Source organism: Vibrio sp. PNB23_22_6 (assembly GCF_052877535.1).
In genome coordinates this window covers 57,672-102,660 of the sequence record NZ_JBNFXP010000015.1, presented here as the reverse complement: position 1 = coordinate 102,660, position 44,989 = coordinate 57,672, and the positions used below count along the sequence as shown (strand labels likewise).

The 44,989-nt window shown below is 45.3% G+C and carries 39 protein-coding genes (1 of these 39 running past the window's edge); 12 read left to right on the top strand and 27 right to left on the bottom strand.

The features are described 5' to 3' along the window. Positions 1–261: 261 nt before the first annotated feature. The 7 genes from rnd to ACVA54_RS13045 all read right to left on the bottom strand — a co-directional run bounded on the left by rnd (position 262) and on the right by ACVA54_RS13045 (position 7,732). A complete protein-coding gene (gene rnd / locus ACVA54_RS13075; RefSeq protein WP_143699935.1) occupies positions 262–1,380 on the bottom strand; it encodes a ribonuclease D in 1,119 nt (372 codons plus the stop codon). Between the two features lie 86 nt (positions 1,381–1,466). Then, on the bottom strand, positions 1,467–3,158 hold the full coding sequence (fadD, locus tag ACVA54_RS13070) for a long-chain-fatty-acid--CoA ligase FadD (protein WP_099079354.1): 1,692 nt from the start codon (positions 3,156–3,158) through the stop codon (positions 1,467–1,469). A gap of 105 nt (positions 3,159–3,263) precedes the next feature. Beyond that, positions 3,264–4,118, bottom strand: coding sequence for an alpha/beta fold hydrolase (locus ACVA54_RS13065; protein WP_099079359.1), 855 nt, complete (start codon positions 4,116–4,118; stop codon positions 3,264–3,266). 6 nt (positions 4,119–4,124) lie between these two features. Next, positions 4,125–4,682, bottom strand: a complete 558-nt coding sequence (locus tag ACVA54_RS13060) for a Slp family lipoprotein (protein WP_446649668.1) — start codon at positions 4,680–4,682, stop codon at positions 4,125–4,127. A 24-nt stretch (positions 4,683–4,706) separates the two neighbouring features. Continuing rightward, complete coding sequence (locus ACVA54_RS13055) at positions 4,707–5,012, bottom strand: chromosome partitioning protein ParA (RefSeq protein WP_099079352.1); 306 nt, start codon at positions 5,010–5,012, stop codon at positions 4,707–4,709. A 49-nt stretch (positions 5,013–5,061) separates the two neighbouring features. Then, entirely contained in the window at positions 5,062–5,763 is a 702-nt protein-coding gene (gene tsaB / locus ACVA54_RS13050) for a tRNA (adenosine(37)-N6)-threonylcarbamoyltransferase complex dimerization subunit type 1 TsaB (RefSeq protein ID WP_099079351.1), read from the bottom strand. A gap of 58 nt (positions 5,764–5,821) precedes the next feature. Then, the gene (locus ACVA54_RS13045; protein WP_099079350.1) at positions 5,822–7,732 is read right to left on the bottom strand and encodes an ATP-dependent DNA helicase; all 1,911 of its coding nucleotides are present in this window, start codon (positions 7,730–7,732) and stop codon (positions 5,822–5,824) included. Positions 7,733–7,949: 217 nt separating this feature from the next. Here ACVA54_RS13045 and purU point away from each other — a divergent pair, with 217 nt between their 5' ends. After that, complete coding sequence (gene purU, locus ACVA54_RS13040; RefSeq protein WP_119463668.1) at positions 7,950–8,783, top strand: formyltetrahydrofolate deformylase; 834 nt, start codon at positions 7,950–7,952, stop codon at positions 8,781–8,783. Positions 8,784–8,861: 78 nt separating this feature from the next. On the opposite strand, the gene ACVA54_RS13035 is transcribed toward purU, so the two are convergent. Continuing rightward, a complete protein-coding gene (locus ACVA54_RS13035) occupies positions 8,862–9,458 on the bottom strand; it encodes a VOC family protein (protein WP_099079348.1) in 597 nt (198 codons plus the stop codon). Between the two features lie 220 nt (positions 9,459–9,678). Between ACVA54_RS13035 and argS the strand changes: the two genes are divergently transcribed. After that, positions 9,679–11,412, top strand: a complete 1,734-nt coding sequence (argS, locus tag ACVA54_RS13030; RefSeq protein WP_099079347.1) for an arginine--tRNA ligase — start codon at positions 9,679–9,681, stop codon at positions 11,410–11,412. Between the two features lie 110 nt (positions 11,413–11,522). Then, the gene (locus ACVA54_RS13025) at positions 11,523–11,951 is read left to right on the top strand and encodes an HIT family protein (RefSeq protein WP_446596579.1); all 429 of its coding nucleotides are present in this window, start codon (positions 11,523–11,525) and stop codon (positions 11,949–11,951) included. A 94-nt stretch (positions 11,952–12,045) separates the two neighbouring features. Here the strand turns inward: ACVA54_RS13025 and ACVA54_RS13020 are convergent, their stop codons facing one another. From ACVA54_RS13020 to ACVA54_RS13000, 5 genes are all read right to left on the bottom strand, one after another. Then, positions 12,046–12,276 (bottom strand): FeoC-like transcriptional regulator, encoded by a 231-nt coding sequence (locus ACVA54_RS13020; protein ID WP_099079345.1) that lies wholly within the window; start codon positions 12,274–12,276, stop codon positions 12,046–12,048. Then, a complete protein-coding gene (feoB, locus tag ACVA54_RS13015) occupies positions 12,273–14,546 on the bottom strand; it encodes a Fe(2+) transporter permease subunit FeoB (protein ID WP_446642301.1) in 2,274 nt (757 codons plus the stop codon). The genes ACVA54_RS13020 and feoB overlap by 4 nt, the downstream gene beginning before the upstream one ends. Further along, on the bottom strand, positions 14,546–14,773 hold the full coding sequence (locus ACVA54_RS13010; RefSeq protein WP_099079343.1) for a FeoA family protein: 228 nt from the start codon (positions 14,771–14,773) through the stop codon (positions 14,546–14,548). Before ACVA54_RS13010 ends, feoB begins: the two co-directional genes overlap by 1 nt. A gap of 783 nt (positions 14,774–15,556) precedes the next feature. Continuing rightward, complete coding sequence (locus tag ACVA54_RS13005; RefSeq protein WP_446649667.1) at positions 15,557–18,931, bottom strand: helix-turn-helix domain-containing protein; 3,375 nt, start codon at positions 18,929–18,931, stop codon at positions 15,557–15,559. 208 nt (positions 18,932–19,139) lie between these two features. Then, positions 19,140–20,015, bottom strand: coding sequence for a zinc ABC transporter substrate-binding protein (locus ACVA54_RS13000; RefSeq protein WP_446609050.1), 876 nt, complete (start codon positions 20,013–20,015; stop codon positions 19,140–19,142). A gap of 78 nt (positions 20,016–20,093) precedes the next feature. On the opposite strand from ACVA54_RS13000, the gene znuC reads away from it, so the two are divergent. Both znuC and znuB read left to right on the top strand, forming a co-directional pair. Next, the gene (znuC, locus tag ACVA54_RS12995) at positions 20,094–20,882 is read left to right on the top strand and encodes a zinc ABC transporter ATP-binding protein ZnuC (RefSeq protein ID WP_099079339.1); all 789 of its coding nucleotides are present in this window, start codon (positions 20,094–20,096) and stop codon (positions 20,880–20,882) included. Next, positions 20,875–21,660 carry a zinc ABC transporter permease subunit ZnuB gene (gene znuB, locus ACVA54_RS12990; protein WP_099079338.1) on the top strand — a complete coding sequence of 262 codons (786 nt, stop codon included), beginning with the start codon at positions 20,875–20,877 and terminating at the stop codon, positions 21,658–21,660. The genes znuC and znuB overlap by 8 nt, the downstream gene beginning before the upstream one ends. A 119-nt stretch (positions 21,661–21,779) precedes the next feature. On the opposite strand, the gene sucD is transcribed toward znuB, so the two are convergent. The 8 genes from sucD to sdhC all read right to left on the bottom strand — a co-directional run bounded on the left by sucD (position 21,780) and on the right by sdhC (position 31,403). After that, on the bottom strand, positions 21,780–22,652 hold the full coding sequence (sucD, locus tag ACVA54_RS12985; protein WP_099079337.1) for a succinate--CoA ligase subunit alpha: 873 nt from the start codon (positions 22,650–22,652) through the stop codon (positions 21,780–21,782). Further along, a complete protein-coding gene (gene sucC, locus ACVA54_RS12980; protein ID WP_005426700.1) occupies positions 22,652–23,818 on the bottom strand; it encodes an ADP-forming succinate--CoA ligase subunit beta in 1,167 nt (388 codons plus the stop codon). Before sucC ends, sucD begins: the two co-directional genes overlap by 1 nt. A gap of 206 nt (positions 23,819–24,024) precedes the next feature. Next, on the bottom strand, positions 24,025–25,233 hold the full coding sequence (odhB, locus tag ACVA54_RS12975) for a 2-oxoglutarate dehydrogenase complex dihydrolipoyllysine-residue succinyltransferase (protein ID WP_099079336.1): 1,209 nt from the start codon (positions 25,231–25,233) through the stop codon (positions 24,025–24,027). A 28-nt stretch (positions 25,234–25,261) separates the two neighbouring features. Then, a complete protein-coding gene (sucA, locus tag ACVA54_RS12970; RefSeq protein WP_446649666.1) occupies positions 25,262–28,087 on the bottom strand; it encodes a 2-oxoglutarate dehydrogenase E1 component in 2,826 nt (941 codons plus the stop codon). Between the two features lie 92 nt (positions 28,088–28,179). Beyond that, the gene (locus ACVA54_RS12965; protein WP_099079334.1) at positions 28,180–28,890 is read right to left on the bottom strand and encodes a succinate dehydrogenase iron-sulfur subunit; all 711 of its coding nucleotides are present in this window, start codon (positions 28,888–28,890) and stop codon (positions 28,180–28,182) included. A 15-nt stretch (positions 28,891–28,905) separates the two neighbouring features. After that, a complete protein-coding gene (gene sdhA, locus ACVA54_RS12960) occupies positions 28,906–30,672 on the bottom strand; it encodes a succinate dehydrogenase flavoprotein subunit (protein ID WP_099079333.1) in 1,767 nt (588 codons plus the stop codon). Next, positions 30,673–31,017 (bottom strand): succinate dehydrogenase, hydrophobic membrane anchor protein, encoded by a 345-nt coding sequence (gene sdhD, locus ACVA54_RS12955; RefSeq protein ID WP_099079332.1) that lies wholly within the window; start codon positions 31,015–31,017, stop codon positions 30,673–30,675. Continuing rightward, positions 31,011–31,403 carry a succinate dehydrogenase cytochrome b556 subunit gene (gene sdhC, locus ACVA54_RS12950; RefSeq protein WP_099079331.1) on the bottom strand — a complete coding sequence of 131 codons (393 nt, stop codon included), beginning with the start codon at positions 31,401–31,403 and terminating at the stop codon, positions 31,011–31,013. Before sdhC ends, sdhD begins: the two co-directional genes overlap by 7 nt. A gap of 393 nt (positions 31,404–31,796) precedes the next feature. Here sdhC and ACVA54_RS12945 point away from each other — a divergent pair, with 393 nt between their 5' ends. Further along, complete coding sequence (locus ACVA54_RS12945; RefSeq protein WP_099079330.1) at positions 31,797–33,086, top strand: citrate synthase; 1,290 nt, start codon at positions 31,797–31,799, stop codon at positions 33,084–33,086. 82 nt (positions 33,087–33,168) lie between these two features. On the opposite strand, the gene ACVA54_RS12940 is transcribed toward ACVA54_RS12945, so the two are convergent. Next, positions 33,169–33,927 (bottom strand): Nif3-like dinuclear metal center hexameric protein, encoded by a 759-nt coding sequence (locus ACVA54_RS12940; RefSeq protein ID WP_099079329.1) that lies wholly within the window; start codon positions 33,925–33,927, stop codon positions 33,169–33,171. 132 nt (positions 33,928–34,059) lie between these two features. Between ACVA54_RS12940 and ACVA54_RS12935 the strand changes: the two genes are divergently transcribed. Beyond that, positions 34,060–34,818, top strand: a complete 759-nt coding sequence (locus tag ACVA54_RS12935; protein ID WP_119463674.1) for a DUF1853 family protein — start codon at positions 34,060–34,062, stop codon at positions 34,816–34,818. Positions 34,819–34,963: 145 nt separating this feature from the next. On the opposite strand, the gene pgm is transcribed toward ACVA54_RS12935, so the two are convergent. Then, positions 34,964–36,610 carry a phosphoglucomutase (alpha-D-glucose-1,6-bisphosphate-dependent) gene (pgm, locus tag ACVA54_RS12930; RefSeq protein ID WP_099079327.1) on the bottom strand — a complete coding sequence of 549 codons (1,647 nt, stop codon included), beginning with the start codon at positions 36,608–36,610 and terminating at the stop codon, positions 34,964–34,966. 92 nt (positions 36,611–36,702) lie between these two features. Next, on the bottom strand, positions 36,703–37,245 hold the full coding sequence (gene seqA / locus ACVA54_RS12925) for a replication initiation negative regulator SeqA (protein ID WP_099079326.1): 543 nt from the start codon (positions 37,243–37,245) through the stop codon (positions 36,703–36,705). 92 nt (positions 37,246–37,337) lie between these two features. Between seqA and ACVA54_RS12920 the strand changes: the two genes are divergently transcribed. From ACVA54_RS12920 to fldA, 3 genes are all read left to right on the top strand, one after another. Next, a complete protein-coding gene (locus ACVA54_RS12920) occupies positions 37,338–38,105 on the top strand; it encodes an alpha/beta fold hydrolase (protein WP_099079325.1) in 768 nt (255 codons plus the stop codon). Between the two features lie 112 nt (positions 38,106–38,217). Continuing rightward, a complete protein-coding gene (locus ACVA54_RS12915; protein ID WP_099079324.1) occupies positions 38,218–38,439 on the top strand; it encodes a DUF2788 domain-containing protein in 222 nt (73 codons plus the stop codon). Between the two features lie 48 nt (positions 38,440–38,487). Further along, a complete protein-coding gene (fldA, locus tag ACVA54_RS12910; RefSeq protein ID WP_099079323.1) occupies positions 38,488–39,021 on the top strand; it encodes a flavodoxin FldA in 534 nt (177 codons plus the stop codon). Between the two features lie 52 nt (positions 39,022–39,073). Here fldA and ACVA54_RS12905 read toward each other — a convergent pair whose 3' ends face one another. Continuing rightward, entirely contained in the window at positions 39,074–39,577 is a 504-nt protein-coding gene (locus tag ACVA54_RS12905; RefSeq protein WP_099079322.1) for a DUF4442 domain-containing protein, read from the bottom strand. 199 nt (positions 39,578–39,776) lie between these two features. Between ACVA54_RS12905 and fcrX the strand changes: the two genes are divergently transcribed. After that, positions 39,777–40,226, top strand: a complete 450-nt coding sequence (fcrX, locus tag ACVA54_RS12900) for a ferric iron uptake transcriptional regulator FcrX (protein ID WP_099079321.1) — start codon at positions 39,777–39,779, stop codon at positions 40,224–40,226. Between the two features lie 122 nt (positions 40,227–40,348). Here the strand turns inward: fcrX and glnS are convergent, their stop codons facing one another. Continuing rightward, a complete protein-coding gene (glnS, locus tag ACVA54_RS12895) occupies positions 40,349–42,019 on the bottom strand; it encodes a glutamine--tRNA ligase (RefSeq protein ID WP_099079320.1) in 1,671 nt (556 codons plus the stop codon). A 235-nt stretch (positions 42,020–42,254) separates the two neighbouring features. Continuing rightward, positions 42,255–43,832: an N-acetylglucosamine-specific PTS transporter subunit IIBC gene (gene nagE, locus ACVA54_RS12890; RefSeq protein WP_099079319.1), complete on the bottom strand. Its 1,578-nt coding sequence runs from the start codon at positions 43,830–43,832 to the stop codon at positions 42,255–42,257. A 489-nt stretch (positions 43,833–44,321) separates the two neighbouring features. Between nagE and nagA the strand changes: the two genes are divergently transcribed. Next, positions 44,322–44,989: the 5' portion of an N-acetylglucosamine-6-phosphate deacetylase gene (gene nagA, locus ACVA54_RS12885; RefSeq protein WP_099079318.1), read on the top strand. Its footprint extends 469 nt past the window's final position; 668 of the gene's 1,137 nt are visible here — the first part of the coding sequence; its start codon is at positions 44,322–44,324; the stop codon falls past the right edge of the window.

The window sequence follows — 44,989 nt, the reverse complement described above, 5'->3', positions numbered from 1 at the left end:
GGAATGACCCACTATCTCCCCGTCATTCTGGACAGCGAGGAACGAGCGTGATTCAGAATCTATTACCAGAGTGCTCGGATTGGTGAGATAGGATTTTGCCTTCAAAGTGGGCGGTGAGTAGATTCCTAGTCTCACCCAGGTACTTGCGTTTCAGCTAGAATGACTCGGCGGCTTAGCCTTATCAAAATGAGTACCTCAAGCAAAATACAAATGCGTGTTACAAAAAAGGTTGGCAACATTGCCAACCTTTTTAATTTGTACTTACTTCAGCACCTTGTTCATCTTCTCGCCGAGAAGTTCAAGGCGCCAACCTTGCATCACATCTGGCAGTCTCGCTGGATCGCGGTCTTTCTTCCATACCCAGCTGATGATCTGATTGATTTGCTTCTTCGAGGCCAAAAATTCCGTCGCCAGGCCCGATTTTTGTGAAGCCACCTTCACCACATCTTTCAGGTTCTTGAAGATTTGTTTGTAACCTGGGTAATCCATCAAACGCTCAATTGACGCTGGGTAGTCTTCCGCCGGGGTTTGCTTAGCCTTCTTCACCATCGCGGCAATTCTTGCGCCATGACGATTCACTGCGCGTGGGTCAATATCCTCCGCTTCCATTTTCTTGAAGCTGGTTAACCCAAGACGAGCTACCGTTAGCAAGTCTCCTTCTTTGAAGATGAAGTTCAACGCCAAGTCGCGTTTAAGTGCTTCACGGTAACGCCATGTCGCTAAAGGTTTTAACACTGCAAGCTCTGATGGTTTTAGCTGCCATGCACCTTTAATATCGAGGTAGGCGTTTTCTTCGTTGACTTCACGAATGCGCTTAGAGACCAGCGAGTCACTTTCTTGTTGTACCGCTTCCCACCAGCCCGCTTCTGTTACACGATCAAAGAGCTTTTCATAAAGTGGTAAGAGATAATGAACGTCTGCCGCCGCATAATCTAGCTGCTTTTGAGTCAGTGGACGGGCCATCCAATCGGTTCGTGATTCACTTTTATCGAGCTCGATGCCTAAGTATTCGTTCACCAACGTGGCAAAGCCCGTCGATAAGCCGTGACCAAGAAATGCCGCCATAAGCTGAGTATCAACCATGGGAAATGGTGTACAGCCAAACGCATTTTGGAATACTTCTAAATCTTCACCACAAGCATGCAGCACTTTCAACACAGAGGTATCTTTCAATAACTCGGTGAATGACGTCATATCCGTCAATTCAGTTGGGTCGATCAAAGAAAGTTGTTTGCCGTCGAAAAGCTGGATCAAACCTAGCTGTGGATAGTACGTCCTTACTCGAACAAATTCGGTATCCAACATAACAACGTCTGCTTCTCTGGCTTGAGCACAAACTTCTTCTAGGTCTTTGTTTTTAGTGATGATCTGATAATTCACATACTTCTCGCTATAAAAAATGCCAGCAAAACGCTGGCATTCTAACACTATTTGGCAATAAATGATTGCTGCACAAAGAATTCGACTTACGCGCTCTTCTTCGCTAGCTCTGCATCGTTCTCTTCACGTAGTACTCGGCGAAGGATTTTACCTACGTTGGTCTTTGGCAAATCATCACGGAATTCCACCAATTTAGGGATCTTGTAGCCCGTTAGGTGTTGGCGACAGTGCGTGATCAACTCGTCTTTGGTTAGGCTAGGGTCACGTTTGACAACGTAGATCTTAACCAATTCACCAGACACTTCGTGTGGATGACCAATCGCCGCAACTTCCAATACTTTACCGTGCAGCGCAACCACATCTTCGATTTCGTTCGGGTACACGTTAAAGCCAGACACAAGAATCATGTCTTTCTTACGGTCAACAATGTGTAGGAAGCCTTCGTCATCAAACTTAACGATATCACCCGTCGATAGCCAACCATCTTCATTGATCACTTCTTTAGTGGCTTCAGGACGCTGCCAGTAACCTTGCATAACCTGTGGGCCACGAACTTGAAGTTCTCCCGTCTCGGTGTTTGCTAATGGGTTACCTTCTTCATCAACGATACGTACTTCTGTTGATGGCACCGGCAAACCGATAGAACCGTTGTACTCCACTAAATCATGCGGGTATGCCGCGACCAATGGCGAACATTCCGTTAGGCCGTAGCCTTCTAGCAGATAACAACCTGTTGTCTTTTGCCATCTTTCAGCAACCGCGCGTTGCACCGCCATACCACCACCTACAGCGAGACGAAGATTGCTGAAATCCAACTCATGGAAATCTTCATTATTCACCAGTGCGTTAAACAGAGTGTTTACACCGGTAATCGCCGTGAATGGGTATTTCTGTAGCTCTTTAACAAAGCCAGGAATATCACGCGGGTTAGTGATCAGCAGGTTATTCCCACCCATCTCTACAAATAATAAACAATTCACTGTCAGCGCAAATACATGATATAGCGGCAGTGCAGTAACCACTAACTCACGACCAGGAGACAAGACTGGGCCGTATGCGCCTTTCGCCTGCATCACGTTTGCGATCATGTTGCGATGTGTCAGGATCGCGCCTTTTGCTACGCCTGTTGTACCACCGGTATATTGCAGAAATGCAATATCATCGCCTGACATAAAGGGTTTCACGTACTGAAGACGACGACCTTTGTGCAACGCTTTACGCATTGAGATTGCACCCGGCAGATCGTACTTAGGCACCATGCCCTTCACGTACTTGACGACGAAGTCAACCAGTGTGCCTTTAGCACGTGGCAGCATTTGACCAAGACTGGTTAAAACCACATGCTTCACTGATGTGTTTTCAACGATTTGCTCGAGTGTGTTCGCGAAGTTAGAAACGATAACGATCGCCGTTGCACCTGAGTCATTTAGCTGATGCTCTAGCTCTCGAGGAGTGTAAAGTGGGTTCACATTCACTGCGATACAACCTGCACGCAAAATACCAAACAGCGCAACTGGGTATTGCAGCAAGTTAGGCATCATTAACGCAACTCGGTCGCCTTTTTTCAGCTTAAGTTCGTTTTGCAGGTATGCAGCAAATGCGCGGCTACGCTCTTCCAGCTTGCGGAAGGTCATCACCGAGCCCATATTCATGAATGCTGGTTGGTCTGCGTATTTTTGTACAGACTGCTCGAACATTTCTACCAAAGACTCATATTGCTCTGGATTGATGGTTTCAGGTACGTCACTTGGATAACGTGAAAGCCATGGTTTATCCACGATGTTACTCCTCGTTTATAACTGGCTAAAAATAGCGTCTTTTTAATTTTGAACACTATTACAGCACAGCAAACGTGCTTGAGCACGTAACTCTCAAACACTTGTTTAGATTTTGTTAACTACACCAAGAATCCGCTCTGCGACCTCGAGTGCTTGCTCTAAGTGACAGTGATGTCCACCGACGACAGAGACTACTTTTGGCAGGTTCTCGCCCCAATCAACTTGGTTAGACTGTAAATGTTGGAATCCTTTATCACCCAGTATGATCAGATGAGGGCAACGTATCTGACTGGTTATTGCGTTTGCGTGCTCTTGCGCCATACGATAAAGCGACGCACATTTCAGCTTAGCGTCATGCCGCCAGAACCATTTGTCTTCTCGACATTCTGTTCCGCGCTCAACAATTGGCATTAATTGGTCTGCCGTTAAATGATTCGTTTGCATTCGCAGCTTTAACGCCAGGTCGAAAGAAGCGATGGCCCTGTTCGACTTACTCTGTTGTCGATGCCGACTCAGTACACCATCCCGCAAACGCTGCAGGCTATTGTCGGGGGGTTCTGATAGCGGACCCGCCCCTTCAATTTGCACCAGCGCTTCAACCCGCTCAGGAAACGCTGCACTATAACAACTTGCAATCAAAGCACCAAGCGAATGCCCTACTAACATCAGTCTGTTTGATGATAATTTGTCCAACAACTGGTGCAAGTCGTCAATATAGTCATGAAAAGGATAATAATTGTCGTAAGATTTATGGCTGGATAAACCATGACCAAACAGGTCAATCGCTAACAAATGAATATTAGGGTTGAGCTGATGTAGCCTTTCCATCAACACTTTAAAGCTACCTGCGTTATCCATCCACCCATGAAGAAAAACAACTGACAGTTCAGTTCGTTCAACACTTCCAACTTCAAGGGCGGCCATCGTTCCCGCTGGGAGCTCAAATCGACGCTCGTTGATCACTGACTATTTCACCTGCTTGATGATTTTTCCGTCTTGAGGAAAATCTGCACGCATCATGCGACAGTTGATGGAATAACATGGGTAAAAATACGTTGGCGTATCGTAAGTGCGCACTCGCTCTTCAATCTTCCACAAACGATAGCCATCTCCGTGCATCACTGGGAAAATATAATCGTGTTCACCTATCTTGCCTTTCTCTTCTCCCTCACCTTTACCAACAACGGTAATTAGGCGACCTTGGCTAAAAGCGACGGGCTCAAGATAACCATCAAAATAAACCGCGAAACGACCTAGTGGCTCTTTGTTGAGATCGGGCTTACCGGATTTGCTGATAGGAAGGTTAACGATTTCGAGACGAGTTTGATTTTTCAGGTTATCGACTTTTGCAATAACACCACCAAGGCGAACATCATTTGCTGCTTGCCCTTGATCCTGGGCAAAGGTTTTGTAATCGGTCAAAACCTGCTCAGTGCTTGCGCTCAGCTCTTCAGGAAGCGAGCTACAGGCAGAAAGCCAAAATGCTGCAACGATAACCGGAAAAATGCGTCCAGAAAATTTCATAAACCACCACTATTAATTTGTTTGTCAGACATAGATATCGACACCAAACAATTGATCGAGTTCCTCTTTTTTCGCTCGATTCATGATATCCATATACTCTTCCATTGCCTTACGCCCACGTCCTTCTGGGAGGTCGTATTGGACTTGAGCTCGATGAATTTGAGACTCATCCACTTGCTTTATGGAATGCGCTACCGCGTTTGCTACCTTGGATGGATGGCCTACGGGCTGGTTGTTTTTGGCTTTCTTTACCTTGCCATTTTTAGCGACTTTATTGGTGCGGTTGGCACCTGGTATTAGCGCGGAAGGTAAACCATTAATCGATGCCATAACGCTCCATAAAAAGGCAGGGTAAACGCCCTGCCTTTTGTCATGCTAATTACTCGCGCCCCGGAAGCTTCTTCCACGTCACATTATCACGTAGATAAACCGGGCTCGATTCTTCTACTGGCACGGTATTACCTTTCGCCAGCTCTTGTTGTGCGAGAATCACAATGTCTTGTGAATCTGGGTAAAGGACTTCACTGCCCGTGACGCTAAATGGCAGGCCAGCAAGTTCAGCTTGATACGCCTCCCAACCCGTACCTGCAGTGGTCCATGTTTTATCGTCTGCTTGTACTTCTTCTGTTAGGCGTCCTGGCGGAATCACGCATTCTGCATCCACGCCCGCCCATTCACCGTTTTCTTGGCGAGTGTAACGTGCCCAGTAGACTTCGCTCATACGCGCATCAATGGCAACCGCGACGTCAGTGGCACCTTGTAGGCGATAACTTGCTTGTGCCATCGCGGCCAGCGTAGAAACGCCAATCATTGGTAGGTCGGCACCAAATGCCAAACCTTGTGCAATACCAATACCGATACGCACGCCAGTAAAACTGCCCGGGCCACGGCCAAATGCCAATGCGTCCAGATCTTGTAGAGTTAGACCGGCTTCTTTCAGTACTTCGTCAACCATAGGTAACACTTTTTTCGTATGGTCACGAGGTGCAACTTCACTGCGTGAAATCACTTGGTCATTAACCAGTAGAGCAACTGAACAGTTTTCAGTTGCGGTATCGATAGCAAGAATTTTTGCGCTCATGTAATTCTCTACAACTCTTCTTTGATTTGGTTATGCCACAGCTCTCGTCTATGGCCCATTATTCTGTTTTTAAGAATGCTTTGATTCGGTCTAAATCACGCGTTCTTGGGATGGGCGGTAAACTTCCGAGGAAGACGCCACCGTAATCACGTGTCACCAAACGATTATCACAAATGATCAACGCACCACGGTCTTTTCTGTCTCGAATCAAACGCCCTACCCCCTGTTTTAAGGTGATCACCGCATCAGGGATTTGCACTTCTGCAAATGGCTCACCGCCACGTAATCGACAATCTTCGATCCGGGCTTTCAGTAGCGGGTCATCCGGGGCGGTAAACGGTAATTTGTCGATGATAACACAGCTCAACGCATCACCTCTAACATCGATCCCTTCCCAAAATGCACCAGTCGCCACCAGCAGTGCATTACCTAGCGCCATAAACTCGGCAAGGGTCTTTTGTTTACTCATCTCACCTTGCATCAGTACAGGCAGATCCAGTACTTCACGGAAGCGCTCACCAAGCTCACGCATCATGCTGTGCGAAGTACAAAGAAAGAAGCAACGCCCCTGGTTTTCTTCAATCACGGGAGCAAGCATGTGCACCAGTTTATCAGACAAGCCAGGACTATTGGGCTCTGGTAAATAGCGAGGTACACATAAACGTGCCTGCTCCTCATAATCAAAAGGAGAGGGTAAAGAAAACGCCTGCTTGGGTTTCAACCCCAGACGATCGGTAAAGTGTTTAAAATCCCCCGATACTGCTAAGGTTGCCGAAGTGAAGATCCACGCACCTTGTTTAATTTCTATCTGCTCATGAAATTTATCCGCCACCGAAAGAGGCGTTATGTGCAAAGCAAAATGACGTGGCGACGTGTCATACCAATACGAATACCCCGTGATGTCGACATCACAGACCCGATCGATTCGGCCTTTGATCAAATTCGCACGTTCAAATGCAGTATCCAACAGCTGACTTCTTCCCAAGGCAAGTTTCAGTACATCGATGGCAAGCTCAAGACTATCGATCAGGCGGATTAACTCGCGCTTAATCGATTCCGATTGCATTGCCTCACGCCAGTTACCTCGAAAACCTGGTTCGCCAAGTACGATGCGCATGTCCATTGCACTTTGCATCAGCTTATCGCCCACTTTTTGCAGTTGGCGCATGTCTTTTGCTTCTGTGCGATAGGCAATTTCAATGTCTTTGGCCAGTTCATGAATTTGACGACTCGACACTGTCTGACCAAAGTATTCACTCGCAATATCTGGCAGCTGGTGAGCTTCGTCGAAGATAAACACATCAGCTTCAGGGATCAGTTCACCAAAGCCCGTTTCTTTAATTGCAAGGTCGGCTAGGAACAAGTGATGATTGACCACCACAACGTCGGAGTCCATTGCGCGTTTACGTGCTTTCAGAACAAAACAATCGGTGTAACTCGGGCAATCTTTACCCAAACAGTTATCATTGGTCGAGGTGATGGTCGGGATGATCATGCTGTCTTCCGGCAGATCGTCACAATCCCCCAAGTCGCCGGTTTTGGTCTCTGATGACCAAGCTCGTACCTTGACTAGCTGCGTTAACAAAGTGGGATCGGACTCGGTGGAATGACTTTCGACCATCTGTCGACTTAGACGGTCTAAACAAAGGTAATTAGACCGTCCTTTAAGTAACGCGACCTGACCATAAAAGCCTAATGCATTGACCATTAAAGGCAAATCACGATGGTACAACTGCTCCTGTAGGTTTTTGGAACCGGTACTGATGATGACTTTTTTGCCACTTAACAACGCTGGTACTAGGTAGGCAAAGGTTTTACCTGTCCCCGTCCCCGCCTCTACCACTAACTGGCTTTGTTGCTTGATCGCACTACTGACGGCTTCTGCCATGTCTATTTGTGGCTGACGAGCCTGAAAGCCCGGAATCGCTTTACCCAAAGCACCATCAGAGGAAAATGTTTTTGCAATCATGCCTGATATCTGGTTAGTAAAATTGGTGTGAGTATACCAGAGGATAGAGTGTGACATCAGCCCACAATACGGTCAGCTTACGGCTCAATAGTGATAATTGGTTGAAACCATGTCGAGAATAGATTATTTATGAAGTCAGATTGCCGTACGATTCACGCTTCTAAAGTGAGTACTTTACTCGTGCGCTAGAAAAATAATGTATGGAAGTATCTGATTTATGGAAAAGAAAACACTGTTGACCCATTGCAGCGACGCTCCGGGTTTGATCTCAAAAATCACGAATATCTGTTATAAGCATCAACTGAATATCGTTCACAATAACGAATTTGTTGATAACACCAGTGGGCACTTCTTCATGCGAACGGAGTTAGAAGGATACTTCAATGACCAAACGTTCCTTGCCGATTTAGACCAAGCACTGCCGCAAGGTGCGAAACGCACTCTTGTCAGCTCTCGTCGTAAACGTATCATTATCTTAGTGACCAAAGAAGCCCATTGTTTGGGGGACATTCTAATGAAGACCTACGATGGCAGTTTAGATGTCGAAATCGCAGCTGTGGTGGGTAACTACGATAAACTGCAAAACCTCACTGAGCGCTTTGATATTCCTTATCACCATGTGACCCATGAAGATCTCAGCCGTGAAGAACACGAGCAAAAAATGCATGAAGTGATTCACCAATACGATGCCGATTACTTGGTGCTCGCTAAGTACATGCGCGTACTAACGCCTACCTTCGTAGAGAAATACCGTCATAAGATCATCAACATTCACCACAGCTTTTTGCCCGCATTCATTGGTGCGAAACCGTATCAGCAAGCGTATGATCGCGGCGTGAAGATCATTGGTGCAACCGCGCACTTCGTCACGAATGACTTAGATGAAGGCCCAATCATCAAGCAGGACGTGATTCCAGTCGATCACACGTTCAGCGCACAAGATATGGCTCAAGCAGGCCGCGATGTAGAGAAGAACGTTTTGAGCAAAGCGCTAAATAAAGTGCTCAATGACCACGTTTTTGTTTACGGGAATAAGACGGTTATTCTTTAAAGGCCTCACATTTGAATACAAAAAGGGTTGCTCATTGAGCAACCCTTCTTTTTCTACAAGCCGTTAAAAAACGTTTAATTACGCCTGTTCAGACTCCACAATGCGCTTGAGTGAATGTGGGTGCAGTTTGATACAAATACCTTGATACTTAAATGCCACCGTCGGGTTGTTTAAGCGCTCGCCTTCGCCCTTCGGGCTAGACAGTTTGATCTTCACGCCCATCTCTTCTAGCTGTTCAAAGTGCTCACCAAATGCAGGGTAAGTATATTTCAGATCAGCGAAAAACTCATCTGCCGTTTCTGCATGCGATGGAATGACAAACTCCACGTGCTCCCAGCTTTCAGTTGGGTAAATTTTGCCTTCCGCTGGGTATGGCAATTCCAGACACTCAATCTTCCAGCCACGGCTTTCCAGCGCTTTGTCGAATTCAATCACGATGATTGGGCGCCCATTGATTTTCGCTTGTGAGATCACCTTGCCGTATTGATTCCAAGCTTCATGCGCGGCTTTGGCTGTATCGCAATCATTGATTCGCAGTGCAATATGATCCGCTTGGGCAAAGCTCAGGTCTAATTTAAGCATCAAAGCGAACGCTTCAATCTTTGCCATAAAGGCGTCTAAATCTTGGATCATCAGCTCAGGTGTTAAGCGCTTTTCTACTAATGGTGTGCTCATTATTGCTCTCTTTTGGGGCCATTTATCTCTTTACTCTGGGCGCAATAGTAAACCCTATCCGCCGCATATTTCCATTCAATCGAAAAAGTAAAAATTTCCCCCAATCCTCTCTGTATGAAAAGCAATAAAGTTGTTATCATTAATCCTATTTTTGTGAACTCCAACAGTACTCGGCCCCTGTCTTGCCGAGTTCTTCGTCCTTGAATTGAAGGAAACGCGTGTGAATATCCAAGCACTTATTAATGACAAAGTATCTCAGGCTCTAGAAGCCGCTGGCGCACCTGCAGGCAGTCCTGCAGCTGTTCGTCAATCAGCAAAGCCACAATTTGGTGACTACCAAGCAAACGGCGTAATGGGCGTTGCTAAAAAACTGGGTACTAACCCACGAGAATTTGCACAGAAAGTACTGGATGTTCTAGAGCTAGACGGCATTGCGAGTAAAACAGAAATCGCAGGCCCTGGTTTCATCAACATTTTCCTAAGCGAAGAGTTCCTTGCGAAACAAGCTGACGCCGCTTTAGCCGATTCACGTCTAGGCGTAGCGGCAGAAGCAGCACAAACTATCGTTGCTGACTACTCTGCGCCAAACGTTGCAAAAGAAATGCACGTTGGTCACCTACGTTCAACCATCATCGGGGATGCCGTAGTACGTACGCTTGAGTTCCTAGGTCACAAAGTGATCCGTGCGAACCACATCGGTGACTGGGGTACTCAGTTCGGTATGCTTATCGCAAACCTTGAGCGCGTACAGCAAGAGTCTGGCGAAGTATCTATGGAACTGGCTGACCTTGAAGGCTTCTACCGTGAATCTAAAAAACTATACGATGAAGACGAAGAATTTGCCGTAAAAGCTCGCGGCTACGTTGTTAAACTGCAAAGCGGTGACGAGTTCTGCGCAGAAATGTGGAAGAAGCTGGTTGACGTAACCATGATCCAAAACCAACGCAACTACGATCGTCTAAATGTATCTCTTACTCGTGATGACGTAATGGGCGAGAGCATGTACAACGACATGCTGCCTAAGATCGTAGCAGACCTTAAAGCGCAAGGTCTTGCGGTTGAAGATGACGGCGCACAAGTTGTATTCCTAGAAGAATTCAAGAACAAAGACGGCGAAGCAATGGGCGTTATCGTTCAAAAACGCGACGGCGGCTTCCTGTACACCACCACGGACATTGCCTGTGCGAAATACCGTTACGAAGAACTAGGCGCAGACCGTGTACTTTACTTCATCGACTCTCGTCAGCACCAACATCTAATGCAAGCTTGGACTATCGTTCGCAAAGCGGGTTACGTGCCTGAGTCTGTCTCTCTTGAGCACCACGCATTCGGTATGATGCTAGGTAAAGATGGTCGTCCATTCAAGACTCGTGCAGGTGGTACGGTTCGTCTTGCTGATCTTCTGGATGAAGCAGAGGTTCGTGCAGCACAGCTGATCGAATCTAAGAACCCAGAACTAGCAGAAGACGAGAAGAAAGCGATCGCTAACACGGTTGCAATGGCAGCGGTTAAATACGCAGACCTTTCTAAGCACCGTACCACGGACTACGTGTTCGATTGGGACAACATGCTCGCGTTCGAAGGCAACACGGCACCGTACATGCAATACGCTTACACTCGTGTAGCATCTATATTCGCTAAAGCTGGCGTGTCTATGGATGAACTACAAGGTGAAATCAAGATCACTGATGAGAAAGAGAAAGCGCTTATCGCAAAACTGATGCAGTTCGAAGAAGCGGTTCAATCTGTTGCTCGTGAAGGTCAACCACACATCATGTGTAGCTACCTATTCGAACTAGCAGGTCAATTCTCTAGCTTCTACGAAGCGTGCCCTATCCTAGTGGCTGAAGACGAAGCGGTGAAACAAAGCCGTCTGAAGCTAGCAGCGCTAACAGCGAAGACCATCAAGCAGGGTCTGTCTCTACTAGGTATCGATACTCTAGAGCGCATGTAAGCGAATCAATAATTGAGATAATTAAAAAGGTTGGCGTGAAAGCGTCAACCTTTTGTTTTATCTGACGTATACTGACGCCAGATAAAACAAAAGTTAATTGGAATACCATCATGAGTTTTGAACTGCACCCTCAACTGGCAAAAGACACCATCGTTATCGGTCATTTCCCACTATGTGTTGCGCTTCTGCATAAAGACAATGCGGTGCCATGGGTTATCTTGGTACCTAAACGTGCAAACCTAAAAGAACTGCACCACTTACCAATGCAAGAGCAGCAACAGTTTTTGCTAGAGTCTCAAGCGGTAAGCCAAGCGTTAGAGGCTACATTTCGCCCTGACAAGCTAAACCTTGGCGCACTAGGCAACATGGTGCCACAACTGCACATTCACCATATTGCTCGCTTCAAAGACGATGTGGCATGGCCGGGACCAATTTGGGGTAACACCAAAGGTGAATTCCGCACAGAAGAAGAGCAAAACGAAGTGCTTGGTCGAATTAAGAACGTGCTATCACTGAGCTCTATTTTCCAAAAAGCCTAAATTTAGAAACCTGTTATAGCTAGAGCTCAGAGAGCAACAAAAAAGCCGCATCATTGCTAATGCGGCTTGGTTGTTTTTGCGTGATTACTTTTAGCTACATGGTCACTGTCAGTGACAACCCATCTTGCCTTGTCACTGCGTAGCGAACACGGGTAACATCATGAGCTTTATTGGTGTCCACCAAACGCGTAATCCGACCTTTATTAATCCACACGCTCAACATTGCGTCGGCACCATCTTCACTCATCCCAAACTGCTTAGCCAGATCTGACTGGGAGACGGTTCCTTTGTCTACAATGTATTGATAAAGCTCTTTTAAAATCATGCTACTTGCGCCTCTAGTGTACGTTGTTTTTCACCTACCCACTTAAAACCAATATACGTCGCAATAAAGATAGCGATAATCACGACTAGCCAAATTGAACTGCTCACAGGGTGAGCGAGTAAGTGCATTGCTTGGTAATAGAACGTCGCACCGAGATACGCCAAACCCATTGTCCACGCGGCAATAAAACGTGCAAACTTATGGCCGAACTCACGTACGTAAGCCCCCATCGCTGCCACGCAAGGTGTATAAAGCAGAATGAAGATCAGGTAAGCAAATGCTGCATTGCCAGACACAAATTGCGCCTTAATATTGCCGAAAATAGAGGCATCAACTTCTTGCTCAGCAGCAACAGCATTTGAGTCAGTTAGATCGCCCACTTCAATTCCTAACGGGTCTGAATAACTTAAGCCTGCGAAATTGTCAGGAATCGTCATCACGGCTTCCTCCAAACTCGCCATTAAATCAAAACCAGCCGACTCTTCGTCACTTGGCGTGGTGTATAGGCTGTTAAGCGTACCGACGACAGCTTCTTTCGCGAAGATACCGGTAATGATACCTACCGTTGCTGGCCAGTTGTCTTCTTGAATGCCGATTGGTGCAAATACGGGGGTGACCACTTGTGCCGCTTTAGATAGTACTGAGTTTTGACTGTCTTCGTTACCAAAACTGCCGTCGGTTCCCAACGAGTTTAGGAAGCTAAGCGCCGTAACCACGACCACGATGGTTTTACCAGCACCCAAGACAAAACGCTTCAGTTTTTGCCATGTTTTAATGACCACGTTTTGCAACGTCGGCAACTCGTAGTTTGGCATTTCCATGACTAGGCTATCGCTGCTACCTGGATAAAGCGTCTTTTTCAGGAACACCCCCGTAAAAATAGCCGCGATGATGCCCAATAGGTAAAGCGCAAACACCACGTTTTGGCCTGAGTCAGGAAAAAATGCCGCTGCAAACAATGCATAAACCGGAAGACGTGCACCACACGACATAAATGGCGCCATCGATGCTGCTAATTTACGCTCGCGTTCTTGATCGAGTGTGCGGGTTGCCATGATAGACGGTACGTTACAACCAAAACCAAGAACCAATGGGACAAACGCTTTACCCGGCAGTCCAATTTTCTGCATCACTTTATCAAGTACAAATGCGGCGCGCGCCATATAACCGGAGCTCTCAAGCACGGCAAGGAACAAGTACAAACACGCAATAACTGGAATAAAGGTCGCCACCGTCTGAATACCGCCACCGATACCATCAGCGATCACTGTCACTAACCAAACCGGTAAGTGTCCATCAAGTAAATAGTGTCCACCGTCAACCAACAGTGCGCCGACACCAATATCAAAGAAATCAATGAATGCACTACCGATGTTGATAGAGAACATGAACATGAAATACATCACAACAAAAAAGAATGGAATACCGACCCATTTATTCAAAATGAATTGGTCCAGCTTCTCTGTCACACTGTGACTTAACTTACCCTCACTACGGCGAACTTTCTTACATTGTTCGTGTAGGTGAGTGTACTTGGTATCCGCCACCTGCAAATCAACATCAAGCTCCAACGTAGCAATCGCTTCGCTGACCACTTTGCGGTCAGCGTCAGACATGCTATTTAGCACTAATGCGTCTTTTTCTAATGCCCGAATAGCCAACGCCCGATGAGAAACAGTTTGATCATTAAAAAGGGTCGAGACGTTGTCGATCGCCGCTTCCATCTTGTCACCGTAGTTCAAAGATATATCTTTAAGAACGACACCTTGAACGAGCGACTTGTGTAGCCTTTCTTTAAACTCAAAGACTTGTCCCTTGTTTGTGGCAGATATGCTCACGACAGGACAGCCTAGCGCTTTTTCTAGCTCGGCAACATTGATAATTTGACGTTCACGCTTAAGCGCATCCATTTTGTTTAATACAACAATCATTGGACGGCCTAGCTCTCGAAGTTGCAGCGTAATATATAAGCTACGTTCTAGGCTTGTTGCGTCAACAACGTTAATGATCAAGTCCGCTGGATGAGTTAATACTGCCCGAGATGCAATCGACTCATCGATGCTATTACTATCGTTACCGCTATCTAAGGAGTAAATACCTGGCAGATCGGTAACCAGAAAATCATCACCTGCATGCTTAAATTGACCCGTTTTCTTTTCTACCGTAACGCCCGCCCAGTTACCAACCTGCTGTTTGGCGCCTGTCAGACCATTAAAAAGCGTCGTTTTACCACTATTTGGATTACCAACCGTCAGAACTTGATACTGCATTACACTCGCTCCACTGTAATGTTTTGTGCAATGGTTTCTCTTAACGCGACAGAAACGCCACGCACTTCCACTTGCAATGGATCGCCCATTGGTGCACGTCTAATCACTTTTACTACAGTGTTTGGAAGCAAACCCATTACCATAAGCTTTTTTCTGACATCCGATGTAAGACCGTCTAACAGCCGAATTGTTACTGTATCTCCAGGTGTAATCTCTGATAACTTCATAGCGACCCTTAAAAAATAAATACTAATGATAAGCATTATCATTAGTAATAATTAATTTGACGATGATACCTCGCTCTTCCTTCTGTTTTATTGTGTGAAATCAAAGATTGCACTTATGCCAAGCGTAATTCGCTACGTCAACTCCGTTAATATTAGACTCGTCACTTACGTCAAAATGAAAGAAAAAGCACACAAAAAAACACAACAAATACGCAACAAACAAAGCGCACATGAAAATAAATTCCTTACATCTCAATATCTTAGCTACAAATCTTACCCTGTTGTCGGTTTTCTCATGTAAACTTGTCGTTATTTTTATAAGAAAAATAAGTAAGATTTCGTATAGTTAACCCATCGAGAGGGCGACCTCTCAAATAAATTCCAGAGGTGGTATGGCAACATGCCACTCCGGCAGCAAGCGAAGGTGTCATTGACACCCGTGGTATGGTCCCCCCGGCTATACCACGACTTTTTTTTTTCTACTCTTTCTTCATTACATCTCTCTTTAACTCCCTTTAAATCCAAAACATCGGCTCAGTACCCCCACATCACTATTACCTTGTGACGCATTATATTCTGGGGTGAACGTTCTATTACGCAAACCGTACACTCCTCACAACGAACCGCTGCCAGATCGTCTCCCTTACTGCGCAAGTAGTGTGCTTAAACTTAGCGACTGCAATCAAACCTCTTGAGTCATACCCTCGGTAGACGACGCCCATTGTGCCAATACAAAAAAGCCCAGCCTAAAATAGACTGGGCTTACTAATACGCTATTCAACACTACAAGCTAACTTGGCTATCTTGAGCCATCGCAAATTTTGATGGTGGTAACCCAAAGTGAAGTTTGAACTTCTGACTAAAGTAAGAAGGGTCATTAAAGCCGCAATTGAATGCAACCTCACTGATTTTTTCACCAGCAAGAAGTTGTTCACAAGCGGTCTCGAGACGTACTTCAGTAAGGTAATCTTTAAATGTTCTCGAAGACGCTGATTTAAAACGCCGCTGCAGACTTCGCTCAGACATAAACAACATTTTCGCAGCAGATGCAGTACCAAACTCCGCATCGTGATAGTGCTCAGCCACCAATTGGTAGATTCTCACCAACCACTCCTGCTCAGGCGGTACACTCTGACTCGGCTGCTCAACCTCAATAAACTCTAATAGTGGCTCATCGACATGACTAGGCTCTTGTGCACAAGGCCAAGTAATTTCAATCTTGTTTTGCGCATCAGAAGTAAACATCGAGAGCTGCCCACCACTGACGGCAACCAACTCCGGTAAATTATCCATACTCAAATCACCACCGCTAGACGATAAACGCGTTGTCGGTGCTTTACTTGGAAGCTGTGTCCCATGGTCAATAAAGCTTAATGAAACAACATCATGCCCTTGTTCAATGCTGACTTTAACCGACTGCCCGTGGAACGATCGTTTGATTGCATTGGCAAATATGCTGTTGAAAATTACGTCAAGATTAAAGCTTTCTAATGCAATACGGCTCATTTTATCATCGTCGTTAAGCTCGACTTTGATGCCGGCTTTTAAGAAATCTTCCTGCCATACATCCACCACAGATTGTGTTATCTGACTCAAATTGTAGTTTTGGCTTCCACCATGACGGCCTTCCGACGAATTATTAAGCTCTTTCAATTGCCAACTGGCTTTCGATATATGGTCCTGGGTTTCCGAATCTAGCTCCGTTGGGAGTCGATTTACAATAGCATCAATACTGGTTTTAATAGACCGAGCGACATGATCTACCAATAAGTTTCTAACTTGTATTTGCTTTCTAAGCTGTTGGTTACTGGCAAGAAGTACCCGGCTTTGGTGCCTTAACTGATTGGTTTTTAGTGTAACCTGAGCTGCCAATTCTCGGTTAGATTGTACAACATACCGAGAACGCCAATAAATCAACAGTATAATAAAAACACACCCAACGAAAACGAAACCAGCAATAGCTCGCTTTGACATAAACCATGGTTTTAGTACGACAAAGCGTGAATTCAATCCGATGACCTGTTTACCTAGCTGAGAGTCATTGCTCACTTGAAGGTGGTACTCACCAGACTTAAGGTATTCGAGTGTTAACACTTCCCCATCCAAGGACTGCCACTGCTCATTCTGATTTAAGCGATAATACAGATTTTGGTTATCAGATTTTGGCATTACACCAAATCGGAAGCTCAGCGAAGAGCCGTAAGGTAATTGCACCCCTTCGAGATCCGCACTGCCAACCTGAACCACTTCATTTTCCAACAGAACTTGGCTAAAAATAATTTTAGACTCTGGTGATTGCGAGACAAGCAGCTTCGATGTGTTCGCTTTTACCAGTCCAAATTTTGAACCAAAGATCAATTGTTGCTCACTGCCATCTGTGCGTTGATTAGCACTACAGACTCCGGATAAAAACTCATTATTTATTAAACCGGAAGAGGATGAATAGTGCTTTAAAAGTTGACCGGACAAATGGTAATAACTTAACCCGACAGAAGAGGCTAACCAGACGCCTTTTTTATCACTCAACATACAAGCTGGGCGTGAGTTTTCCAGGCTCATCTCCAGCACATGTTTCTCTCTACTGCCAGGGATGGTTTTAAAAATACCATAAGCAGAAGCGAACCATTGCGCCCCATCTGGAGTCGTCATGATATTAAGTGATTCACCGAATTGTTCTGAGAAGTGGTTAAAGCGGATCCGGTCGCCATCGTACTCATAGACACCATGATCTGTACCGATGAGAAGCAACGCATCTTTATCATAAAGTCGCGTTATTTTTGCTGGTAGGTGTTTACTTACCAGCCAATCACTACCAAAGTTTCTTACCTCCTGACTTTCTACATCAATATTAAAGAGTTGATAGCCACTTGAAACCCAGAGTCGAGTGGCACCATCAGCAACAATATGCTCGATTTGACGCCCAGTCAGGGTGTGTAAGTACGGAAAAATAATCGGGTTTAAACTGTCGAGATCGTAGACCTGTAATCCTGTTGACGTGGCAAGCCAGAGCTTTTCATTAAGAAATGTAAACTCATTGATTTGAGCGGGAATATTGAGCACATCCATGCTGCCTCGAGGCCCGGTGCGATACAGTTTATGATCATCAATAAACCACAAAGCACCATCAGGCCCGGGTAATATCTGCCTTAGTCGCCCAGATAAGGTGTGCGAGTCGTAACCACTAAAAGTGACACGTTCAAACGTCTTACTAAACAATGAGTGATAACGAATGCCTTGATTGGTCGCAATCCACATTCCTCCCATGCTATCGCTCAAAAGCGAGTAAACCTTGGTGTTGGCTATCTCCAACTCCAGAAAGCTAGCGGGCGCAACTTTCGATATTTCTCCTGTAAGAAAAGAGTAAAGATAGAGGCCATGTTCTGTCCCTACCCAATACTCTTGATTACTTTCAGCAAAGGTCAATACATGTGACTGCCCAACTTTGATCGCTGGGCTGTTGGGCTCGTATATATTGAAAATTAACGCGCCTTTCAGCGTTCCAACTAAAATTTCACGCCTGGTATGCGAATAATAGACTTTCTCTACATAATTTTTCCCAGAAGGGGTCACATGATTAAACCGCGTTCCCTCAGACAAATACACCCCAGATGTCGTTGCCAACACCCACTTAGTCTCAACAAAGATCGCGTCATTGATATAGACATAGCTGTTATTACTGTGCTGATACAATTGCAACAAAGAAAAAACGGTTAACGCACTTGTCGAAAGATCATACGTATAGAAGTTCGCTCCGTCACTGACCCAAATATACTTGCTTGATGCACCGATCTTGCGAATTTGAGAACCAGGGCTAAGACTAAATATGAGTTGCCGCTCTTGATTTGGGTAAGTCTGGTAAACCTCATTTTCGACAAAAGTCCAAAATGAACCGTTGTGATAAGCTAATTGTTCCGCTTTGTGCTTAAGAAAGCTTCCTGACTTTGGCAAGGTCTTTTGGCCGTCATAGAACAGCACTCGCCCTCGAACATCGTGAATCCATACCCCGCCTTCCACACCTGGAAACAGCTGTTTTGCTGCAATGAAAGTCCCCTCAGCCTGATTCGGCAAAGGGTAAAAAACCACATTGGCATCACTTAAGGCAAATACTTGAAATGAGATGATAAAACCCAATACCACTCGGGCTAAATGGCGCAGCAAGATAAAATCCTTTCATTAATCTATTTATGGCGTTCCACGGTTTGCTCTGCCTTAAAAGCCAAGCATCAATGTCGTTATTTTTAGCCACTAATTATGAATAATGATATCTCAAATCCCTATAGAGAAAAGACTCGTCTTACCAAAGGTTTCAATTCTTACTGTTAGATCACGATAAAAAGTCGTCTCTCTTAGGAAAGCAACAATATTGTTACGGTTTCCCTAAACATTGGCTAAAGCTGTTAGCCATGTTTTGTAATAATTCGAAATAGCTGCCTGATCGAACTTCAATGTCGCTTCCAAGAGGGTCAAGCGTACCATTGCTAACATCGCTACCGCGCAACACACTTTCAACAACTGCAGGAGTGAATTGTGGTTCAGAAAACACACATTCAACATCCCCAGCCGCCAGTGCCTTTCGTATATGAATTAATGTTTTTGCGCCCGGCTTGCGATCCGGTGTGACGGTAAAATGGCCAAGATTATTCATTCCGAAATGTTCTTCGAAGTACCCATATGCATCATGGAAAACGAAATACCCCTTATCTTGAATGGGTGCAAGTTGCTGCTCAATTTTAGCGTCGGTTACATTGAGTTGTTCTTCAAATTTGGCAAGATTCACTTCGTACTGATCTGCATTTACTGGATCCACCTCAGCTAACTTATTTGCCACAGCGAGCGCCACTTGTTTCACTGGTTCAACACCAAGCCAAAAGTGAGGATCGTGAGAGCCATGGTCATGACCATCATGATTGTGTTCAGTGTCATACGCGCGCAGTGCAAGACCTGGAATGTTACTCAGTGTGAACGTATTAGAACGTTCAGCCATCACTTTCTCTAAAAAAGGCTCAAGATCATGACCATACCAGATAACCAAATCTGCAGAGGCGATGTTTCTAACATCCGACGGACGAAGTGCGTAATCATGAGGCGACGCATTAGATTGAAGCAATACTTGCGGTTGAGTAATACCGTCAGTCAACTCACTAACGATCATTTGAATAGGTTTAACACTAGTCAATACCGATATGGCGTGCGCTGGTAACGTTAGCATTGTCGCAGCAGCGAGAATTAGAACTCTTTTCATAGTTTTACTTGGGGGATCACGTGGAAAGTGCAATAATGTTACATTATAACATTATTGATTTGCAAATGAGTTTCATTCATGCCTTCATTAGCTCGTCTTGAACAGCTGTGTGTCGAATTTGACGGACGTCGAGTTCTTGATAACATCAGTATGGAATTAGAAAAGGGCAAGATCACAACCCTAATTGGTCCCAATGGAGCGGGAAAATCGACCTTAGTCAAGGTAATCTTAGGTCTTCAGAAGCCGACTAGCGGCCAATTAATCAAGAAACGTAGCTTGAAAATTGGTTATGTTCCTCAAAAGCTCACACTCAACGATTCATTACCACTGAACGTCATTCGCTTCCTCAATCTCGCTGGTAAATACAGTCAGCAAGAGTGTCTTGATGCGTTAAGGTTAGTGGGCGCAGAACATCTTTTAAACCATAATATGCATCGCCTTTCTGGCGGTGAAACGCAACGTGTGCTGCTCGCTCGTGCGCTATTGCTACGTCCAGAGTTATTGGTACTCGATGAACCTGCACAAGGTGTGGATATTCAAGGCCAAATTGACCTATATGATTTGATTGAAAGCATTCGACACCGCTTTGACTGCGGTGTATTTATGGTTTCACACGATCTCCACTTAGTTATGGCAAAAACCGATGATGTGATCTGTTTGCAGCATCATGTCTGTTGCTCAGGTTCGCCAGCGACGATTACTCAGCATCCGTCTTATATTGCATTATTTGGCAATGCGACACGCGAATCATTGGCGTTTTATCATCATGACCATGAGCACCATCACCATGATTTATCTGGTTCGCCAGTAAAAGGGGATGCCACGTCATGCTCTCACCATAAACACGGACATTACCATCATGATTGAGTTTCTATTACCTTCTATCCTTGCAGGTATTGGCATTGCAATCATTGCTGGTCCACTGGGTTCATTCGTCGTGTGGCGCAAAATGGCCTACTTTGGGGATACCTTAGCGCATGCCTCATTAATGGGGCTTGCTCTGGGTTTTCTGCTTAACGTGAACCTTTATTTAGCACTTTTGGTGTGCTGTTTGGCGATTGCAGTATTGCTCGTCACATTGCAAAAGCAACAACTGGTTGCGACGGACACCCTACTTGGTATCCTCGCCCATAGCGCACTCTCGATTGGCTTAGTCTCCGTGAGTTTCTTAGAGAATGTGCGTGTGGATCTGATGAGTTATCTATTTGGTGATTTACTCGCCGTTTCACCTCAAGATCTCATATTCATCTATTCAGGTGTCGTTGCTGTCAGCGCTTGCTTATACATTTTCTGGCGTCCACTGCTATCGAGCACCGTGAGCGAAGAATTGGCTGCTGTTGAGGGCGTAAATACCGACCTGATCCGCTTAGTGTTGATGCTAATGGTCGGCGTAGTGATCGCAATTGGAATGAAGTTTGTCGGTGCTTTGATCATGACGTCATTACTTATCATCCCTGCAGCTACGGCAAGAAAGCTTTCTGCAACACCAGAGCAAATGGCGTTACTTGCTTCTATTATTGGTTCTGTCGCTGTATTGATGGGATTAAGCCTTTCATGGCATTTTGATACCCCAGCGGGGCCATCCGTTGTGATTAGCGCAACGACCCTGTTTATTCTTAGCCAACTGATTAGGCGTAAAGCGTAATCGCACCGAGTGGTAAATATAGTGCTCATGCTTGAGACACAAATCAGGACGAGCCAACAGAAAAAGAAAAGCCTGCGAAATCGCAGGCTTTTTTAATGCTGATAAAGCAGTTTGGTCGATTACCAACCCGTTACTTCGCGTAGACCTTGACCAATCTCTGCTAGAGACTTCACTGTCTTAACACCAGCGGCTTCTAGTGCTGCGAATTTGTCTTCTGCAGTACCTTTACCACCAGAGATGATTGCACCTGCGTGACCCATACGCTTACCAGGAGGAGCAGTAACACCAGCAATGTAAGAAACCACTGGCTTAGTTACGTTTTCTTTGATGTAAGCTGCAGCTTCTTCTTCCGCAGTACCACCGATTTCACCAATCATTACGATTGCCTCAGTTTCAGGGTCTTCTTGGAAAAGCTTCAGGATGTCGATGAAGTTTGAACCAGGGATTGGGTCGCCACCAATACCAACACACGTTGATTGGCCAAAGCCTTCGTCAGTCGTTTGCTTAACGGCTTCGTAGGTTAGCGTACCTGAACGAGAAACGATACCCACTTTACCTTTCTTGTGGATATGACCAGGCATGATACCGATTTTACACTCATCAGGCGTGATAACACCGGGACAGTTAGGACCGATCATGCGAACGCCAGTTTCTTCTAGCTTCACTTTCACATCGATCATATCAATCGTTGGAATGCCTTCGGTGATCGTTACGATAAGCTCGATACCTGCGTCGATCGCTTCTAGGATTGCATCTTTACAGAATGGTGCTGGAACGTAGATTACTGTTGCTGTTGCGCCAGTTACTTCTACCGCTTCACGTACCGTGTTGAATACAGGAAGACCAAGGTGAGTTTGACCACCTTTACCTGGAGATACACCACCAACCATTTGTGTACCGTAAGCAATTGCCTGCTCTGAGTGGAAAGTACCTTGACCACCAGTGAAGCCCTGACAGATTACTTTAGTGTCTTTGTTAATTAGTACAGACATTATTTAGCCTCCGCAGCAGCAACAACTTTCTGAGCAGCATCTGTTAGCGACTCAGCAGCAATGATATCAACATCAGAATTTGCAAGAACTTCGCGACCTAGGTCAGCGTTAGTACCTTCTAGACGAACAACAACAGGGACAGTTACTCCCACTTCTTTCACTGCACCAATGATGCCTTCTGCAATCATGTCACAACGTACGATACCGCCGAAGATGTTTACTAGAACGGCTTTAACGTTGTCATCAGATAGGATGATTTTGAATGCTTCTGCTACACGCTCTTTTGTCGCGCCGCCACCTACGTCTAGGAAGTTAGCTGGCTTGCCACCGTGTAGGTTTACGATGTCCATTGTACCCATCGCTAGACCCGCACCGTTAACCATACAGCCAACGTTACCGTCTAGTGCTACGTAGTTCAGCTCCCACTGAGCTGCATGCGCTTCACGCTCGTCTTCTTGTGAAGGATCGTGCATTTCACGAAGCTTAGGCTGACGGTATAGCGCGTTTGAATCGATGTTGATCTTACCGTCAAGACACAGTAAGTTACCTTCGCCAGTAATAACCAGTGGGTTGATCTCTAGCAGTGCTAGGTCGTACTGAGAGAACATCGTGCCAAGACCCATGAAGATCTTAACGAATTGTTTGATTTGATCGCCTTCAAGACCAAGTTTGAACGCTAGCTCGCGACCTTGGTAAGCCTGAGGGCCTACTAGTGGATCGATTGCTGCTTTGTGGATAAGCTCCGGCGTTTCCTCCGCAACTTTTTCAATTTCCACACCACCTTCAGTAGAAGCCATGAAAACGATCTTACGAGTTGCGCGGTCAACAACCGCACCAAGGTAAAGTTCATTAGCGATGTTAGACGCTTCTTCTACAAGGATTTTAGTAACAGGCTGACCATTTGCGTCTGTTTGGTAAGTCACCAAGTTCTTACCTAGCCATTTTTGTGCGAATTCTTTTACGCCGTCTTTTGTATCGTGTAGCTCAACGCCGCCCGCTTTACCGCGGCCACCAGCGTGAACCTGACATTTTACAACTTTCTTTTCGGTAGTGATGCGACCCGCCGCTTCGAAAGCTTCTTGTGGCGTATCACATGCGTAGCCTTCCGGTACAGGCAAACCGAATTCTGCAAACAGCTGTTTGGCTTGGTATTCATGCAAATTCATTTTGATATTCCGTTTGTTTATCCCTTAAGGGATTTATTATTTCCATAACACCGCTTTGATTGCGGTACGTCTGTAGGGTCTTCTCAAATCAACTGCTATATAGATTATATCGGGGGCAGTTCAAGTGAAGGCCAGACGCTGAGCCAGTCTAGCCTTGGATGCCGTAAACGTCGAGTTACCAAAGATAACTCGACGTTTTAGCGATATTAAACGTCTAATAGCAGACGCGCTGGATCTTCTAGTAGCTCTTTAATCGTTACTAAGAAACCCACTGACTCACGACCATCGATCAAACGGTGGTCGTAAGATAGAGCTAGGTACATCATTGGCAAGATTTCTACTTTACCATCCACCGCCATTGGGCGATCTTGGATTTTGTGCATACCCAGGATTGCCGATTGTGGTGGGTTGATGATTGGCGTAGACATCAATGAGCCAAATACACCACCGTTAGTGATAGTGAAGTTACCGCCCATTAGCTCATCCACCGTTAGCTTGCCGTCACGGCCTTTGATAGCTAGCTCTTTGATGCCTTTTTCGATGTCAGCAAAACCTAGTGTGTCACAGTCTTTAAGTACTGGTGTTACTAGACCGCGTGGCGTAGAAACCGCCATGCTGATATCGAAGTAGTTGTGGTAGACGATGTCATCACCATCGATAGATGCATTCACTTCTGGGTAACGCTTCAGTGCTTCTGTTACTGCTTTCACGTAGAAAGACATGAAGCCTAGACGGATGCCATGACGCTCTTCGAATTGATCTTTATATTGCTTACGAAGGTCCATGATTGGTTTCATGTTCACTTCGTTAAACGTGGTCAGCATGGCCGTGTTGTTTTTCGCTTCTAGAAGACGGTTTGCCACTGTCTTACGTAGACGCGTCATTGGAACACGTTTTTGGCTGCGAGCCGCTGCTGGCGCTTCAACTGCCGCAGGCGTTTCTGCTTTCGGTGCTGCTTTTGCGTTTGCAAGGTGCGCTTCAATGTCTTCACGAGTGATTCGACCGCCAACACCAGAACCTTTCACCTGGCACGCTTCTAGGTTGTGTTCAGCTAGAAGACGACGAACCGCTGGGCTTAGCGCGTCACTGCTCTCCTCTGTCAACACCGCTTTATGACGTTTATCTGGAGATGCTTCTGTTTCTTCTGTGGTATCTGCTGTTGGCTCACCCGCAACAGCACCCGGCTTAAGTCTTGCAATTAGTTGTTTAGAAAGGACTGTCGCGCCCTCTTCTTCAATAATGGCTTCTAATATGCCCGCTTCCGGAGCAGGAACTTCAAGCACAACTTTATCCGTTTCGATATCAACCAGAACTTCATCACGCTCTACTGCGTCGCCTGGTTTTTTGTGCCATGTCGCTACGGTTGCATCTGCAACTGATTCAGGTAAGTCTGGAACCAGAATTTCAATTGTCATAACTGTTTCTTCCTTTAACTTCTAGTTCTTAATTCGAAGTTTTTGAGTTCACATTCAGAGCGTCTTCAACCAACGCTTTTTGTTGTTTCAAGTGCACCGACATGTAGCCTACTGCTGGCGAAGCAGAGGCTGGGCGACCTGCGTATTTAAGATCTGCGCCTGCTGGAATAGCAGCACGGAAGTTGTGTTGGCTACAGTACCAGGCCCCCTGGTTTTGAGGCTCTTCCTGACACCATACGAAATCTTCAACATTGGTGTACTGCGCAATTGCCGCTTGTACTTCATCCATAGGGAATGGGTACAGCTGTTCAATACGCACAATAGCAACATCATCTTGTTCGTTGTTGCGACGCTGCTCGAGAAGGTCGAAGTACACCTTACCTGAACAAAACACAACGCGTTTCACTTTACTTGGTTCCAGATTGTCAATTTCTGGAATTGCTGGTTGGAATGTACCATCAGATAACTCTTCCAACGTTGAAGTACAAAGTGGATGACGCAGTAGCGACTTAGGCGACATAACAATCAGTGGACGACGCATTGGGCGCACCACCTGACGACGGATCATGTGGTAAACCTGCGCTGGTGTAGATGGCACTACAACCTGCATATTCTGCTCAGCACATAATTGTAGATAACGCTCAAGACGCGCTGAGGAGTGCTCTGGGCCTTGGCCTTCGTAACCATGCGGTAGCAACATTGTTAGACCACATAGACGAGCCCACTTTTGTTCACCGGATGAGATGAACTGGTCAATCACGACTTGTGCACCGTTTGCAAAATCACCGAACTGGGCTTCCCAAATGGTCAAGCCACTTGGCTCTGCTGTTGCGTAACCGTATTCAAACGCCAATACCGCTTCTTCTGACAACACTGAGTCAAAGACTTGGAATGGGCCTTGTTTGTCATGAATGTTCGCTAGCGGGATGTAGGTGCTTGCGTCATTTTGATTGTGCAAAACTGAGTGACGGTGGAAGAACGTACCACGGCCTGAATCCTGACCGGAGATACGAATACGTTTACCATCATCAACAAGCGTTGCGTAAGCCAATGTCTCAGCCATACCCCAGTCAATCGCTTTCTCGCCACTGATCATGGCTGCACGGTCGTTGTAAAGCTTGTTCACACGGCTTTGCAGTTTATGACTATCTGGGTATTGAATCAGACGTTGACCGAGCTCTTTAAGGCGAGTCACATCAAATTTATTGTCCCACTCTACATCCCAGTCGTGCCCTAAGTATGGAGACCAGTCAACCGAATGCAACGCCATCGGGCGCCATTCTTTAACCACAACTTCGCCTTTATCCAGCGCGTCTCGGTATTCATTGACCAGTTGCGTCGCAATTTCGATGTCTGATTCGTTTTTGTCAATCAATACGTCAGCGTAAAGCTTGCGAGGCGTTGGGTGCTTCTTGATTTTTTGGTACATCAATGGCTGAGTTGCATTCGGCTCATCCGCTTCATTGTGGCCATGACGACGGTAACAAACCAAATCAATCACAACATCACGTTTGAACTCGTTGCGGTAATCCAAGGCGATACGCGTTACGAAAGCGACCGCTTCTGGATCGTCTGCGTTAACATGGAAAATAGGAGCCTGCACCATCTTCGCGATATCAGTACAGTACATGGTCGAGCGCGTATCACGAGGGTTAGAGGTTGTAAAACCAACTTGGTTGTTTACAACAATGCGCACTGTACCACCAACACAGAAACCACGAGCTAAAGACATATTGAATGTCTCCGCCACAACCCCTTGACCAGCAATCGCCGAGTCACCGTGGATCGTAATTGGTAACACGCGACTGCCATTTTCATCACCTAGGCGATCTTGACGCGCACGAACCGAACCAATCACTACTGGATTTACGATCTCTAGGTGAGATGGGTTAAACGCCAAAGCTAAGTGAACATCACCGCCTGGCGTTGCAAAATCTGCAGAGAAACCTTGATGATACTTAACGTCACCCGTCCCCCAAGTTTCGTCATGTTTACCCGCAAACTCATCAAACAAATCTTGTGGCTTCTTACCAAGAACGTTGACCAACATGTTCAAACGTCCACGGTGAGCCATACCGATAACCACTTCACGCATGCCGCTCTTACCAGCATGGCGAATCAATTCTTTCGTCATCGGAATCAGTGCATCACCACCTTCTAGCGAGAAACGCTTCGCACCTGGAAATTTAGCTCCCAAATAGCGCTCTAAACCTTCAGCTGCAGTCAATTCTTCTAAGAAAGTGCGCTTTTCGTCTTTATCGAAAGATGGTTGACCAACCACAGACTCAAGACGCTGTTGAATCCAACGTTTTTGCTCTGTGTCTGTCATGTGCATGTATTCAGCGCCAATCGAACCACAGTAGGTTTTCTTCAGTGCTGAGTAGATGTCTTTCAACTGCATGGTCTCTTGGCCAATGGCAAAAGAACCGACGTTGAAAGTTTCTTCGAAGTCATCTTCGGTGAGATTGTGGAATACAGGGTCAAGCTCCGCCACGGGTGGGCGTTGCCATAAACCTAGAGGATCGAGCTCTGCAGCTTCATGACCGCGGAAGCGGTATGCGTTGATAAGCTGAAGAACTTTTACTTGCTTAGCGTCGACATCTGGATCACTAACTTGGACACTGTAATGCTTCGTTTCTTGAGCGAGTCGTCGGAAGTAGTCACGGACACGCGAGTGTGGCTGTTCGGCCACTTCTTCAGAGTTCTTAGGCAACTCATCAAATACACGTTTCCACTCCTCACTTACCAGATCGGGATCACTTAGATACAGTTCGTAGAGGTCTTCTACATACGTTGCATTGGCGCCAGCCAAGTGTGAAGACTCGAGCCATGCCTTCATCACGCCGTTGTGCATATTTTCCCTTAACCAGTAGTTTTCACGTTTGCTTCGGTCTGCGCCGAGCTATTAAGAGCCGACTCTATTGAGTCGGCAATTTTTATTGTTAATTAAATCGAACGATTCACCAGCATCGACTTGATGTGACCGATGGCTTTCGTCGGATTTAGTCCCTTAGGACAAACACTTACACAATTCATGATGCCATGGCAACGAAAAACGCTAAATGCATCATCAAGATTGGACAAACGTTCATCAGTGGCCGTATCTCGGCTATCAATTAACCAACGGTAAGCGGCAAGAAGACCTGCTGGACCGATAAATTTATCTGGGTTCCACCAGAATGATGGACACGAAGTTGTGCAACATGCACACATGATACATTCATACAACCCATCTAAATGCGCACGTTCATCTGGCGATTGCAAATTCTCTCGTGAAGGTGGCAGTGTGTCATCATCAATCAAGAAAGGCTTAACTTTCGCATAGTTATCATAGAACTGCGTCATGTCAACGATAAGATCACGCACAACGGGTAAACCAGGCAAAGGTCGGATGACAATTTTCTCGCCTTGCAATGCAGAGAGCGGTGTAATACAGGCTAAGCCGTTTTTACCATTCATGTTCAAACCATCAGAACCACATACACCTTCACGGCATGAGCGACGGAATGAAATACTTGGATCTTGCTCTTTAAGTAGAATTAACGCGTCCAGAACCATCATGTCTGAACCTTCTTCCACCTCAAGTATGTAATCCTTCATGTATGGTTTGGTATCTACATCCGGGTTGTAACGATACAAAGAGAAGTTCAATTTCATAGTCATACCATCCCTTTAATAAGTACGTACTTTCGGCGGGAAAGCTTCGCGGTGCACTGGCGTCATGTTGACATCACGCTTAGTCATCGCTTCAGTTTCCGGGTTATAGATAGAGTGACATAGCCAGTTATCATCATCACGCTCAGGGAAGTCAAAGCGAGCATGCGCGCCACGGCTTTCTGTGCGGTAGTTTGCTGCTACTGCTGTCGAGAATGCGGTCTCCATGAGGTTATCTAACTCTAGACACTCAATGCGCTGCGTATTGAACTCCGATGACTTATCAGCTAGGTGCGCATTTTGCAGACGTTCTCGTATCACTTTTAACTCTTCCAGACCTGTCGCCATCGCATCACCTTCACGGAACACCGAGAAGCTATTTTGCATGCAAGATTGTAGGTCTTTACGAATTTGAACTGGGTCTTCACCACCAGTACTGTTCTCCCAACGCATAGTGCGCGCTAAAGACGCTTCGATGTCAGATTCTGTCGCAGGACGAGCTTCCGCTTGTGCAGCCAGTGTCTCACCAAGGTGTAAGCCCGTTGCACGACCAAATACCACAAGGTCAAGCAGTGAATTACCACCGAGTCGGTTTGCGCCGTGCACCGAAACAGATGCAATTTCGCCACAAGCGTACAGACCTTGAACCTCAACATCCGTGCCGTCAGCCATCTGTTTAATCGCTTGACCTGAAACCTGTGTTGGAACGCCACCCATCATGTAATGACAGGTTGGGATAACTGGAATTGGCTCTTTAACCGGATCCACGTGTGCGAATGTACGTGAAAGCTCACAGATACCTGGTAGACGAGACTCAAGTACGTCTTTACCTAGGTGATCCAGTTTAAGCTTGATATGTGGGCCCCAAGGACCATCACAGCCGCGACCTTCACGGATTTCTATCATCATTGAACGCGCTACTACGTCACGACCTGCAAGATCTTTCGCATTTGGAGCGTAACGTTCCATGAAGCGCTCGCCGTCTTTATTTAGAAGGTAACCACCTTCACCACGACAACCTTCTGTAACAAGAACGCCTGCGCCAGCAATACCCGTTGGATGGAATTGCCACATTTCCATGTCTTGCATCGGAACGCCAGCACGAAGTGCCATACCAACACCGTCACCAGTATTGATGTGGGCGTTAGTTGTCGATGCGTAGATACGACCCGCGCCCCCCGTAGCGAGAATGGTTGCTTTCGACTTGAAATAACAAATCTCGCCTGTTTCCATACAGATGGCAGTACAACCCATGATCGCACCGTCTTGGTTTTTCACCAAGTCGAGTGCATACCACTCAGAGAAGATGGTTGTTTTGTGTTTTACGTTTTGTTGGTAAAGCGTATGAAGAAGCGCGTGACCGGTACGGTCTGCCGCCGCCGCTGTACGAGCAGCCTGCTCACCACCAAACTCTTTAGACTGACCACCGAACGGACGTTGGTAAATAGAACCGTTATCAAAACGAGAGAATGGCAGCCCCATTTTCTCTAGTTCGATAACCGATTCAGGGCCGTTTTTACACATGTACTCAATCGCGTTCTGATCGCCGATGTAATCAGAGCCTTTTACTGTGTCGTACATGTGCCATTGCCAATCGTCCTTGTGCGAGTTACCAAGCGCAACTGTGATACCGCCCTGTGCAGATACCGTATGAGAACGAGTTGGGAAAACTTTAGATAGCAAAGCACAAGATAGGCCTTGCTCCGAAATTTGTAGTGCAGCGCGCATACCTGCACCACCAGCGCCGATTACTACGGCATCAAACTCACGAACTGGAATAGACACTTACGCACCCCACAGAATAAATAGACCAGAGAAGACATAGCCGAATAGCACGGCAATAACACCAAGTTGCAGCGCACCACGAAGTTTCGCGCACTTAATGTAATCGGTGAATACTTGCCATAAACCAATCCACGCATGGATCAACACAGAGACAAGTGCCAACATGGTGAAGACTTTAGTGAATGTACCACCAAAAAATTGGGTCCAAGATGCGTAAGAGATATCTGAGAAAGCACAGAAGCTCACCAGATAAATTGTATACAGCGTCATAATGATGGCGGATGCACGAATCAATAAGAAATCGTGAACACCATTACGACCAAATGAAGAAACGTGTTTTACCATACCAAGATCCCCGCCAATAGTGATAGCACTACAGTTACACCAAACGTGACTTTAGCGCTCATCGCGCCTGAATCTAGTTCTTCGAAGTGGCCTAGGTCCATCAGTAGGTGACGAACACCACCAGCAATGTGGTAGGCAAGTGCAGTTAGAATTCCCCATAGAATGAATTTCACGAAGAAGCTATCGACAACGTCAGCGGCTTCCATAAAACCCATCGGGGACGACAGAGAAATGGACAGTAACCAAAGTAGTATACCCACCGCAACAAACGTAATCACACCTGACACACGGTGCAGGATTGACGCGATTGCTGTGATGGGAAAGCGGATGGTCTGTAAATCTAAATTAACAGGTCTTGACTTTCTTTCTTTCACGGGCTTGCTCACTCAGCTCCATTGAGCATTTATTGTTATAACCAATTTCAGCTTCCAAACGCATAAAAGTTAACATCTAATTAACAAACACTCAGGGTAAACCCAGAGTTAATTGTAAATTAATTGTTAACGCCGGAATCTACAAACAAACCTCACTTTTGTTTCTAGCCCCGAATTTATAAGGATTTAACTAAAATTTTCTGTGCCAATATACGACCAGTAACATTCCAATACAATTGATGTAACAAATTATGCTACATGGAACAGATTTTTAACGATTTTCATGTGAAAAATCATAACAAGTGCACACAAAAATGGAGAAAAATTGACTTTAAGCTTTAACAACAGTAAAAAATGTCACATATACATCCTGGACGGATTAAATAATAAACAAAGGAGATTGTTATGGCGGATAAGAAAGCGACCCTTCATGTCGAAGGTCATGCGCCAATCGAGCTGCCAATTATGGACGGTGCCCTCGGTACACCCGTAATTGATGTTCGTAAACTGGGAGCCAATGGTTACTTTACTTTTGATCCTGGTTTTCTTGCCACTGCATCTTGTGAATCATCAATCACCTATATCGATGGCGGCAAAGGGATTCTTTTGCACCGTGGTTACCCGATTGATCAATTAGCCAATAACGCAGATTACTTAGAAGTGTGTTACATCCTGCTTTATGGTGAAGCACCTACCCGCGAACAATACGAGCAGTTTAAAACAACCGTTACTCGCCATACTATGGTACATGAGCAAATCGCAAGCTTCTTCCATGGTTTCCGCCGTGATGCTCACCCAATGGCAGTAATGTGTGGTGTGGTTGGCGCATTAGCAGCCTTTTATCACGACTCATTGGATATCAATAACGATGAGCACCGCGAAATTGCCGCTTATCGCCTGATTTCAAAAATGCCAACCCTGGCGGCAATGTGTTACAAATACTCGATCGGCCAGCCATTTATCTACCCTCGCAACGACCTAAGCTACGCTGAAAACTATCTACACATGATGTTTGCTAACCCATGTGAAGAATACGAGGTTAATCCAGTAGTCGCTCGTGCGATGGACAAAATCTTTACGCTACATGCGGACCATGAGCAAAATGCTTCAACATCTACTGTTCGTCTAGCTGGTTCGTCCGGCGCCAACCCATTCGCCTGTATTGCCGCAGGTATCGCATCTCTATGGGGACCAGCTCACGGTGGAGCAAACGAAGCGTGTCTGAAGATGCTTGAAGAGATCGGCAGCGTAGATAACATTCCAGAGTATGTAGAGCGTGCAAAAGACAAGGATGACCCATTCCGCCTGATGGGCTTTGGTCATCGTGTTTACAAAAACTACGATCCTCGCGCGACGGTAATGCGTGAAACCTGTTACGAAGTTCTTAAAGAGCTGAATATCAAAGACCCACTACTAGACGTAGCGATGGAACTTGAGCGCATTGCACTTTCTGACGAATACTTCGTGTCTAAGAAGTTATACCCGAACGTAGATTTCTATTCAGGCATCATCCTAAAGGCGATTGGCATTCCAGTATCGATGTTTACGGTTATCTTCGCGATTTCTCGTACTATCGGTTGGATTGCTCACTGGAACGAGATGCACAGTGATCCACTAAATCGTATCGGCCGTCCTCGTCAGCTTTACACTGGTGAAACGCAACGCGATTTTTCACCACTGCATGAGCGCGAATAAGGTTTTAGGATCTAGGATCTAGGATGCGTATAAAGGGTTTCGACTCACGTCTCAACCCTTTAATTTTTGTTGTACGGTGAACTTACACTGGATTATCAATATCAATAAATTCTACGTCGAGGCAATGCTCTTTTTCTAGCCACTCACCTAACGCTTTAATGCCGTAACGCTCTGTTGCGTGATGACCCGCTGAGAAATAGTGAATATCCAACTCACGAGCACTGTAAGTTGTGCGCTCTGAGATCTCCCCCGAAATAAATGCATCTAAGCCGTGTTGTGCCGCCAGTTCAATATAGTCTTGTCCACCGCCCGTGCACCAACCAACCGTCTTTATCATCTTGTCTGCATTTTCAGGAGCAATATGCAAAGGCTCACGCTTTAATACTTGATTGATTTTGTTAGCAAACTCAGCACCTGTCATCGCGTATTTTAAACGACCAAACATAGCCACAGATTGAGGATGACCTTCAAGTCCGCCTTCAACTTCAATTTCCAATAAACGAGCAAGTTCTGCGTTGTTACCGAGTTCTGGGTGAATATCTAACGGTAAGTGATAGCCATACAGGTTGATGTCATTTTTAATCAAGCTACGGATGCGCTTCCCTTTCATGCCGCGAATGGGCTCTGGCTCGCCTTTCCAAAAATACCCATGGTGAACAAGTAGCGCATCTGCCTCTAATTCAACGGCTTTATCAATCAACGCTTGTGAAGCGGTTACGCCTGTCACGATGCGTTTGATTTCAGACTTACCTTCCACTTGCATACCATTAGGTGCATAGTCTTTAATAAGTTGCGGCGACAGTTTCTCGTTAAGGATCTTTTCTAGCTGAAAATTATTCATTTTTAATTCCAATACTTGTGGCTTGAGCAAAGTGTATATCGAACCGCAATCCAGATGCCAGTTGTGACATCCCCAACTCGCTTAAATTTCGATACAATAGAAAGGCTTTGCCTGTAACAACCAGGATAATGGATGAATTCTCTACAACGTTTCTATCAATGGATTGCTAGCACCCCGCCACTTTTTAAACTTCACACGCCCTTTGTCAGCGTCGAAGATATTCTGGCACCACCTCTATCGGACAATGAAGTCTACGATGGCAATCCACGACTTGGCTTCCTTTACCAACACCTTTGTACCAAGCTGCTGACTTGCTCAACTCGATATGAATTGATTGCTGAAGAGATTCAACTCAATGACGCGACTGGCCGCACCATTGGTGCCGTCGATTTGATCCTCGAGAATCAGGAGACCAAACAACACGAGCATTGGGAAGTGGCCATCAAGTTTTACTTACTTCATGAAGGTATTTGGTATGGACCGAATGCTCACGACCAACTGCACAAGAAGCTCGATCGCATGCTCACTCACCAACTAAAGATGAGTCAGAGAGAAGAGTTCCACCAACAGTTACCGTTAGACAATATACCGAGTGAGCACCTCCTGATGCAGGGACGTCTTTACGTTAACCCCTTTTCAGCAGAACCTATCCCGACAAGCTGTTTAGGCTACGAACTAGACCCGAATCAAATATCCGGTTATTGGTGTTATCAGAGCCAATGGGAGCAAATTGAACAGCCACTTTACGCCCTTTCCAAACCATTATGGGCAATTGGAACTGAAAAGCATGAAGACCCAATAAGCAAGCCATCAGGTAAATTCATCCATGCACAAACTCGGCTTGGCCAATTTTGGTTTGTGGTGCCAGATTCATGGCCAAATAACCAATAAGCTTTGGACTAACATGGATTCTCTTACGTATTCCGGTGTTGCGATAAGGAATAACACCCTGCCGTTTAATCCATGCGTCCCCCGTAAACAAAAAAGGGTTGGTGCTCTCACACCAACCCTTTATAACTAATTTGGAACTAAGTGCTTACAGACCAGCAGCTGCAAACACTTGATTCACGATCTCTTGCGCTTCTGCTTCGATTTGCTTTAGGTGCTCTTCACCTTTGAAGCTTTCACAGTAAATTTTGTAGATGTCTTCGGTGCCAGATGGACGTGCCGCAAACCAACCATTTGCTGTTGTCACTTTCAGACCACCGATTGCTGCACCATTACCTGGAGCGTGAGTCAAACGAGCAGTAATGACATCACCGGCTAGTGTTTCAGCTGCAACCATTTCTGGAGAAAGCTTCTTCAATACGTCTTTTTGCGGGCCATTGGCTACCGCTTGAATACGGTTGTACTTAGATTCGCCGTGTTTCGCCACTAGCTCTTCGTAGTATTCTTGAGGATTCTTACCCGTTACGGCTGTGATTTCTGCCGCTAATAAACAAAGTAGGATACCGTCTTTGTCCGTTGACCAAGGCGTACCATCTTTACGAAGGAAAGACGCACCCGCACTTTCTTCACCACCGAAGCCAAACTTACCAGCGTAAAGGCCATCAACAAACCATTTAAAGCCGACTGGTACTTCACAAAGATCGCGACCGAGATCAGCCACAACACGATCAATCAGTGCACTTGATACTAGCGTTTTACCAACTGCGACATCTTTACCCCACGCATCGCGGTGACGGTATAGGTAGTCGATACATACTGCTAAGAAGTGGTTCGGGTTCATCAAACCTTTTGGCGTAACGATACCGTGACGATCGTAGTCAGGGTCGTTACCAAATGCTAAGTCGTATTCGTCTTTCAGTGCCAACAGACCCGCCATTGCGTAAGGAGAAGAACAGTCCATACGTACAACGCCGTCTTTATCTAGCGACATGAATTGGAAAGACGGGTCAATTGCTTCACTTACTAGTGTTAGGTCTAGATTGTACGCCTGACCAATTTGACGCCAGTAATCGATGCCGCTGCCACCCAATGGATCAACACCAATCTTCAGATTTGCTTTTTGTATGGCATCCATATCGATAACATTCACTAGATCCTCGACGTATGGTTTCACCAAGTCCATCTCAACAAACAATTCCGATGCTTTTGCTTCTGCTAGAGGCAGACGCTTCACGCCTTGCAGGCCTTCAGCGATCAATGCGTTTGCACGATCTTCAATCGCTTGGGTGAGTTCCGCTTCAGCAGGACCACCGTGAGTCGGGTTGTATTTGATGCCACCGTCTTGTGGTGGATTGTGGGATGGCGTAATCACGATGCCGTCCGCTTTATCATCATGCTTAATGTTGTAAGTCAAAATCGCATGAGAAATACCAGGTGTTGGTGTATAGCCATTGTCTTGCTGAACGATCACTTTTACGCCGTTCGCAATCAATACTTCAATAACGCTTGAAAATGCTGGTTCAGATAGCGCGTGAGTGTCTTTACCCACAAACAGAGGACCGGTTGTACCTTGTTCTGCACGCACTTCTGCTACTGCCTGAGCAATTGCCAAAATATGGTTTTCGTTAAAAGTGTGTTTGTCTGCTGTACCGCGGTGACCAGAAGTACCAAACTGAACGTTATGCTCTGCGTTTGCTGCATCTGGTTGAAGTAAGAAGTAGTTAGCAACGAGTGCTGGAATATTGTGAAGATCTTCCTGCTGCGCTTTTTGCCCAGCACGAGGGTGCATCGCCATGTTTGACATCCTTTCATTAAAAACAAATAAAATCAAAAAAGCCTCATAATATCCGCTAAACGCTACACATTATGAGGCTTCTATCAGGTTTCTTAAATTGAACCTGTTACTTTCTCTATTAAGTCAGGCTGGAATTCCATTTGAGTCATCACCTGCTCCACCATTTGTCGTTTGCGACTGGTGTTGTTATTAGTAATTACCCAAAACGGTGTTTCCGGAATCGCTTTTGGCTTCGTGGTGTTACCATTCGCTAGCAGAGTCTCTTCATTATCAGCAAAGTAAACGCGTTTACGCCCCTTCACTTTTGTTGCTTGAGAGAAACTCTCTGGATTCAGTTTGTGTAAGGTTGATAGCACCAACATGAAGCGATCAATCGCTTTCTTAAGACCAGCAAACTCATCAGAAATAAGCAGAGAACGCATCTCTTTCACCATATCTACCGAATCTGTTTTACCCGCGTCTTTACTTACTACAATCCCTTGAGGTTGTTGTACTACAGTTGCAATTTCTGCTTCCTGTAACTGACCGTCAAGGTTTAAAAGGCGTCGCAAAATATCCGAGGCACTTTCACCGATATGCTTTGTTTGGCTTGCAATGTAACGGTATAGATCCTCATCAACCTCAATTGTTTTCATTCGCTTTTCACATTCTCAATGTTTAAACTCTGGGGGATTATAACGAGATCCTTTCGGATACTCCACGTTAAACCCATTACGAATAAGATAAAATGTCAGCATTACTCAACTATAAGCAAGAAGGCCAAGGTCAAACGGTTGTTTTAATTCATGGATTGTTTGGAAGTTTCAGTAATCTTGGCCTACTGGCACGTGATCTCGCTCAAGATCACTCCGTGATCAGCATCGACTTACGTAATCACGGACTTTCTTTTCACTCTGATATTCATGATTATCCGTCTATGGCACAAGATGTCGTGACGTTGCTACGCCATTTAAACGTCGATCCAGCACTTGTTATAGGGCATTCAATGGGTGGTAAAGTGGCAATTAAAGTGGCGGATATTGCACCTGAGCTTGTAAAGCAGCTCATCATATTAGATATTGCGCCTGTCGCTTACGACACCAATCGCCATGACAATGTATTCAATGGTCTGCAAGCTGTACTCAAAGAACAGCCAACAAACCGCCAACAAGCCATGGACATCCTAGCCCAACATATTGAGATAGATGGCGTACGCCAATTCCTGTCGAAATCGTTATATAAACACGGCGAAACAATGGAATGGCGCTTTAACGTAGCTAGCCTGTTTGATAACTACGCTGACATTATCGGCTGGCAAGAAATTCCCTCTACAGACATTCCGACCTTGTTTGTAAAAGGCGGTGATTCTGACTACCTCTTACCAGAGTATCAAACCGCTGTTAAGCGTCAGTTCAAGCAAGCTAAAGCACATATAATCGCTAATACTGGTCACTGGCTACATGCAGAAAAACCCGCAGAAGTCATGCGCGTGATCAGGAAATACATTTCGAGTTAACAAATTCGAACACTCGTGCGAGATTATTAAAATAACCCATCTTGTATTGCATTAACTTTACCGTTTAACAGTGGTATAGTGCGCGCAAGAATTTTCGGCATGAAGGACGACAATGCTCTACGACTATATGGATATGCTCGAGTCAATCGGGCTCGATCTGCTTTTTGCTGCTATCTTCTTTTTCATTGGGATGGCAATAAAAGATGTGCTAAATCAGGGTAATGTACCCGTTTTTGGTCGTCGTATTGTATGGTTAGTTCTTTTCCTAGGCTGTGCTGGATTTATTGCGAAAGGCATGATTCAGCTCAGTTGGGAAGGCTCAGGACTTGGGTAAGCCCTTATCCCCATCGCCAATAATAAACAATGTAAAGGTATAGATTCTATGGCAAGTGTAGGTATCTTCTTCGGTAGCGACACAGGTAATACTGAAGCCGTTGCAAAGATGATTCAAAAACAACTAGGCAAGCAACTAGTTCACGTTCAAGACATCGCAAAAAGCAGCAAAGAAGACATTGATAATTTCGATCTTCTTCTTCTTGGTATCCCTACGTGGTACTACGGCGAAGCACAGTGTGATTGGGATGATTTCTTCCCAGAGCTTGAGCAAATTGACTTCTCAACGAAGCTAGTGGCTATCTTTGGCTGTGGCGACCAAGAAGACTACGCAGAATACTTCTGTGATGCGATGGGCACTGTACGTGACATCGTTGAGTCTAAAGGTGGTACTATTCTAGGTTACACTTCAACAGAAGGTTACGAGTTCGAAGCATCGAAAGCACTGGTTGAAGGCGATGACAGCCAATTCGTTGGTCTATGTATCGACGAAGATCGTCAACCAGAATTAACTGAAGAGCGCGTTGCAAACTGGGTTAAGCAAATCCACGAAGAGATGTGCCTAGCCGAGCTTGAAGGCTAATTAAAGCATTATAGAAAAGACCTCCATCAGGAGGTCTTTTTTTATCTGAATGCTATGAAGCTTCGGAGGCAATCTCTTCTTCCCGATATTGAGGTTTTTTCCGTACATATAGCTTCCGCTGTACTTGCGATACCACATTACCGTCCTTATCTTTAACGTGTGTAATGAACTCTGGAAAACATTTCTCTCCGTTACGGGTGACCTGATAGATCTCTTCTAGCATACCGTCTGTTACTTCAAATTCGGCAAACAAATCACTTTGTCCCGGCTTGATAAAATTGATGCTTGCTTCTTTATCCCAAACATAATATTCCTCACGCAAAATCCCCATAAGCATCAGTGAGTAAATAGGATCGGTGAGTGAAAAAATGCTGCCACCATATTGGGTGCGATTCGCATTTTTATTCCACCAGCAGAGCTTCAAACGGACCTTTACCGTTCGAAAATCATCAGAAATATGTAAGATTTTGATACCAGCCCCCCAAAATGGCGGCCAAATATTGAGCGAAAATTTCACTATCCCTGGTTTATATATCTTAGCAAGTCGCTTATTCATAACTATCCATAGTCTTTGCAGTTCAATGTTATTAATATGTAACTGGTCTGATCTGTAATATAATAGAGCCGTTTCCAATTTACAAAAAGAATCTATTAACCCTTTGAAGTTCGTGGTTTAATGTTCAGTATGCTTCGCCTATAATGGTAGACATATTAAATTCTGTTAAATCGCTGCAGATGATCCAACGGGAAAGTATATGTCAGACAATAATCAGGCGCTGAAGGATGCGGGTTTAAAAGTAACCCTTCCAAGGCTAAAAATTTTAGAAGTACTTCAGCAGCCAGACTGCCAGCACATTAGTGCTGAAGATTTGTACAAAAAGTTGATTGATCTAGGTGAAGAAATAGGTCTTGCAACGGTTTACCGTGTACTCAACCAGTTTGATGATGCTGGCATTGTAACTCGACACCATTTTGAAGGTGGAAAATCAGTGTTTGAATTATCAACTCAGCACCACCATGACCATCTAGTTTGTTTAGACTGTGGCGAAGTTATTGAGTTTTCAGACGAAATAATTGAACAACGTCAGCGTGAAATTGCGGCTAAGTACAATGTCACGCTTACTAACCATAGCTTATACCTATACGGTAAATGTGGTGACGGGACTTGTAAAGATAACCCTGACGCACATAAACCAGCACAGTAATTCTGTATTCAGTTTTGCTCAGTAATGCACTTTAACGTCAGCCCAGGCTGGCGTTTTTATTTGCCCGAAACAAAAAAACGCCAGCTTTTCAGCTGGCGTTTTTTATTCGCAGTTAATTGAGATTATTGATTCTCAATTTTTGCCCAAGTGTCACGCAGACCAACCGTACGGTTGAATACTAGCTTCTCTGCTGAAGAATCTTTCGAATCTGCACAGAAATAACCCATACGTTCGAACTGGAAGCCCTGCTCTGCTTCTGCAGCCGCTAGGCTTGGCTCAACAAAACCGTTTAGAACCACTAGTGATTCTGGGTTAATTGTTGCCGCGAAGTCATTCGCTGCAGCCGGGTTTGGTACCGTGAACAAACGATCGTACAAACGGATTTCTGCAGGCAATGCTTTATCCGCAGATACCCAGTGGATAACACCCTTCACTTTACGACCATCAGCTGGGTTCTTACCTAGCGTATCGACATCGTAAGTACAGAAGATAGTTGTGATGTTACCTTCCGCATCTTTCTCAACGCGTTCTGCTTTGATTACGTAAGCGCCACGCAGGCGAACTTCTTTACCTAGAACCAGACGCTTGTACTTCTTGTTGCCTTCCTCACGGAAGTCTTCACGCTCAATCCATACTTCGCGAGTAAATGGTACTTCACGCTCACCCATTTCAGGTTTGTTTGGATGATTTGCAAGCGTTAGTGTTTCAACAGCGCCTTGTTCGTAGTTCTCAATAACAATCTTAACTGGATCTAGAACAGCCATCGCACGCGGTGCATTTTCGTTTAGATCATCACGAATACAAGATTCTAGAGAACCGAATTCGATCATGTTCTCTTGCTTTGTTACACCGATACGCTTACAGAATTCACGGATTGATGCTGGCGTGAAACCACGGCGACGGAGACCTGATACTGTTGGCATGCGCGGGTCATCCCAACCATCAACCAATTTTTCAGTCACAAGCTGGTTTAGCTTACGCTTAGACATCACCGTGTACTCAAGATTCAGGCGGCTGAATTCGTACTGGTGTGGACGGCAATCAATCGTGATATTTTCCAGAACCCAATCGTAAAGACGACGGTTGTCCATAAATTCTAACGTACAGATAGAATGCGTAATGCCTTCTAGCGCATCAGAAATACAGTGTGTAAAGTCGTACATTGGGTAAATGCACCACTTGTCACCAGTCTGATGGTGAGTAGCAAAACGTACACGGTAAATCACTGGATCACGCATAACCATGAATGAAGAACCCATGTCGATCTTCGCGCGTAGACATGCTTTACCTTCTTCGAATTCACCCGCACGCATTTTTTCAAATAACGCTAGGTTTTCTTCAATAGGACGATCACGATAAGGGCTTGGTTTACCTGGCGCAGTTAGTGTGCCGCGGTATTCACGGATCTGCTCTGGACTTAGCTCATCTACATACGCTAAGCCTTTGTTAATCAATTCAATTGCATATTCGTAAAGCTTATCGAAGTAGTTTGATGAGTAACATACTTCACCATCCCACTCGAAGCCCAACCAGTTTACATCTTTCTTGATAGACTCAACGTATTCGATGTCTTCTTTTTCAGGGTTTGTATCGTCGAAACGTAAGTTACATTGACCCTGGTAGTCCTGAGCAATACCGAAGTTCAAACAGATAGACTTAGCATGACCGATGTGCAAGTAGCCATTTGGCTCTGGCGGGAATCGAGTATGCACGCTAGTGTGTTTACCATCCGCTAGATCTTTATCAATGATCTGGCGAATAAAGTTTGATGGACGAGCATCAGCTTCACTCATCTATAGCACCTCAAAAATATTAGTATTGTCAGAGAAAACAGTACTCCGCAACCAAGGTTGGTTTTGCAGAGTGCATTATTCCTAATGATCCACAATTCTTAGCGATTAGACAACAAGAACCGTCGTTAAAAAAGCAATATTTCGCTACTTCGCTTGAAAGCGGTGTAGATTCAATCCCCTCAAAACAAAAAAAGACCTCCCGAAGGAGGTCTTAATAGAGAGTCTTAAGATGTAATTACGGAAGTTTTACATCTGATAGGTCTTCACCTGAACCGATTGCTTTCATTTCACCAGCAACGATTTCTGCAAGAGGACCAAGGATAACTTGAAGGTTATTTTCACCCAGTTTCACAACACCTTTCGCACCTAGTTTCTTAAGTACTGCTTCATCAGCGATAGAGCGATCTTTAAGAGTTAGACGTAGACGAGTGATACATGCGTCGATAGACGTTAGGTTGTCGTGACCACCTAATGCTTTTAGGTATTGACGAGCTAGGTCACCTTTTTTCGCTTCACCTGCTGGTGCTGCTGCAGGCGTGTCTTCGTCGTCATCTTCACGACCAGGCGATTTTAGGTTGAACGCGCGGATTGCGAAGCTAAATGTGAAGAAGTATAGGGCACCAAAACCTAGGCCGATAGCAAGCAGTACTAGAGGCTTAGTTGCTAGACCGTAGTTCAATACGAAGTCGATAAGACCTGCAGAGAAACCAAAGCCGTGTAGCGTACCAAACATGTTTGCAATTACTAGAGACAAGCCTGTGAACACCGCGTGCATTGCATATAGTGCAGGTGCTAGGAATACGAACATGAACTCTAGAGGCTCAGTAATACCTGTTAGGAATGAACAGAATGCTACTGAGAATAGCGCGCCACCAACTTGGCTGCGTTTCTCAACTGGTGCAGCGAGGTACATAGCAAGTGCTGCACCCGGTAGACCGAACATCATTACAGGGAAGAAACCGTTCATGAATACACCAGCGCTCTTATCGCCGCCAAAGAAGCGGTGTAGGTCACCAGATTTAACGGTTTCAGTTACTTCTTTAACTGTTGCAGTGATTTCTGGAGTGACAGAGTTTGCGAATTCAAATGTGTGAGCTTGACCAACAACTAGAGTCTTAGCTAGAGAAGGGTCAACACAAAGCTGTTGTAGTGCAGGAAGTGCTTGACCAGCTGCTGTTGCGCCAGAAACTATAACTTCTTGACACGTACCCATACCGAACCAGAAATACGAGTTTAATACGTGGTGTAGACCTACAGGGATAAGCGCACGGTTAAGTGTACCGTATACAAACTGACCGATAGCGCCAGACGTTGATACCGCGTGTGCTAGAGCGTCAAGACCAGCTTGAATTGATGGCCAAACAACACCAGCGATTGCACCTGCTACTAGCGCGAAAAGACCCGCCATGATAGGTACTAGACGTTTGCCAGAGAAGAATGCCAACCACTCAGGAAGACGCGTCGCATGGAAAGCGTTGTAAGAGTGACCAGCGATAATACCAGCAATGATACCACCAAAGAATGACATATTTACGTCAGCATTGATTGTTGTTGCTGTTGCTGTAATTACAAAGTAAGCCACGGCACCAGCTAGACCAGCAGCACCTTGACCATCTTTAGAAAGACCGATCGCAATACCTAGACCAAAGAGAAGTGGAAGTTGACCGAAGATCGCACCACCCGCTTGAGCCATAAATGGAATATCTAAAAGGTCGCCTTGACCCAAACGTAGTAAAAGCGCTGCAACTGGAAGCGTTGCGATAGGAAGCATAAGTGCTTTACCTAACTTCTGCGCGTACCCAAGAATATTCACCTTAAGTTCCCCCTATAGGATTTTATGTTTTGTTGAAGACTTATTTCAGTCGTTCAATTTAGTTCGCACCAGTTTATGATATTAATTTTGCTCCGCAAATTAAAACCTCATTGTTTGTGATCACAATCACCAGAAATCGCCCAATAGAAAGGTTTTTGCTAGCGAGATCATAAAACTTATTTTATTATACGAAAAAATGGCGTTTTAACGATAAAATTCTCGCACTATATGCAAGAAAGAATCAGTGTTATTTTAGTCTCTCAACAGGCTAATCGCAGTAGCTTTGCTCTGAAAAATAATAACAACAAGCAATTAATTCAATATTTTTCAAATGGTTACAATGACAATAACATTAATAAAACGCGACTTGCTGTATGTGACCTGTTATCTAAATCAGTGATACAAACTAAGTAATCCATAGGATTCACTCGCACATCATCTAGATAACAAGGCAGAAATTGAATTCTAATTTATAAGGACTCGCTGAATATGTACGCGCTAAGTAACTGTAAAATCTATACCGGTAGTGACGTTCTCACCCACCATGCGGTTATCATTGAAAACGATCAGATACACTCGGTAGTGCCTGTGACTCAATTACCAGAGACTATTGAAGTTAGAGATTTAAACGGTGCAAACCTAAGCCCAGGCTTCATAGACCTTCAGTTAAATGGCTGTGGTGGCGTAATGCTTAACGACGAAATCACACCAGAAACCATGCAGATTATGCATAACGCGAACTTAAAGTCTGGCTGTACGAGCTTTCTGCCTACCCTTATCACTTCATCTGACGAAGACATGCGTGCTTCAATCGCAGCAGCTCGCGAATACCACAACCAATATAAAAACCAATCACTAGGCCTACATTTAGAAGGCCCTTACCTTAACGTTGCCAAAAAAGGCATCCACAGCGTTGATTTCATTCGCCCATCAGATGACGGCATGATTGATCTTATCTGTGAAAACGCAGACATCGTTGCAAAAGTAACATTGGCACCAGAACAAAACGATCCTGAGCACATCTCACGTTTGAAAGCGGCTGGCATCGTGGTATCTATCGGCCACACGAATGCAACCTATGCTGAAGCGCGTGAAGGCTTTGAAGCAGGCATTACCTTTGCTACACACCTGTTTAATGCGATGACACCAATGGTGGG

What these genes read in the sequence shown, in the direction of transcription:
- ACVA54_RS13060 (WP_446649668.1), bottom strand. Translation starts at nt 4,682, where the DNA reads ATGAAATTTTCTGGACGCATTTTTCCGGTTATCGTTGCAGCATTTTGG.
- ACVA54_RS13055 (WP_099079352.1), bottom strand. Translation starts at nt 5,012, where the DNA reads ATGGCATCGATTAATGGTTTACCTTCCGCGCTAATACCAGGTGCCAAC.
- tsaB (WP_099079351.1), bottom strand. Translation starts at nt 5,763, where the DNA reads ATGAGCGCAAAAATTCTTGCTATCGATACCGCAACTGAAAACTGTTCA.
- ACVA54_RS13045 (WP_099079350.1), bottom strand. Translation starts at nt 7,732, where the DNA reads ATGATTGCAAAAACATTTTCCTCTGATGGTGCTTTGGGTAAAGCGATT.
- purU (WP_119463668.1), top strand. Translation starts at nt 7,950, where the DNA reads ATGGAAAAGAAAACACTGTTGACCCATTGCAGCGACGCTCCGGGTTTG.
- ACVA54_RS13035 (WP_099079348.1), bottom strand. Translation starts at nt 9,458, where the DNA reads ATGAGCACACCATTAGTAGAAAAGCGCTTAACACCTGAGCTGATGATC.
- ACVA54_RS13025 (WP_446596579.1), top strand. Translation starts at nt 11,523, where the DNA reads ATGAGTTTTGAACTGCACCCTCAACTGGCAAAAGACACCATCGTTATC.
- ACVA54_RS13020 (WP_099079345.1), bottom strand. Translation starts at nt 12,276, where the DNA reads ATGATTTTAAAAGAGCTTTATCAATACATTGTAGACAAAGGAACCGTC.
- feoB (WP_446642301.1), bottom strand. Translation starts at nt 14,546, where the DNA reads ATGCAGTATCAAGTTCTGACGGTTGGTAATCCAAATAGTGGTAAAACG.
- ACVA54_RS13010 (WP_099079343.1), bottom strand. Translation starts at nt 14,773, where the DNA reads ATGAAGTTATCAGAGATTACACCTGGAGATACAGTAACAATTCGGCTG.
- ACVA54_RS13000 (WP_446609050.1), bottom strand. Translation starts at nt 20,015, where the DNA reads ATGAAAAGAGTTCTAATTCTCGCTGCTGCGACAATGCTAACGTTACCA.
- znuC (WP_099079339.1), top strand. Translation starts at nt 20,094, where the DNA reads ATGCCTTCATTAGCTCGTCTTGAACAGCTGTGTGTCGAATTTGACGGA.
- znuB (WP_099079338.1), top strand. Translation starts at nt 20,875, where the DNA reads ATGATTGAGTTTCTATTACCTTCTATCCTTGCAGGTATTGGCATTGCA.
- sucD (WP_099079337.1), bottom strand. Translation starts at nt 22,652, where the DNA reads ATGTCTGTACTAATTAACAAAGACACTAAAGTAATCTGTCAGGGCTTC.
- sucC (WP_005426700.1), bottom strand. Translation starts at nt 23,818, where the DNA reads ATGAATTTGCATGAATACCAAGCCAAACAGCTGTTTGCAGAATTCGGT.
- odhB (WP_099079336.1), bottom strand. Translation starts at nt 25,233, where the DNA reads ATGACAATTGAAATTCTGGTTCCAGACTTACCTGAATCAGTTGCAGAT.
- sucA (WP_446649666.1), bottom strand. Translation starts at nt 28,087, where the DNA reads ATGCACAACGGCGTGATGAAGGCATGGCTCGAGTCTTCACACTTGGCT.
- ACVA54_RS12965 (WP_099079334.1), bottom strand. Translation starts at nt 28,890, where the DNA reads ATGAAATTGAACTTCTCTTTGTATCGTTACAACCCGGATGTAGATACC.
- sdhD (WP_099079332.1), bottom strand. Translation starts at nt 31,017, where the DNA reads ATGGTAAAACACGTTTCTTCATTTGGTCGTAATGGTGTTCACGATTTC.
- ACVA54_RS12945 (WP_099079330.1), top strand. Translation starts at nt 31,797, where the DNA reads ATGGCGGATAAGAAAGCGACCCTTCATGTCGAAGGTCATGCGCCAATC.
- ACVA54_RS12940 (WP_099079329.1), bottom strand. Translation starts at nt 33,927, where the DNA reads ATGAATAATTTTCAGCTAGAAAAGATCCTTAACGAGAAACTGTCGCCG.
- ACVA54_RS12935 (WP_119463674.1), top strand. Translation starts at nt 34,060, where the DNA reads ATGAATTCTCTACAACGTTTCTATCAATGGATTGCTAGCACCCCGCCA.
- pgm (WP_099079327.1), bottom strand. Translation starts at nt 36,610, where the DNA reads ATGGCGATGCACCCTCGTGCTGGGCAAAAAGCGCAGCAGGAAGATCTT.
- seqA (WP_099079326.1), bottom strand. Translation starts at nt 37,245, where the DNA reads ATGAAAACAATTGAGGTTGATGAGGATCTATACCGTTACATTGCAAGC.
- ACVA54_RS12920 (WP_099079325.1), top strand. Translation starts at nt 37,338, where the DNA reads ATGTCAGCATTACTCAACTATAAGCAAGAAGGCCAAGGTCAAACGGTT.
- ACVA54_RS12915 (WP_099079324.1), top strand. Translation starts at nt 38,218, where the DNA reads ATGCTCTACGACTATATGGATATGCTCGAGTCAATCGGGCTCGATCTG.
- fldA (WP_099079323.1), top strand. Translation starts at nt 38,488, where the DNA reads ATGGCAAGTGTAGGTATCTTCTTCGGTAGCGACACAGGTAATACTGAA.
- ACVA54_RS12905 (WP_099079322.1), bottom strand. Translation starts at nt 39,577, where the DNA reads ATGAATAAGCGACTTGCTAAGATATATAAACCAGGGATAGTGAAATTT.
- fcrX (WP_099079321.1), top strand. Translation starts at nt 39,777, where the DNA reads ATGTCAGACAATAATCAGGCGCTGAAGGATGCGGGTTTAAAAGTAACC.
- glnS (WP_099079320.1), bottom strand. Translation starts at nt 42,019, where the DNA reads ATGAGTGAAGCTGATGCTCGTCCATCAAACTTTATTCGCCAGATCATT.